We start from the raw sequence: 57,671 nt of genomic DNA on the forward strand, positions 1-57,671 counted from the left end.
ACAATCTCGTCGCTGATGATGGAGGGTTGGTATGGGGCGGCCGGATTACACCGGAATCGGTGGCCGAATTGACCGGAATTTGCTTTTTCGCGTAAATGCAATTTCAGATATAATATTAGCGCTTCGAAGCATTCCACTGGGTGTTCTAAAAGGCCAGGGATCTCATTCCAAAAAGTGATGCAACGAACCAATCTCCCTCTTCTTCCGACCGATGAGATTGCTTCGTTCCCTCCAGTTGCTCGCGCAGACACCGATTGGGAGTTTTTCATCCTACTGCTGGAAAAGGGCTTTTTGGCGTAGCACCCGGCAATCCCGGGGGAGGATCCGATGAAAATCCGGAAGGTCCTGCTCACCTGTTCGTCCATCCTCATCACGGCGCTTCTTACGTTCATCCTGACCGACAATCTATCGTCCTTACAGCTCAAATTTTCCAGAGTCGCCGGTCAATCCAATTCCGATGGGCTGGCGTATATCCTGATCGATCTGGCGCTTTCCATTACGCTGTGCGCGACGGTTTGGTTGATGCTTGTCTGGGACGCTGGGGATAAACTCCCCCCGACCTTGATGCTGATCGTCGGGATCCTCGGGTGGATTCTCCACTATCTGAACACGTTCACCGACCTTCGGTGGCAGAGCGGATTGTTTTACGATTTTTTCAACGGCATCCACTGGCTTTCGGCAATCTGGCAAAGCTTGGCCTTGAAACTGCCCAAGACCGATATGTTCTGGGTGTCTCTGTTCAGCAGCCCGTTCACCTTTACGCTGAGCGCGCTCTTTATCGTCTTCGGCATAGTCGGCCTTTCCTTGAAAAGCCATTCGAAATAATTCCGGGGTAAGAATCCGGGATCCGGTTTTCCTAGGGCCAAGAGGCCGTGAACGCACGGGGCAAGGAAAAATCTCCACCTGCACCGGATGGCGTTCTCCGCTTTCCTTTGCCCGGGGAAAACAGTTTTCGGCAGCGGGAGGACTTCATGAAGACCAAGAAAACTATTTCCGTCATCGGGATGATCATTCTCACGACGATCGTCATCGACATCGCCGGGTATCTATTCTCCCAGGAACGGGGGCTGTTCACCACTTCCGTTGCCGAAAGGGCTTTTTTATATGGCTTGATTCAGGCGGCGCTGATCGCGGTGCCGCTGGGCGCGACCGTCTGGATGATGCTGGTCTGGGATGCGGGCGACAAGCTCCCGCCCGCCTTTATGCTAATCCTGGGAATCCTCGGCGCCTGTCCGGTTCTGGTTTATGCCGCCAATCCGGTATCAGTTTTTACTCTGTGCCGGACGATCCCTTTACTTCCTCGCGGATCGACTTACGGCGCTTCGCAGTCCCTATCCTATTTCATGTCGCATTTCTCAACCGGCCTACTCCCGTTCCTATATATCGGTTTCGGCATCACCGGGTTGGCCGCCAAGCGGAAGGCGTAAACCGATAATCAAAACCCACAGGGACATCGGGGAAAAACTGCGGGCCCGCACCTTGTGGAACATCCCCAAGGCGGAAATGCGCCATGACGGGATGGCATAAGCCGCAGAAAAACCGGCAATCCGACAAGGAGCCTCAATAATGACTAAGCAGTTATTAGGCCATAAGCCATCCCGCCCGAATGCCCTCGTGAATCCCCCTCCTCCGATACCGGCGGATTTGCCGGCTCAAGACCGCAACCGTCTGCCGCGGTACGCGCAGGCATGCATCTTGGCATCGGCAGCGTTGGTTGCCGGCCTGGGCTGCGCGACGATCCGGGGAATCCTCGGTTCCGGAGAGGAGCACCCCGCGGCGTCGGACGCCTCCGCCGCGGCCGGATCGACCGCCGCCCCGGAGGCGGCGCCGGCGACTGCGGATTTGCACACCGCGACTCCCGCGCCGGTAACAATCCAATGGTGGAGCTATGAAACCGCCGAAGACCGGAAAGCCTTGATGCTCGGTCAAGCCAGGGAATTCGAACAAAGCCATCCGAACGTGATCGTCGTATTGACCGCGCTCGACCGATCCGCCTACAGTCATCAGATCGGAACCGTCCTGGCCTCGGATAAACCGCCGCACCTGTTTCAGAGCGAGGGCAATTGGTCGTTCGCGGAATTCGCCGCCGCCGGCCTGCTGATGGACCTCTCCGCCGAGGCGGAGGCGGGCTGGGGCGCGGAATTCCTTCCGGCTGCGCTGGACCGTTTCGTCTGGGACGGCAGGCAATACGGCGTCCCGAAGGACGCATCCGTTGTCGGCTTGTGGTACAACAAAGCGCTGTTCCGGCAAGCCGGGATAACCGCACCGCCGTCGACGTGGGCGGACTTCCTCTCCGCGATCGCCAAATTTAAAGCCGCCGGGATCACGCCGATCGCCGTGGGCGAAGGCGACAAGTGGTCAGGCGCGTTCTGGTGGGAATACCTGGCGCTCCGCCTGGGCGGGCGCGCGGCGATCGACGCGGCGCTTTCCCGCCGGGGCGCTTTCACCGATCCTCCCTTCGTGCAAGCAGGTGAGGAATTGGTCTCCCTGATCGAACGGAAGCCTTTCGAACCGGATCATCTTGCCCTAAACACTTATCCGGACGCGTCGGCGATCTTCGGCGACGGGAAAGCGGCCATGCACTTGATGGGACAATGGGAGAGGGAAAATCAGAAAATCTTCAGCACCGACGGCCAAGGTCTCGGCGGGGACTTGGAATGGTTTCCGTTTCCCGCCTTGGCGGGCGGCGACGGACATCCCGCGGACCTTCTGGGCGGGATCAACGGCTGGCTGATCGCGAAAGATGCGCCGCCCGAAGCCCTGGAATTTCTTCACTTCCTAATCAGCCCGGAGCAGCAATGCCGTGAAGCTGGGTTGGGAAATCTGCCAGCGGCCAAGTCCGCGGGGGTCTGCATTCAGGACCCGTATCTGGAGCCTGTCTGGCAAGCGCTGACCCGCTCCGATTTCCTTCAGGTGTATTACGATGTGTTCCTTACGCCCGCGGCGGGGCAGATGGTGGACGAAGCCGTGTACGGATTGTTCGCCGGAACCCTCACGCCCGCCGAGGCCGCGCGAGCCATCGAAAACGCATATACCGCGGAAAATCCGTGAGCCGGATTGTAAAGGCGCCGCGCGCCCGCTCCGCCCCCGTCCGCCCATTCCACAACGGATCGTTTGGATCGCCATGCTGATCGCCGTCCTCTCCGACACGCACGACAACCGCGGCACCATCCGCAAGGCGCTGGTTGTCGCCCGGGCGCGCGGCGCCGCGGAGATTCTGCATTGCGGCGACCTGACCTCGGCCTCCGTCCTCTCCGAGTTCCGCGGCTGGACGGTCCACTACGCCTTCGGCAACATGGACCGCGACGCCGCGGAAATCCGCGCGGCGGCGGATCGGCTCGACCCGGGATCCGCGTGCGGAGCGGAACTTCATCTGGAGCGGGAAGGCGTGCGCATCGCGCTGATGCATGGCAACCATGCCGGGATGCTGACGCAGGCGGTGCGGTCGGGGGCGTATGACTTCGTCTTTCACGGACACACCCACCGGCGGCGCGACGAGCGCATCGGCCGGACCCGGGCGGTTAATCCCGGCGCGCTGGGCGGCGCCGCGTCGGAGGGTTATTCCTTCTGCCTGTTGGATACCGCCGGCGGGGATGTGGAGTTCATCGGGCTGTAGACGAGAATCGACGATCGACCACGGACCATCGGCCATCGCCCTTCTTGCCATCGTGGATTGGAGAGGCAATCAATCCCGCCGGAAAATGCGTCATGCCGGCGCGGAGATTCCCAAGAAGAGAAGCGAGGCCCGAACTATACGGCCATTGCCCGCAAGCAAGGATGGGATTCTTTTCTCCGCCGGTTGTGCTTGGCCGGTTTCTCCCAAATCGGCGGGGGAATACCCCGCCGGCGGCGCCTTCCGGACGGGTCATACTTCTATGCCCATGGAACCCTCCGCCCGGAACCGGGCCAAGGGCGATTTCCCAACAGGAGCCATTATGAAAACCCCAATATCCAAGAAAGCGTACGACAAAATCGCCGACGCCTATGCGGCCATCACCGATAAAAAACCCCACAACGCATACTACGACCGGCCGGCGGTGAAGTCGCTCATCGGGGATGTCGCCGGCAGGAAGATCGCCGATGTCGGCTGCGGCACGGGCGCGTACGCGCAATGGCTGGCGGACAGGGGAGCAAGGGTGACGGCCATCGACGCCAACGAGAAAATGCTGGCGCACGCCAGAAAGCGGGTCGGCGGCCGAGCGTCGTTTCATCTCGCCAACATGGAGGAACCGTTCCCATTCCTGAAGGATGGAAGCCTGGACGGCGTCTTGAGCGCCTTGGCGATCACCTACGTGCGGGACCACAAAGCGCTTTTTTCGGAATTTCATCGGATACTGCGCAAAAAGGGGTGGCTGGTTTTTTCAACCGAGCATCCATTTTTCTCATACGGTTTTTTTAAAATCCGGAATTATTTTAAAACCCGGCGAGTGAGTTGTTCTTGGAAAGGATTCGGAAAACGCGTCCGAATGAACAGCTATTATCACAGCCTGGGCTCGATCTGCGAGGCGCTTTATGAAAACGGCTTTCTGATCGAGCGGATTGTCGAACCCAAACCCATTCGCAAATTCAAAGAGGTCAGTCCCAAAGATTACAGGGAATTAATGAATTTTCCTTTGTTCATATGCATGAAGGCCTGGAAAACCTGATGATCTCCCCGTCCGTCGATCCGCGGTTGGTATCGGCCCCGGCACCGAGCGCCTCCCCTTTGTATGCCCAGTCGGTCGGGCTTCGATCGCCCATGCAAACCGGCGCAACCCGGATTCGCCGGGCGACAGGCCGCTCCGATGGTGGAAATACGAGTTGCCGGATACCAATCAACCTCGGATCGCATAAAGCCCGGCGACGCCCGGAAACGAAGCCGAGCCCGTGTCGCGGAAGACCCGGTACCCCGCATTCTTTAGAATCCCACTGACTTCGTCCGCAAGTCCGGCGGAGTGCGTTTCGAACGCCATCTCCCGGATCCGCCGGTAGTCCCTGCGGGCGATCCCCTGCAGAACGGCGAGTTCATCCCCCTCGACGTCGATCTTTAGGAAATCGACGGTGCGGATCTTTTCCTCGCGGAGGATCTCCGACAGGGTTCGGACGGGGGCGAACCGCTCCTCCGAACGAAACAGGTAGGACGCCAAGTCCGGCCCAAGCTGGCTGTGGATGAAATCCACCTGGGCTTTTTTCAGCTCCGGCGCCGAGGTGGAATTGCCGGCCATGTTCGGATAAAAGGCGAACGTCCGCCGCGGTTCCGCCCGCGATCCGACGGCGCAGTTCAACAGCCGCACCCTTTCCAGCCGGTGCAGCTCGACGTTGCGCCGGAGCACCTCGAAGGTGTCGGGAATGGGCTCGACGGCGCAGACAAACGCCTTCGGATTCCGCAGCTTGGCGAACAACGCAAACATCCCGATGTTGGCCCCGACATCGAAAATGCAGGAGGCGCCCTCCAAGCTCAGGCCGTGGCGCAGGTATTCCTGTTTGATGAAAACCTCGTTGTAAATGAATTCGGTTTCCTGGATGCTGGTGTGCGTGAAGCAACGGAAGCCGTCCGGGAAGGTCACCAGCTTGAGCGGCGGCGGTTGCTCCTCGACCCGGATGACGTGGATGAAATCCGGCGAGAGAATCGGGTTTTGGGCCGTCATGGGCGGTATTCCTCCTCGTCCACTACCCGGTCCGGTTTCTCCCCATCCCGGCCCAAAAGGGACGGGGAGGGAGCGCCGAATTCCGGATTCAGCGGGGGTTTGTGGGCGGCGCTGGCCCTCCGCAAATCCAGCGGCTTTTCGATCGGCGTCGGCACGGGATGGACGGGGGCGACTTCCGCGGCTTCCCACAGCCGGCGCTCGATTTCATCCGCCGCCTGGCGCTGGCCTCCCTCCTTCCGCGCCAGGGCGCCCAGGGAATATGCCCGCTCGCGCATCCGCGGATCCTCCAGCCGACGCAGCGCTTCGGCCATCCGCGGCACGGTCATCTCGTCCCGGCCGAAGGTCAGGCCGATGCTTCTATCCGCGACCAGCCGCCCCCAGGCCGCCTGCATTCCGAAGGAGGGCACGATGATCGACGGAATCCCGGCGGTGATCGCCGCGCCCGTCGTGCCGGCTCCGCCGTGATGCACCGCCGCCTTCGTGCGGGGGAGCAGCCAATCGTGCGGGAACTCGTCGGCGACCAGCACCTCCGGGGGATACTCCGCGCGGCCGTCGACCGTGTTGCGGAGCAGAACGCCGCGGTTCCCCGTTAGCCGCAAGGTTTCGAGCACGATATCCGTGACCGCCGTCTTTTCGTGCACTCCCCAGCTTCCGAATCCGACGTAGACCGGCGGCGGTCCGGCGCGGAGAAAATCGCGGAGCCGCGGGTCGATCGGCCCCTTGTGGGGCAGAATCCACCATCCCGTCTGCACCACCCGCGCCGGCCAGTCCTCCGGCCGGGGGAGGAAATAAGCGCTCCAGGCCGCGAACGCCGGAAAGCGGGAAAGGTGCTGAGCCCAGTTGCGCGTGGCGAGCGGATCCAGCCGCAATCCGTGCGCCCTCCGCCAGGCGTTGATTTTATCGGAGAGGAACAACCCGAAGGACAGGAGCATGAAGGAGGATAAGCCGCGGTTGAAGAGCGCACCTTTATCCTGGATCCGGCCGTCGACGAAGCAATAGGCCGAGGTCGGGATGAATCCCGGATCGAAGTGCACGTTGAACAGCGGCAGGCCGCGCCCCTCGGCGACGTGGATCGCTTCCGGCGTGGTGATAACCTTGGCCAGGATCACATCCGCCCCGCGGCTGGCTTCCCAAAACGCTTCCAACTGGGAGGGCGCGATCCGCCGCGAATAGGCCGTGCTGGTGGTGAGCATCTTCGGGAGGGATTGGCACGCGGCGAGCGTGCGCATCAGGCTTTCGGTTCCGTCTTCCCGCATCGTGTGGAATTCGATCCCGCGCTCCTCAACCAGCGCCCGGTACGGTTCCCGCGCGGCGAGCACGACCTGATGCCCGCGCCGGACCAGCTCCTCGCCCAGGGCGGCGAACGGTTGGATGTCACCGCGCGTACCCCAGTTCAGCACGGCGAACCGGTACGAGCTTTTTCTTTTAAATGCGCGGCGGTGTCCGAACGGCCAGGGCGATGACGATTTGGGGTTCACGAGTTCCTCCGCAACGGCATGGGATCACAAGCGTCGTACGACTGGGCTTAGCCGAGGATCGTTGCATCCTGCCGGAAAACTATCCGGCCCGGCCCGAAAGATTCGATCCGAAGCGGCTGCTTGCCGACGGGTTCGGACGATCGAAGGGCGCGTTCCAGCAGACTATTGAAAAAAAAAGAAACGGTTAAGCCCGCCCCGGCAAGCCCGGCGGGCAGCCCAACCACCATCAATTCCATTTTAATCACGCCCAGCTAGCCGTCTTCGGCGCCCTTCTTAGGTTCGGCTTCTTCGTCCAACAAGGCCGGTTTTTCCAGCACTTCCGGGGATGGGCGGATCCCGGCGCCTCGGCCGCCGGAGGAACCGGAAGGCAGCGCCCGCTCGGGCGGCCGAACCAGATGGATCTTGGCCTCTTCGACGGCTTCCGCAATCCGGCATTCGACTTCGTCCGCCGCCTGCTTCTCTCCCCCGTCGTTCCGCGCCAGGGCTCCCACCACCCGCGCCCGCTCCCGGATTTCCGGCCGATCGATCTCGCGCAACGCGCGCGCCAGCGTCTCCACCGATATCTCACGCCGGTTCAGGGTCGTCCCGATCTGCTTCTCCTTGACCACATGCCCCCAGCAAGCCTGACCGGTGAATGCCGGAATGATGATCGACGGTATCCCCGCCTGGATCACCGCGCCCACGGTGCCGGATCCTCCGTGGTGGACGGCCGCCTTAAGCTGCGGCAGAAGCCAATCGTGCGGCAATTCCTCCTCTACGTAAATCGAAGTTGGAAATTCCTTCCGCCCGTCCACCGTATTCCGCAGCAAGACACCGCGGTTTCCGGTTATCCGCAGGCTTTCCAGGATCACTTCCGTGACGGCCGATTTATCGTGCACTCCCCAGCTTCCGAAGCCGATGTACACCGGCGGCGGACCGGCCTTGATAAATTCGCGCAACCGCTTTCCGATGGATTCTTTCCAGGGCATCCGCAGGTATCCGGTCTGGACAAACCATTCCGGCCAATCCGGCGGCCTCTCCAACAGGTGCGGGCTCCAGGTGATGAAGGTTGGGAACCGCCGGAAATAGCCGGGATCGCTCCACTTGGAGAAAACATCCAGCGGCATGCGCTGCCGCAGGCGCCACCGGTTCACCTGATCCCAGATGGAATACCCCATCGGGATCAGCATAAACCGCCCCATGAACCGGTTGAATCTTTTGCCTTTATCCTCCAGCTTGTCGCCGACCAGGCAATAGCTTTCCGTGGGCAGGAAGCCCGGATCGTTGTGCCACAGGAACAGCGGCACCCCCCGGCGTTCGGCGATATGCAGGGCGGGCATGGTGGAGACCGATTTGGTCAGGACCGCGTCCGCGCCCTCGGTCGCCTCCCAGAACTTCCGGAATTGGACGGCGCTGAGGCCGCGCGAATAGGATGTGCAGAGCGCGAGCGCCGAAAGCATGGCGGTGCTGTCCGCCAGCGCCTGCATCAGCCGCTCGGTGCCGTCGTCGGGCATCGTCCAGAATTCCATCCCCTGTTCCTCGATCAGGGCGCGGTACGGCTCGCGCGCCGCGATCACCATCCGGTGGCCGCGGCGGACGAGTTCCGCGCCGAGCGCGGCGAACGGTTTGACGTCGCCGCGCGTCCCCCAGGTGAGCGCGGCGAACCGGTAGGAGCGTTTTCGCCGGAGGTTGCGCCGGTATTCGCGGGGCCAGGGCGAGGACGGGTTCGGGCTCATGCTGCCCCTCCAGGGAACGGATGCGGCGGCGGGACCGGCTTCACGATACGGGCGTTCCGTCCGGATGTTTGACGGCCGAGGGCTGCGGCCCTTTTTCGATCCGGATCAGCGGAGCGCCCTCGATTTCCGGAAGCAGCCGGCCGATGCGGACGATCTTGCGCAACGCTTCCTCCAACGCCGCCCAGGCCTTCTGCGCCGGAACGGGACGGGATTGCGCCGGCATGAAGGCCACGGAGACCGACTCGGGGCTGGTTTCGTAATGCAGCGAGAAGAGCCGGGTCAGCAGGCGGATTCCGATCCGCCCCACGACGGCGACATCCTCGCTCGGATGGGGAAAGGAGACAATCACGTCGATCGACGACATGTATTTCATCAGCAGGATCATGCTCGCCGGCATCCGCCAGGGAGCGGCGAGCGCCAAATGCAGGGACATCAGATCGCTCAGGTTGAACCGCTCCCGGCCGGCGCGAATCGCCTGATGATGGGCTTCCAGCGCCTCGCGCAGGGTTTCGACCGCCGCCCGGCCGAGGTCCGCATCGCAGGCGGGATCCACCAACCTGCTGACCGCCGGGGACCATGGGGTGGCGTCGCCCAAACCCCGGTAACGGTACTTGGCCATCGTCAGGAGCTCGACGTGCACGGGGGGCCTGCCCAGCAACTGCTCCTCGGCCATCATCATCGCGATGTTGAACACCGAATCCAGTCGCAGCCCGCGGCGGATGAGCTCCCGCCCGCCCCAGTCGCGGATCCGGAAGAGGACTCGCTCGTCGGTGAGCATATAGCGGCAGGAGGAATCCGCCCAGCGCGCCAATCCGGCCGGGACCGAAAACGGCAGGCGCTGCACGTCCGGCCGCGGGCTTTTTTTGCGCCTGGAGGCCGATTCCTTCAACAGCAGCGACGACCGGCGGACCTCCGAACTGAAGCGGGTCATGACGTTGCCGTCGATTCCGCAGATGTAGGAAAACACGATCGAGGCTTTGCCGTTCCCGAACACCACGATTTGCGTGCTCGCCAAATACCACCGGTTTTCCCGGTTCCGGCATTGCGCCAACCGGCAGGCTTGCTCCTCGTCGGCGGGACGGTCGTCGAGGTCGAGGCACAAGACGAGGAAGGCATTGGCCAGGGCCTCGAGGGATTCGCGGTTGCGCGGATCCAACCGCAGCAGGGTGAACCCCGCCGCCCGCTGGGCCGGCGCGGCCGCGCTGAACGGTCCGGGCGACACGGTTTGCGGCCGGCCGCGGGCATCCGCGGCGAGCGCCTCCAGGGCAGCCCGCAGCGACGGCACATCCGCGGGCGTTCCGATCGGAGGAAGCGCGAGCTTGTAGAAATTCCCCCCCGCGGCCACAACCGCGTAGGAATCCTCCACGGATTTGTAAATCCCCATGCAAGCCCCGCTCGGGTAATTGCAGGTGGAGAACAGGTTTCGGTATTGGCCCATCTCCATCGGCTCGCCGTGGAACGTATCCAGGGGGAATTTTGCGCCGATCAGATCCGCATAGAACGACCGGGAAGCCGCCAGCAGGCGCGCCGCCCGGTCGATCGGGTCCGGCGCCGGCTGCTCGTCGGCGAGGACCGCGGTTGCGCTGAACATGATGGCGTTCGACACCATCATCCTCGCCGGAACGTCGCGCAGGACTCTTTCGTAGTACGCGGCATCCTGCCGCAACCGATGGAGGGTCCGGGTGAACCCGGAGACGCCGAACAGGAACCGTGCGGCGGCCTGCGGCACATGCGCCATCTCGGAATATTCGCGAACGTAATTCTCCAGGGTGTCCAAGGGCGGGAGGCTGGCGGGTTTCGGGTACCCATCCAGTTGCTCGAACGACATTTGTTCGGTCCGGGAGGATCTGGGCATGTGGCGGGCTCCTTTCCAGGCGATGCGGATTGGGGGGCTTTCCCCCGGCATCCCCTGGCTTCTTAGCCGAGGGCTTTTTCGCAAACCAGGCGGATGACCTGGAGCAGGTCGTTCAACTCGAAGGGCTTCTCCAGGATGGTCAGATTGTTCTCCTCGATGAACCGGCGGGTGACCAGGTTGGCCGTATCGCCCGTGATGAAGATAATTCGCGGGGCCAGATGCGGCATCTCCGCCTGGATCCGGCGGTAGAAATCCATTCCGGAAAAATTGGGCATCCGGAAATCGCACAGGATCACGTCGAATGCGGATTGCGCCAGGCAGTTCAGCCCTTCCTCGCCGTTCATCGCCGTCTCCACCATATATCCGCGTCCGGACAGGGTTTTGGCCAGCACATCCTGGACGTTCGGCTCGTCGTCGATGATCAGCACCCGGGATTGTCCGGCGGCGGATTCCGCCGGCGGCCGCTCTTCCTTGGCGGACCGCTTTTCCTCGGCCGCGGAGGCGACCGGCAATTCGACGATGAAAGCCGTCCCCTTTCCCACGGTGCTCTCAGCCCAGATGTGGCCGTCGTGTTCGCCGACGATCCCGTGGCAGATGGAAAGCCCCAATCCGGTTCCGGTGCCTTCGGCCTTGGTGGTGAAGAACGGATCGAATATCCGCGTCAGGTTCTCCTCCGGGATCCCGGGGCCGGTATCTTTAAAGGAAACCCGCACCATGGGCTTCGGTTCGGCGCCGGGCAGGTAATAAATGGAAGGGCCGCACTCGGTGGTGACAGTGAGGGCCCGCCGCCCCGGAACTTGCCGCATGGCTTGGATCGCGTTTTGGATCAAATTGATGAACACTTGGGTCAGTTGGTACAGGTCGGCGGTGATCGTCGGCAGGCCGGAGGCGAGTTTCCGTTCCACCCGGATTCCGTCGGCCTCGAGCTCGTAGGAGATCAGGTCGAGGCTGTTGCGCAGCGCCTCGTTCACCTGAACCGGCCCGCGGTGGATCGGCCGCTGGCGGGCGAAATCCAGCAGGCCGCGGACGATCTTCCCGGCGCGCAGGGCTTCGGCCACCACCTTATCCAGGTTCCCCTGGACCGACCGATCGAGCTTTTCCTGCTGAACCAACTGGGAGTAGAGCACCACCGAGGTGAGCGGGTTGTTCAGTTCGTGGGCGATTCCCGCCGCCAGCTGGCCGATGGCAGCCAGCTTCTCCGTCTGCACCAGCCGGGCCTGCGCCTGGCGCAGGGCGTTTAATTGGATCTGCAGGTCCTCGTGCAGGGATTGGCGCTGGATGGCGGTGGCGGTCATCTCCCCGATCGCGGTCAGCAGGCGGATGTCGTGATCGCCGATCGGGCTCGAACGGCCGATCCAAACCGTTCCGATGACCTTGCCGTTGGCGATCAGCGGCGCGTGGGCGACGGCCGACAATCCGTGCGTCAATTTCAAGCCGAGCGCGTCGGATTCGGGATCGCCGTTCTTCCTCCACACCGGGTTGGCCGTCGGACCGGTATGGCCCTGTTCCTCCTCCACCGATAGCCGCAGCCCGGTGAGCTCCTCCCACTTTTGGATTCCCAACTCCACCACGCTTCCGCCGTTTTCGAAATCGCGCAGCGCGACCGCCGCGCCCTCCGCCTGCATCAGAACCGCCAACTGGTTGACCAGGACCGAATAGATTTCCGAACGGCTTTGCGCGGCGCGCATCGCGGTGGAGATCTTCGCCAGGATCTCCAACTCCTCGTTCCGCCGCAGGGTTTCCTCCTCGGCGCGTTTGTGCTCGGTGACGTCGTTCAGCAGAAGCAGGCGCTTGCCGTGAATCCTGGTCCCCAGGAGGTCGACGATGATCTCGCGCCCATCCCTGCTCGTCATCCGCAGGTCGTTGAAGGCCGCGTCGGCATGGTCCCGCTCCGCCAGCTCCTCGGCCGCCTGCCAGATTTCCAGCGCCCCCCGGCGCCGGCGCTCGTCGGGGAGCAGGCGGGCCCAGAAGGCGCCGCTGTCCGGAAGATCCTCCAGGCCGTACCCGAAAACCGATTGGAACCGCTCGTTAAAGAATTCCGTCCGGCCGCGCTCGTGAAAAACCGCCACCGGAACGGGAAACTGCTTGGTTAGCTGGCGGAACAACTCTTCGGATTGAGTCAGGGCTTCCACCGCCCGGCGCTGTTTCAGAATCCGGTGCAGGCCGTAGGCCACCAACTGGATGTGGGCCATATCCTGCGCGTTGTATGGGCTTTCCTTGTTGCCGACCCCCAGCACGCACACCACGTCCCGCCCGTCCAGCACCGGAACGCTGAGCAGGCGCCGGATGGGGGCGATGCTGTCGGGCATCCCCTGCAGGCATTGCCACGCCGGGCTGTTGCGGGTGATCACCGGCCGCTTCAGCCGGATGCAATCCGTCCAATTTCCCGCCCGGTCGATCGGGATCGGAAGATCCTCTTCCCCCGTCAGGTCGACCGCCAACTCCCCGACCCACGATTTCAGCACCACCGCTGTACGGTCCTCGGTAAGCAGATAAAAGAATCCGACCAGGCTGTCGGTGAACCGCACCGCTTGCCTCAGCACGTGGTCGAACAGCTCCCGCTCCGATAGCCGCGAGGAGGCTTCGTACTGGTCGAGCAGGAGGCTCCCCCATTCCACCTCCGTCAACAAACGGGCTTCGGCCTTTTTCAACCCGCTGATGTCCACCGGGGCGACGATCAGCCGCGACCAATCGAATTCGGCGCCGCGGGCGAGGAAGACCCGCCGCCGGATGGCGATCCCCTCCCCGTCGAAGGTCCTTATTTCCAATTCGGATTCGTGCTTCCGGCGGCCCTCGGCCAGGGCAATCAATTCTTCCCGAAGCACATTGCGCCAATTCTTTTCCAGCGGGAGGGGGGGATTCTTCAGGAAGGCTTCCTTCTTTTCGTACTGGAAGAGTTCCAAGGCCGCCGGATTCGCATCTCGAACCCGGACCAGGGAAAGGCAGGCATGAACCTCCTCCGGGTGGCTTTCCAAATAGGCCCGCCAGTCGGCGGCGGCGCCGGAGGCGCGCAGGGAGGCCAGGCGCTTCCTCACCAGGGAGCAATCCTCCACCCACAGCGGGATGGGGATGTCCGGAAGCTTCTCCCGGGGCCGATTCTTCTTCACCTGTCCGCGCCGTACGCTTTTTGGCACCGCGGCCTTCCTTTCAGGTGTGCGGCTGAAGCGCGTTCCATCCCTCCGGTTCGGCGAATTCCCCCTGGCGGCTCAGCTCCTCGCGCAAGGCCGATTCGATGTCCATCATCTTTGTCGTATCGGTGTAGTCGCACAGTCGGACGCCGGTCGAATCCAACAGCACTTTCATCACCGACTGGATGCTCAGGGCGCTTTTGCGGCTGGAGCGCAGGATTTCCATCAGGTAGGGATCCGGTGCCTTTTCGGCCAGCGATTCCGAGAGCAGGGTCAGGCCGCCCTTGAGCGTGGTCAGGTGGTTGTTAAGATAATGGGAAAGCGTGACCACCGTGATGCGGACGATCTCGGCGGTCATCAGGTTCCGGTTGAGCTCCTCCTGAGCCCGGGCCAGGCGCAATTCGTTCAGCGCCCGGTCGATCGAGGCCAGGATCTCGTCGTGGGTGAAGGGCTTGACGAGGTAATCCCGCACGCCCAGGCGGAACGCTTCGATGGCGACGTGTTCGGAGCCGTAGGCGGTCATCAGGATCGCCGGGGCGGTGGACCGGCGCCGGCGCAGTTCGGCGAGCATCTCCAGCCCCGACATGCGCGGCATGTTCATATCGAGCAGGATCAGGTCCGGCCGGAAGCGTTCGGCCATTTCCAAACCCGCCTGCCCGTCCCCGGCCGAGGCGACTCGAAAGCCCATCGCCGGAAGGATGTCCTCTTCCAGCAGGATCCGGATGTCGCGGCTGTCGTCGACGATCAGGATCGATTCACCGGCCACGGCCGTCATCCTCGCTCATCTCGCCCCTCCCCCTTCTCCTGACGGTTGTCATGAGCAGGGGGAGGGGTCGGGGCAGGGATTAAGGGCGGCGGTGAAGCCCTTTGCGATCGGATGGAGGAGGGCATCCCCGGCGCTCTACAGTAAATCGAAGGTCACGGTTTCGTTGCCGGCGGCCGGATCGACTTCCACCGACCAGCGGGCCTTCTGCCCCATGCGCGCCAATACGGCCACGCCGGCGGACATGAACGGATGCGAAAACAGCTTCTGCACTCCCTTCTTCTGCAGGAGTGCAAACTCCGGCACGCTCACCGCCTTCGAAAACGAAGCGCGGATCTGCTTGTCGGCCGCCTCGACCTTGAAATCGGCCGCGTAGCCGATGTCTTCGACGAACAGCTTTCCCAGCTGGCGGACGGCTTCGTCGGGCTTGCCGGCGTCGATCTTCCTGTCAAGGACCGTTTCGATCATTTCCAAAATCTGCGATCCGACCTGCGGCGCGAGCGAGGTTGCGGATTCCTCCACCATGCCCCAGATGCCCAATGTCATCCCGGTGACGGTCATGCCCCACAGTCGGGCGCGGTTCTCCATTTTCTGCGGATCGGTGGCCATGTTTTTCTCCTTTGGATGGATTCGGCGGGATCAGCGCGGAATCGCTTCCCACAACTGGGGCGCGTATTCGTTCATCATCAGCCGCACGCTCCCGAGAATGGCGTTGCGGGTGACCGCCACGTTGAAGAAGTACGACCCGTCCCCCAGGAAACGGGTAAGCATGTAGCTTCGGTCCGTGGTCACCAGGTTGTCGTCGACCACCCCCATGCCCACTTTGGTGGTGACGTTGCCCGCCAGTTTCATCACCATCGCGACGCGCGCGCTGGCTTCGGAGGAATTAAACGCCGGATCCATCGATCCCCCGGCGATCGAAAGCCCGTCCATGCCGACCACGTCGGCGGAGATGAAATCGGCTCCCAGTTCGCCGCGGAATTGCTGCAATAATTGGTCTAATTTAGCCATGGGGATTCTCCTTTGCTCCGCCGGCTTATCCGCTCGGGAAGAGCGTCGCAATCCGGTTGGCGTACATCTTGGTGATCAGACGCATATTGCCGAGGTTTCCGGCGCGGCGGTCCACCGTCAGACCGAGATAGTATTTGCGGCCGGGGAGAAAGCGCATCAGGACGTAGGCGAAATCCGTCGTCGTCAGGTTGTCTTCGATCTCCCCAAGGTTGATCTTGCTGGAAGTCGTTTCCACCAATTTGAGCAGCATGGTCATTTGGGCCGAGATGACTTCCGCCATCTCCATTGGAGATTTGGCGCCGGCCATGCTCGGCGGCAGTTTCCCCGGCCCGCCGGGACCCATGCCCGGAGGCGGTCCGCCCGGTCCACCGGGACCCATTCCGGGTGGCGGTCCGCCCGGTCCGCCGGGTCCCATACCCGGAGGAAATGTGCCGGGTTTCATGCCGGGTGGCGGTCCACCCGGTCCGCCCGGCCCGCCAGGGCCCATGCCGGGTGGCGGTCCGCCCGGCCCCATAGAACGCACATCGAATTTGGGCATCGGCGGATGCGCGGCGATCGGGATGCCGTCGGTGCCGATTAAGGCGCTTCCGAGATATCCCGTGACTTCGGCGCCCATTTCACCCAGGATTTGCTCGAAATTGACCATCGGTTTTACCTCCGTAGGAACCAGTGGGTCGGATGGAGCGGCGGACGTCGCCGGCATGGAAGAGCCCGCCGGGAATGACCGGTCGTCCGGTTTTAATTGCGGTTTCTGACCGGATTCATCCAGCCGCCGCGCACCTTCGAGAAGCAGACTCGACCATTCGCGTTGAATGGATGTGGCTGGCGGCTCAATGCCGTTCTCCAGATTAAACACACCCTCTTCCCATTGCAGCAGCCGGTAGACCACCTCCTCGCCGGTTTCGCTTCCGGATTGCGCGTGGACCAGTTTTCCGCCCTTGAAAAACAGCGATGCCTTGTGGCCCGCGCGCTGGATCGACAGTTCCGCGGTTTTGCGGTCCTGGCAAGTATGCTGGATCAGATCGGCCAGCGCCATGTCCCGAAGGTTGCCCTGGATGCCCATAATCATCCTTTCCAAGAGGTCGACCAAATTCGGCGGACTTCCTGCATCGCGAGATTGGTCGCCCGGCGGTAGGCGCGGTCGCGGCCGGGAACCAGCACCGCAAGGATCAGCCGATATTCGTCCATGTCGAACGGCCGGCAGACCAGCCGCAGGCCGGCTGAATCGTAGAAGCTGATTTCGTCCGGCTCGGTCATCCCGAGCTGCCGACCGACCAGAGCCGCGGCTTTTTGCATATAGGCGACCGCCGCCGATTGACGCTCCGGATCGCGGTCCGCCTCGGCGGCGAACGCGATCGTCAATCCTTGCGAATCGGAAAGCACCGAAATCGGAAATCCCCCCTCCTGGTTCATGCGTTGGAGCAGGCCGTTCATCTGTTCCGAACCGGAAAGCTGCGCCATCTCCCTCCTCTCCTCCCTCAAACGCAGGCCGGCTGGGCCTGCTGCATGCGGGTGAGCACGCCGCGGGTGATCAGTTTGAGCGTGTCGAGCACGCCGTCGCCGCGGATCGCGGCGGCCGGAACGGTGGGGACGTTGTAGAGGTTCAGCAGGTTTTTCATCGTCTCGGGGTCGACGGCGTAGCGCAGGTCCTGTTTGTTGCACTGCAGGACGACCGGAAGCCGCTCGAGGGCCAAGCCGTGCGATGCCAGGTGGGTGTTCATGTCGCCCCAGGAAAGCTTGTTGGCGTGCATGGATTCCGGCGACGAATCGGCGACGAACACCACCCCGTCCGCTCCGCGCAACACCAGCTTGCGGCTGGCCTCGTAATAACTTTGGCCCGGGACCGTGTAGAGGTGGATCTTCGGAGTGAGGTTGTTGATCCGCCCCAATTCGAGCTCGAGGAAATCGAAGAACAGCGTGCGGTCCTCGTGCGTTTTCAGGGAGATGAGGTCGCTGCGGTGGGTCGGATCGACCCGGGCGTGGATCTGCTCGAGGTTGGTGGTCTTCCCGCTCAGCGCCGGCCCGTAGTAGACGATCTTCAGGTTCAATTCGCGAAGCTGCCAGTTGATCTGCATGGCTATCCACTCCAGATCGAATCCAGCCGGTCCCCGATCTGCGCCGGAAGGCGGTCTTCGTGCAATCCGAGTTCCAGGCTGCCCAGTTCGTCCGGCCGGGCGGAGGCGATGTCGGCCAGCTGGCGGCAGGTCTCCAGGATCAGGATCCGCGCCCAGCCCAGAGGAACCTGGTGATCGACGCGGACGAACAGGATCATGTAGGGCCCGGCCTCGGAGAGGAAAATGGTCGACTGCCGCCCCTCGCGGAGAATCATTTGGTACGATTGGTATTGGCCCGTCTGGCGGGCGATCTCCTGGCTGGCCGCCAGGTCGCCGGCCAGCAGGGCTCCCAGGGCCGAGAGATTGGTCTCGCCCTTTTCCCCCTCGCAGGCGATCGGCTGGCCGCTGATCCCGGACAGCAGGATGAATTGCGCCGGGCATTTCTGCGCCAGTTCTTCAAGGACCTGGCGGATTGCCTGGTCATGCCCCGGATACAGGATGACGTCGACCGGGAAATCCGCCGAATTCCGTGCTTGTGCGTTCATAATGCGCCTTCCGTTTCCCGCCGCCCGGATCACGCGTCGGGAATGATGCCATCCCGGACCGCTTCTTCGTACGTCAGCAGCGCCGGATGGTCGGGCTTGCCGCCCGAAGGCCGGGTCTTATCCGCCGTGGAAGCCCGGCCGGCCGGCCCGGCCTCCACGAAAATCTTCTGCAATTCGCCGTACAGCGCCTGCTCCATATCCTGCCCGATGGTTTTTTCCGTCGTGCGCATGTCCGCCGTGCGGAACTTCTCGCGCAGGTCCACGACCGCCTTCTGGGCGCTGTACCAGACCGATCCCAGACGGGTGCTGAAGGGGCCGCGGTCGATGACGATCACCAGCAGAAAAGAGCCGACGTTGACGGCGTACAGATCCTGCTGTTTGCCTTCGCGGAAGGCGAGGTTGACTCCGCCGTCGCTCGGATCCACCGCCTTGCCGGCTTCGCCGAGGGTGGTCATGCTTCCGCCCAACAGCGAGGCGAGCTGAGTCAGGTCGAAGTTTTCCACGTTGCCGGCCCGGGCCAAGCAGCGCCCTTCGCTGTCGGCCAGCAGGATGCAGCGCGCGGCGACGTCGCCCTGCAGTTGGCAGAGGACGCGGTCGACCTCGCGGTAATCCTTCTCCGAAAGGACGAGGATCCCGGAAGATTCAGGCAGCGCGTCGCCCGCCGCCTCGCGGACGATCTGGCGGAAGGCATCGATCTCCAGCGGCTTGGGCAGGTAGCGGTAAGCCTGCAGGCGCGAAGCCTCGGATTCCACCGCGGCACTGCCGTAGGCCGTCATCAGGATCACCCGGGTTTTCGGATGGACCGCATGGATCTTCTCCAACAACTCCAAGCCGTTCATCCCGGCCATTTTGTAATCCGTCACGACCAAGTCGTACTTGCGCTGGATGAGCATGTCCATCGCCTCCTCGCCGCCGGAGGCGGTGGAGACTCGGAACTGGTCGCCCAGCTTGCGCAGGCTGTTCTTCAGGACGGACAGAACGCCGTCTTCGTCGTCGACAATGAGGACCCAAAAATCGGCCATACTGGCTCCGCTCGGTGACCATACTATAGGGCTTGGCGCGGGGCCGTGCGGTTATGAATGGTTTGGATAAGTTGGGGGAAAAACGGCCGCCCGCCCCGGTTAGGTCGTTCCCAGAGGCGTCCCAGACGGCGGCAGGCGGGAGAGGCTGTTTTTTCGGTATCGGTAGAATTATTCTTCCAAGGCGACCGAGCCCGGTCCGGGGCGGAGGATCCGGCGCCGATTTGTTTCCCCGGCCTCATCACGGGAAAGCCCCCGCTGTGCGCCCGTCCCGGCGCGGTTGCCAAGCCGGAGACGGGCGATGCGGGCGATTCCGCGGCGCGCCCGACTTTTTCCGCGCCCGGCTGGAGACGGGATTCAAGAGGTTCGAGATCCGTCCCCGCCGCCGTCGTCCTCGGGGGTCTGGGAATGCGTTTGCCTGCGCGGCATACCACAGCTCTTCCTGCGGTACTGGCTCGGCGTGCAACCGTTGTAGCGGCGGAACGTCCGCCCGAAATGGGTGTTGTCGCGGAAGCCGATGCGCCGCATGACCTCGCCCAGATTGAGTTCGGTATCCCGGAGGATCGACGCCGCCACGTCCATCCGCAACCTCCGGAGGTAGCCGATCACCGACTGCCCCGTGGCCTTGTGGAATTGGTCGGCCAGCGTCGTGCGGTTGGTGTGGAAGTGGCGGCTGAGTCCGGCCAGCGTGATTTTGCGGTGGTAGTTGGCGTGCAGGTACATGATGACTGCTTCCGTCACCGCCGCGGGTTCCGCCAGCGAATCCGAATCCCGCAAATCGGGATTTTCAAACGCCCGGGCGATAAGGATCAGCAGTTCGATGAAAAAGGAGCGGCTCCGGCAAGGCCAGCCGGGATCGTCCCGGGCGCGGAGAATTCCGCCGACGGCGGTCATCAGGTCCGCCATCCGGCGGGCGGTCGCCGGTCCGACGGAGATCGGCCGGAAGCGCCCCGGATTCCGGGAAAGGAAGGGGAAAAACCACACCCGGTCTTGAATTTCGGTTACGGAAAGCCCGTTTCTCCCCTCGCGGATGTTGTTGAACGTAAACGCGGCATTGACCGCCGACGGATGAAAGTACATGGATTGCCCCCTCAACCCGCGCCGCTCGGCGGCCTCCAGCGGCTCCAACTCGTTCACGCACAGGACCGCGGGAGCGGTGACGGCTCCCCGCCAACCGCCGACGCGCAGGACGCCGGATCCCTCCTCGACCAGGACGATCCGGAAGCGATCCCCCAAACCGCGCTGTGGGTAAAAATCCTCGACCGGGTTGTGCCAAAGCGCCAGCCGGTAGCCGGGGTAGCGGTCTGGATCTTCGATGATCAGCGATTCGGTCACCGGCTGCATGAAACACCCGACAGCGGCCTTGCCGCCGGGGCGGATTATGCCAAGGTTTTCCACCATACCCGCCTCCACGTGCGGAACCGGGTTCACAGCCCGGTTCCGCACGCGCAAAGAAGGAGTGAGACGATGCCCAGGGTGGATCCCGTGCGTCGAACCTCGGATACCGTCTCCGGAACCGGGTTACCCCTTCACGGCTCCCGAAGCCATGCCGGCGACGATCTGCCTTTCAGCCAGTAGATAAAACAGGATCGTCGGCAGGATCGTCAATGCGGTGAACGCCGAGATTTTGGCAAAATCCATCCCGTACTGCCCCTGGAATTGCATCGTCCCGAGGGGCAGCGTCCACAGCGTTTCCTCGTCGATCATCACCAGCGGAACCAGCAAGTCGTTCCAGCTGATGATCATCGTCAGCGCCGCCACCGCCGAGAGCGCCGGACGCGCGATCGGCAACAGGATGCGCCAATAAAAATCGAACGTGGTGCAGCCGTCGATCGCCGACGCGTCCTGCAGTTCGAAGGGGACGGTGGCAAAGAAGCTGCGCAGGATCATGATGTTCCCGGAAATGTTGAAGGCGATCTGCACCAGGATCACCGCCGCGAGGTGGTTGGTGAGGTCCAACTGCCGGATCAGCAGGTAGACCGGCAGGATGGCGATGTTGATCGGGAACATCAGCCCGAGCATCAGCAGGTTGAAGGCGATCGGCTTGCGCCTGAACGTCATCCGCGCGAATACGAACGCCGCCAGGCTGCTGACCACAAGCACGCCGAAGGTGGCCGCCGCCATCACCACGGTGCTGTTGCGCAGCATCGTCCAAAACGCGCTCCCGCCGAGGATTTCGACGACGTTGGTCCAATCCGGAGGGATGGGCGGGGCGTAGGGGTGCATGAAGGCCTCGCCGCGCGATTTGAGCCCGCTGAACGCCAGCATCACCACCGGGACGACGACCAGGAACGCCAATCCGGTCAGGACGGCATATTGGACGCTCCGCGTCAGGACCTTCCGCCACGGCCGGCTTGCGGAGCGATGGGTCTCCATCATGGGGGGAATCCTTTCTAGGCTATTCATTGGTCAGATATTCCGGAGTCCGCACAAAGTGGTTGTACGCGATGGAGAACGTCAGCGCGATCACCAGCATCACCAGCGCCACCGCGGAGCCGTACCCCAGCCAAAACCGCTTGAAACTGAACCGGTACAGATACGTCGCCAACATCTCGCTCGCCGACGACGGCCCGCCCTGGGTCATGACCCACACCAGGATGAATTGCTGAATCGACCCCAACACCGAAAGATACGCCGTCGTCTGGATGGCGTTGCGGAGCATCGGAATGGTGATGTTCCAGATCAACTGTCCCGTGTTCGCCCCGTCGATCCGCGCCGCCTCCTCCACTTCCACCGGAATCCCCTGCAGCCCCGCCAGGAGCAGCAGCATGTGCAAGCCGAACCACTTCCACGTCAGCACCACAAACAGGCACGGAAACACCAGCCGCGTATCGCCCAGCCAGGCTTGGGCTTGCGCTCCGGGGATCAGCGTCAGCACCGCATTGATCAGCCCTTTCGACGGATCCGCGTTGAACAGGTTCAGCCACATAATCCCGGTGATCACTTCGGAGACCACGTAGGGCATGAAGAAGATCGTCCGGTAAACCGCCCGCCCGGGAAGGTCGCGCCCGACCATGATCGCCAGGGCGAGCGCCAACGGCAGTTGAATCGCCAGCGAAAGGAAAATCAGCAACAGTGCGTTGCCGAGCGCCTTGTGGAACACTTCGTCGGCCAGGATCTGCTGGTAATTGTTCAAACCGATGAACTTGGTCGCCGGACCGAAACCGGTCCAGTTGAACAGGCTGTAATAGACGGATTCGAGAATCGGATACACCTGAAACACGAAGAAAAAGATGAACGCCGGCAGCAGGAACAACAGGATCGTCAGGTTGTTCTGCAGCTTTTGGGTGAGTAACGAGGAGAAGCCGTTTTTCAGGGGACTCTCCCGGGTAACCGCGCCGTCCATGCTGGAACTCCTTTCCCGCTTTGCGGGGTGCGGGGATCTCGACCGATCCCCGCACCCCGCTTTTCCGCTAACTCCGAACCGACTTTCCGGACACTACAGTTCCGTCTGCGCGATATCTTCGATGGCTTGCGCCAGTTCTTCCGGCGTCTTGACTCCGGTGAAGATATCCTGGACGCCGGCGTTGATCACGTCGCCCATCGCCGGGGTCAGCGCCTGGTCGAGGTACTGCGCGAAGTATTTTGCGTTGGCGAACATCGCCTGCACCGCAACCATGTTGGGATCGGTCAACCCGGCCTCGCCGCCCTTGACCGTCGGGATCAGCAGACCCAAACCGGCGAGCTCGGCCTGCTTCTCCGCCGTGGTCAGGAACTTGACAAAGTCGACCGCTTCCGGCGGCGCGTCCTTGCCGATCGCGAACCCGTTTCCGCCGCCCATGACATCGGTGACGTCACCGGCTCCGCCTTCCACGGCCGGGAAGGCGAAGATGCCGAGATTGGGGACGCCCTTCTTATCGGCGCTTTGCGCGGCCTGAACGGTCGGCGCCCACTGCCCGGAGATCTCCATCGCGCATTCGCCGTTGCCGAAATGACCCTGCATCGCATCGTGGTTGTCGCCCAGGTAACCCGGCTGGAACGGATCGGTCGCGATCAGCTCCTGCAGCTTGTACCCGGCTTGCACAAACGGAGCGTCGGTGAAGGCGCCCGTGCGGGAGATCGCCGCTTCCAGACCGGCCTGGCCCGCCAGGCGGATTGCCAGATAGGCCCAGATGTGCATTCCCGTCCAGCTGTCCTTTTCGCCCAGGGCGATCGGAACGATCCCGGCCGCTTTCAGCTTCGCTGCGTCTTCCAGGAAGGCGGTCCAGGTCGTCGGCGCTTCGCTGATCCCCGCCTGCGCGAAAAGATCCTTGTTGTACCAAACGCCGACCATGCCCATGTCCCACGGCACGCCGTAGTTCTTCCCGTCCTTGCTGTAGACCGCCAGCGCTCCCGGCGCGAACGTGTTGCGCCACGCGCCGCCGTCCGCGTCCAGGTCCGGCGTGATGTCCAGAGTCATGCCGGCTTCGGTGTAGGCTTTCATCGTTCCGCCGCCCCAGCTCTGGAAGATGTCGGGCGGATTCCCGGACTGCATCACGGTGGTGAGCTTGTCTTTGAAGGCCTGGTTCTCCAGCACCGTGATGTTGATGGTGACGTTCGGGTGCAATCCCATGTAGGCATCGGCGTATTCCTGCCACTTGGTCAAGCCGGGATCGACGGTTTGGATATGCCACCATTCGATCGTCACCGGCTCGCTGGGCAATACCGTCGGCTCCGGATTGGCGCCCGGTTTCTCGGTCGGCTTCGCCACTTCGGTGGCGGGCGCCGCCGGCGTCGCACAGGCGGTCAGCATCGAAGCGACGACCAGCGCGAGGCTGAGGAAAACGAACAATTTACGGGGCATTGCATTCTCTCCTGTTTTTGTTGGGTACGGATAACGTTCCGACGCTTCGATCAATTTTTTTCTACGGTCGCACCTCCTTTCCATATCCGCGATCTCCCGACGGAGCCCGAAAACCGAATCGCGGCGCACATCCGACCCGTCCTCCTTCCGAACCGGCGGCCGGAAGGGCGACAATCCGACTCGGCGTTCACGCGCCGATCCGCAAGGGTTCCGGTCGCCGGATCGCCGGCGGACGGGTCAAAGAAGTTCTAACCACCGTTTTTATTTTTATAGGTTATATCGTTAATTTCCCTAACTTGTCAATCAGCTCTTATTGGTTACAATTGTGCATATCGATGTCATCCGGTTTTTGGATGTATAATTGGGATATATCCTATGAAATTCGGCCAAAATTTTTTCAAAGGCGGGGTTTATTGCCTTGATTTCTGCAATACGTACGACCATCGGAACCAACCGGCGCAGTTCGATTTCTTTGCCGACCGCAATTCCGTGGTGGAATGGGGAAAAGCCAAAGGCACCCTCCCGAAAAAAAACAATGAGGAAGCGAGGAACGCCTTTTTTCCCCTGGAAAAACTCCATTCGGCGCGGGAATTGATGTTCCGGATCTTTAATGCTTTCGCATACTCCAAGCTTCCCGCTCTTTCTGATTTGGCCGCCCTGGACGATTTCCTTCGGGAGACGGCCGCCGAATTCTCGATCGTCCGCGCCGGCCGCGGATACCGGCTCGCCTGCACCGCCGAAGACCCAGTCCTGCGGGTTCACTGTGAAGCCCTGCGGTCCGCGGCGGATTTGCTCGTTTCGGGCAAACTCGACCGGATCCGCAAATGCGCCGGCTGTGGATGGCTGTTCTACGACCGGACCCGCAACGGGTCGCGGAAATGGTGCACAATGAAAATTTGCGGCAACCGTGCGAAAGCGCACCGGCATTATCAAAAAACCAGAATGAAACGGGCTCCGGCCAGGCATTGATCTGCGGAGGGGACCAGAGAGAACCTTTTTTTCCATCAGAAGAACCTTCGAGAAACGATTGACGGCCAGCGGCTTCATGGGTCTCATCATAGCCAACGGGGTCTTCGTTGTAAGCTGAAAACTGAAAATTTTTTTAGGAAAATTTACAGGATTTTGCATCGAGCCACCTTGCCCGCATTCGTGCGGCCGCGTGCCGTCATTCCAATAGCCGCATGGTCCATCCCGGAAGCGATCTGCGGATAGTATGCTAGCCAACGGGTGGTATTGTCGTCACCCCCGGGTGGTATTAATGGTGGTATTTTTTCTAATTCTGCCGAGTGAATTTCTCCAGCCACCGGAACCGCCGTTAGGCAGAACGCGCTGGTAATCCGGTCCGCGGACGATTCCACATCTCCTGCTTTGGGAACGGTTCCATCCGCATCTGCGCCGCGAAGCGCCCCATTTTTTCCGGCGGCCGGTCCACCGCCGCCGGCGACGGCCGGGCCGATAAAGCCTGCAGGATGTCGTCGATTCCGAGGATCGGGACTTCATCCCGGAGCCGCAAGCCGAATCCGCCGACGCCTTGGGTACAAAACCCCGTAGCTTTTCCGCTGGAAGTTATCTCTATTCGGCAAACAGCGCATCTTCCATCCGCTTCGGGGATTTCCCAGCCATCCCGCCCGCGAATGGATTTATGCCATCCTGCACGTTTGTCCAGGTTTGACAGGCCGTATCTCCCAAAATATGATGGGCACCATGCCGACCCCCTTGATATCGACCAAGCTGCACATTCCCCCGGCGCCGTCCAATCTGGTTTCGCGTCCGCATCTGATTGCGGCGCTGGACGCCGCGCGGGAAAGCCCCCAACGGTTGATTCTCGTTTCCGCCCCGGCCGGATTCGGCAAGACGACCTTGGTCGCCGAATGGCTTCGCCACGTCGGGCAAGGGGCGGCCTGGCTTTCCCTGGACCGCGACGACAACGATCCGCTCCGATTCTGGCGCTACCTGGTCACGGCGCTGCAGACGGCGGATCCGGGGATCGGCCGCAGCCTGCATTGGGCCTTCGAAACGCAGACGCTCCCGCCGCTCGAATTGGGAGTCCCCGCACTGGTTAACGATTTGGCCGGCTCCGCCCGGCCGATCCTCCTGGTCCTGGACGACTACCACCTGATCGAAACCGAATCGATCCACTACGGCCTGAACTACCTGATCGACCGCCTGCCCGCCGATGTGCGGATCGTCATTACGACTCGCGCCGACCCTCCTTTGCGGCTCGCCCGCCTGCGAAGTAACGGCCAGCTGACCGAGGCGCGTACGGCGGACCTGCGGTTCACCTGCGAGGAAACCGCCGACTTCCTCAACCGGGTCCACCAATTGGATCTTCCCGAGGAAGACATCTCCCGCCTCGCGCACCTCACCGAGGGCTGGATCGTCGGACTGCAGCTAGCCGCGCTCACGCTGCACCGGCATCCGGACCGGCATGCCTTCGTCGCCGCGTTCGCCGGTGACGACCGCCACATCGTCGATTACTTGCTCCAAGAAGTGTTGGATCAGCAACCGCCCCCGGTGCGCACGTTCCTGCTGCAAACGTCCATCCTGGACCGATTGTGCAGCCCATTGTGCGAGGCCGTCACCGGTCTGCCGGATGGGGAGGGAATGATCCGCCGGCTGGAAGAATCCAACCTCTTCCTCCTGCCGCTCGACAACCGCCGCTATTGGTACCGGTACCATACGTTGTTCGCCGATTTGCTTCGCCGCCGGTTGAATCAGGAGGTATCATCCGCGGAACGGATCGGCCTATACCGCCGCGCCGCGTTGTGGTTCGAGCGGGAGGGATTGCTCTTTGAAGCCATCACCCATTCCCTGGCAGCGCCCGACCACCCGCTAGCCGCCGACCTCCTGGAACGGCATGCGTTAACCTTTTTCTTCCGCAGCGAATCGAGCCTACTCCGGATCTGGTTGAAGGATTTACCGGCCGACTTCCTTCGTTCGCGGCCCCTGTTGAGCGCCGTGTATGCGCATACGATCGCCCATTCGGGCATCCACCGCCCCTTCGTCGTTCGCTCCGCGGAAATTTGGCTGGACCAGGCGAAGCAGGCCTTTCAAAACCTGATCGCCCCGTCGGCCGCCGCACCCGCGGATCCGGAATATCTGACGTTGACCCGCAATTTCATCGCCCTTTCGGAAGCTTTTCTGGCCACCTGGCACAACGAAGATCCGCGGAAGGTGATCGAGTTGGCCCAACAGGCGCTGGCCGGTTTGCCTCCCGCGGATCGCTCTCCCCTCGATTCGAATTATCACCGGATCCGCAGCGGATTAAATTATTTGTCGGGGCTGCACTACATTGCGGTCGGCGATTCCGCCGCCGCCGAGCGGGCGTTCCTCGAAGCCCGGATCATCGGCGAGGCCAGCGGTGATTTATTAAACGCGTTCGCATCGGCCAGCGGCCAATTCCGCATTCTCCACCTTCAGGGCCGGTTGCCGGAAGCGGCGGCCCTTTGCCGGGAGGCGTTGAATTCGATCGGGCAGCCCGGAGAACCGCCGATTCCCTACGCCGGCCTCCTGTATGTCGACCTAGGCAAGATTCAATTGGAATGGAACGAAGTGGCTGCGGCCGAGGAATCGATTCAAAAAGGCCTGGGGTTGCTGCGAATGGCGCCCGCCACGTACGTGCAGGCCGAAGGAATGGCGGCGCTGGCCGATATCCTGCAAATCCGCGGGGATACCTCTGCGGCATCCGCGCTTTTGCAGGCGGATAAAAACACCCCGCAACTTATGGAGTATTCGATTCTCCATCGCGTCCGGACGTGGATCCGGCAGGGCGAAACGGACGCGGCGTTGGGGTGGGCGCTCGGGAAAGGCCTGGAAGACGGCTCCAGGCTGGAATCGCTTGCCCTGTGCCGGATAATCCTCGCCTGCACCCCCTCCCGTTCGGGGCGGAGGAAAATTCTGGGCTTGCCGGATCTGGCCTCCCTCGGGGAATACCTGGAACGCCGGTTGCAAGCCGCAGAAGCCGCCGGTTGGACCGACTGGATGATCGAACTGCTTCTTCTTCAGGCCCTGGCCTGGCAAGCGGACGGGGATTCTCAAAAGGCCATCGCGTCACTCCGGCAATCGCTTTCCCTTGCCCGGGAGGGCGGTTATGTTCGCCGCTTCATTAATGAAGGTCCGCCGGTATACAAGCTGCTGAAGGATATGGAAGGAAAGAGCGGGGCGCTGGATCCGTACATCGAGCGCCTATTGGCCGCCGGCGCCAAGGAAGAAAACCGAGCCGCCGACGGCCCCCAGCCGCTGGCCGAACCGCTTTCCAGGCGCGAACTGGAAGTGCTGCGGCTGATGGCCTCAGACAATTCCAACGCGGAAATCGCGACGAAGTTGGTCATCACGCCGAACACAACAAAAAAACACATTACCCATATTTTCAGAAAATTAGGTGTGACCAACCGCTCCGGGGCGATCCTCCGCGCCCGGGAACTGGGGCTGGTGGCATAGCATCCCGGTCCGGAAAACCGCATGCGCGCCGTGGGATTTTCCGGCGGTATGGGTCCGACGGCGAAGGTGCCGAGTCCGATTCTCCCGGAATATTCCAAGAAATACTACCGGCAATACTACTTCACGGGTGATGACAATTCAATCCGGGGAATGGCATACTGCCTTCACCAGACGTCGAATGGGAATCTGCATTCATGGAAAGGACGTCCGATGCGGCATAAGGTCCACCTTTCCCAGCCAGCGGTGTACACGATCAAGGTGCAAGGACGGTTGGAATCCGGTTGGTCGGACTGGTTCGACCACTTGGAGATCGTGATCTCCAAAAGTCCTTCCGGCCCATCGATTACCACGCTGACCGGACGAATCATCGACCAAGCGGCGCTGCACGGCTTGCTGGTGCACATCCGCGATCTGGGCCTGCCGCTCTTATTGGTTCAACACGCCGGGCTCGATTTGGCCGGAAAAACGACCCGCGGATTCCGAACCCATCCCCCGCTTGCGCAAGGAGACGAAAACAAATGAAAAAACGTACCCACTCAGCTCTCCGTCTCCGCTCTTTCCTCGCCACGATCCTCTGACCCCCGGTCCACACGGCGGAGCCGGGCCGGGCTTTCGCTCCTTCTGACGCCAGCCCTTGTGAATCGGGGGTATGTCAGGATAGGGGGGGAAGCCTGTCCTCGAACGGCACGTCCCGAGCGCCTATCCCGAGCGTTTGTTCCGAGGGAAAGCGAGGGGAACGTTTGGGGGATGGGAGGGAGGAAAGAGGAAGGACGGGGGGCTGAGGAGATCCAATTTTTCGGCTATCCCCGGCAATGACTGTAAATATAGGAGCGATTTCATTTCGTGTCCGTTGGCATCGGAGTTCCCGATCGGAGGGTTGACGAAACCAGCGGAATCCCGCCAAAAAAAACGCGCAGGGATGACGACCGCTGTTGTCTCGTTGTTCCCTTTATGCCAGCCATGCGGGAATGCGCGGGTTTGGGCGGATCTTTGACCCTGAACGATACAGCAGCGGGGTCCGGTTTTTTCCAAGCCGGGATTTTCATTATTTTAACCGTAACAGTTTGGGGAAAAACATCCCGGATTTTTGCCGGTAACGAAAGTATTCCCCCCCGAAGGTGTTTTCCAATATTTTCTCTTCAATCCTGGATTCGCGCACCAAGATGAACACCACGATTAAAAAACCCAAAAACAGGACGAGGGATTGGAACAACAGGGCCAACCCCAAGGATATCATCATCAGCGATGCGTAGAACGGGTGGCGGACCGACGCATAAACCCCGTCCTGCATAAGGAATTTAACCGCGCCGTCCGCAGACGCGGCTTTGTGGAACACCTCATGCGAAAGATACCCAACAACGCTTCCGGCAAACAATGCCGCAATGCCGGCGGCAACAGCCATCCACGACAGCCATTCCATCCCGATCGGAGTGGGGATTTTCAACACGCTTAATCCGAAGACCGAACCGGCAACGACATCGATGAGGATACAGCCGGCGATGATAATCCCGGATAGTTTGCCGCCATTAAGCGCCTTTTTTATTTGAGCTTCAGCCATTTGAGGGCATCCTCAAGGCTTTGCGTCACCTTGACCCTGATGCCGCGGTTTTTAAAAATGCTCTCGATCAGCCGGCCCAGGTCGACCTGTCCGGGATGGGACAGGATCGCCAGAGTGACGTTCTTCGGCATGAACAATGCGATCAGCTCCCCCGCGTTGAAACGGTTTTCACCGATGGGATTCCACCGCGACAATCCGATCACCTGCGTCAGATCGCAAACCGCCTTGTAGATTTTGTATTTTTTAACCTGGTTCATCCATTCGCGGAAGATTTGCTGTGTGGAGGCGATGGAATACCGGCCGATGACCTTTATATAGATGTAGTAATCCCTGGCTTCGTACGAAGCGTCCATCCTTCCTCCAAACGACCGGCGGCTATCCTTTTTTTAGAATCTGGACTCCTTCCCATAATAACACCTTTCCGGATCTGCCGACTCGAAGGTCCAACGGCGGGGATCTCAAAACAGAGGAGCTGCCAAGGTTTTTCAACAATCGACGGCCTTTCGTCTATTTCCACCTAGATGCGCAGCGCAAGAATAAAAACGCCTGCTCCAACCATAAGGATTCCAACCCATTCCCTGATGGACGGCCGCTCCCCAAGAAAAATCACCGCAAATACCGCGACCAATAAAAGGCTCAGTTTATCCACGGGTGCGACTTTGGAGGCATCGCCGATCTTCAATGCCCTGAAGTAGCATACCCACGACGCCCCTGTCGCCAAACTGGATAAAACCAAGAACAGCCACGTTCTGGATGATAGTTTAAAGGGATTGCTCCATTTTCCAGCAAAATACACAAAGGCCGCAAGAACTGCCATGATGATCACCGTCCGGATCAGTGTGGCGAGATCAGAATCCACTCCTTCCAGCCCGATTTTCGCAAAAATGGCCGTTAATGCCGCGAAAACGGCTGACAGTAGTGCCCAGATAAGCCAATTTTCCGTGACATTCATTTTAAATTTCCTTATTTCCAATTGTGTATCGGATGCGACGTCATCCCAGTGGTGAATGCTCTACGGTTTTTTCTCTTTGGGGCCAAAGCCATTCGCAAGGTGCCGAAAAAGGCCTTTGAGAGTGTCATTGCGAGCCTGTCCTCGCGCCCGCCCTCGGCATGCTCTTTGCCGGGGGAAGCGGGGGAAGCGCGGGTGCTCCAAGCCGGGATCCAGTATCATTCGATGATTCCATGGATGCCGGCACAATTCACTTCCGGCGGAAACACGCCGAGAGCGGGCGCCGGTATAGCCAATCTCGCACCTTAGCGGGGGAGCTCACGCTTCCCGGGGAAGAAGATGGGTCTCTACCTTATCCATCCCCCCAAAAGTAGCCTTTGTAGCGGACCGTTTTAATATATTTCGGGCTGCGGGTATCATCGCCCAGCTTGCGCCTCAGCTGGTGGACGTGGTACTTCACTGTCTGGCGGGCTTCCATTTCCTGAGGGTCGTAATGCAGCGCGCGCCGAGCCAGTTCGCGGGGCGCGATCGTCTCGGGAGAAGCTTCCACCAGCGCCTCCAGCAGGTCGAACTCGGCGGTGGTAAGGTCAAGCACCGAGGAGTCAAGCATCGCCGAGCGGTGGTATTTGTCGATCACCAGCTTCCCCGAGCGCAGGAACCGGTCCGGGGCGACGGCCTGCCGCTCCGGTCCGGCATCCGCGTCCAGGTCGATCAGGCTTTGGCGCAGTGATTCCACCTGCCCGAGCAGCCTGGAGCGGCGGGTCACCTGGCGGCTGTAGTGAACCGCCTCGCGCACCCGTTTGCGGATCACTTCCGGCGCGGCGGGCTTGAACAGGTAATCGAACGCGCCCAGCCGCAACGCCTCGACCGCGGTTTCGATCGTGCTGTGGGCGGTGAGGATGATCACCGCCGCGTCGGATCCCTTGGCGCGCAGGGCGTTGATCACCTGCAAGCCGTCGACCGGCATCATCTTCAGGTCCACCAGCAGCACGTCGTACTCCGCGGCGTCGAGTTTGCGGATCGCTTCGCATCCATCGGCGGCCTGTTCCAGGTTGTACTCTTCGGTGGCGAGCGTTTTCTGGAGAACCGCGCGCACGCCGGGCTCGTCGTCGACGATCAGGACTCGGGGATTCTCCATAACGTTCCCTACGAGCCTCCTCCCGCCGGGAAACTTACCTGAAGGCTGAACCCGCCGTCCCGGGCGGCCGCTTGGATCTGCCCGCGTTCGGAACGGATCAATTCGCGCGCCGGCTCCAAGCCCGGCGGAAGAGGGACGGCGGATCCCGGAGCGCCCGCGCCGGCCGCGGTATCCATCCTCAATCGGACATTTCCGCCCCCGCGTTCGACCTGCACCCGCAGTTCCCCGCCGCCCCGCGCGCCCATTTCCGCGCCGAGGTGGAAGAGGATCAGCAGCAAGGCAAGGATGATCTTGTCGGGCGAGACGTGGAGGACGGGCAGCGAAGCTTCGACTAGTTCTTTGACCGCGACGTTGTTGCGCAACAGATCGTCGGCCGCCATCTTCAGAGCTTCGCGAACCGCCGCCTCCAATTGGATCGGTTCGGGCGGCGAGGCCTTCGGGCGGTAGATCTGGCGCAGGCGGTCGATCTTCTTGCCGATGAGCTCGGTCTCGCGGCGGCAAATGGCCAGGTATTCGGCCACTTCCGCGGGGAGGTCCGGCTCCTCGCGCGCCAGGTCGACCGCGCCGCGGATGGTTTGCATCGAGTTGTTGACCGCGTGGCAAAAGTAGGAGGTCAGACGCCCGACGGCGGCCTGGCGATCGCGTTCAAGCGCTTCCTCGGGCGCCCGAGCCAGCCGCCTCAGCCGGGCGGTCCATTCTTCGGGCAGGATCGGACGCAGGAGGTAATCGTCGAATCCGGCGCGAAAAACGTCTTCGCGCCGATCGGGCGAATCCAGCAGAGCGATCAGGGGAATTCCGGCCCGGGTGAACGGTTCGAGCCGGCCGGCGGGAATCGGTTCTCCGGAGCAATCGACAAGGATGACCGTGCCCGCATACTTGCCCTCGGCGGAGGTTTCGTGCGGTCGGAGGAGTCCGCCGAGCGCGGCCGCCTCCTCCAGCACGGCTCCCTTGGGCAACCCGGCCCTGACGGCTTCTTGGGTTTTTCGATCTCCGCTGACCAGGATGATTTTCCTCATCGAACGACCCTTCCCGTCTTACGGTATTATACAGGATACACAGACAAGAAATCGCCTCGTGATTCGATCCGGGCGCGTTTACTCCGCGTGCCGCTGATGATTCGGAATCAAGCGCCGCGCCGCAACCGGCGCACTGTGGAATGTTTCCCCTTCCCGAGGTTGGGGAACCGGAATGATCATGAAGCGGGGAGCACCCGGCAGGGATCCAGGGATTGTCCGACCGGATGCCCGATTGAACACCCGGGCATGACCGTTTTTTCCATTTTCTTCCACCGGACGCCCGATGGGAACGCTCCGGAACGACAGTCATTTCCCTTGGCAGAGAAGACACCACTACAAAAACACTTTTTCTGCGTCGTCCACGGGATTCGACAATATCTTCACCGTCCTATCCCAGACGAAAAACCTGAAAAACGCCGGTTTTTTATCTTTCCCCTCCCAGCGCCCGCCCTCGCGAAGCGGTGGTAAGCTGGGAGAGGGGGAAGAGTGTGAGGGAGAGGATAAGAAGACTCCCTTGTTGCAACGGAATCAGAGAAACCTTCGGGATTGCTCGGCGCGCTATAATGGAAAGATCGATCGCCGGGGAGGCTTCGGCATGACCGCGAAATCCTCAACCCGGCGCGGCCCCCCCTTCTCCGCGCTTCTACCGCTCCTCATGTTGCTTCCGGCGTCAAGCTGTGCGCCGGGGACGCCATCCGCCGATCCGAAACCCTCGGCCGGTTCCTCCGCCCTCGCCTCCGGCTCTCCGCAGGCGTCGGAAGCAACCGATCCGTATCTGAACGCGCGCCTGGCCATGATCCGCGACGACATCGAGTCGCGCGGGATCTCCGATCCGGACGTGCTGGAAGCGATGCGGACGGTTCCGAGGCACAAGTTCGTTCCGCCGGAGTTCGCCGGCCAGGCCTACGCCGATCATCCGCTGCCGATCGGATACGGGCAGACGATCTCGCAACCCTGCGTCGTCGCCTGGATGACCGAACTGCTCGGCTTGAAGCCGGGCGAAAGGGTGCTCGAGATCGGAACGGGGTCCGGCTACCAGGCGGCGGTGCTGGCTGAGCTGGGGTACGCCGAGGTGTTCACGATCGAGATCGTGCCCGAACTGGAAACCCTCGCCGAAGACCGGCTGAAGGACCTGGGCTACGGCCGGGTCCGGATCAAACAAGGGGATGGCTACTACGGCTGGGAGGAATTCGCGCCGTTCGACGCAATCATCGTCACCGCCGCGCCCGACCATCTGCCCGCGCCTCTGGCGGCGCAGCTCGCCGTAGGCGGAAGGCTGGTCATCCCGATCGGCCCGCAGGGCGGTTATCAGACCCTATGGAAATTCGTGGACGAAGGGGACGGGTTGAAGGCCTACAACATCGGCTCCGTGATCTTTGTGCCCCTCACCGGCGCGGGCGCGGAAGGCGAAGCGCCGCGGATGTAGACCCGGCGGCCAGCCCGGCTCCCGCATAGCACAAGGCTCCCAATAAAAACACGCGCATGAATCCCAGCGACAGAGTCAACAACGCCGCCGCCACCGTCGCCACGACCGACGCCGACCCGTTCACCGTCCAGATCCGCGGAATCCGCTCCGGCCGCGGGTCCCGCGCCAGCGCCCAGCGGATTCCGCCCGGAAAGGCGACGCCCATCAGGAACCCGGCCGGCGCCAACGAGAGTACGGTCAGCGCGAAACGCGCCGCCAGCGGCAGGCCGAGCGCGGCGGAGAACAACATTGGAAGCAGAACCGGCGCCGAAAGCAGGATCCCCGCCAGGGCGAGAAGCGCGCGGCCGAGGGGCAATCGGGCGCCGACCGCGATGCCCGCACCGGAAAAGGCCAACAGCGAAAACAACACCGCCGTCATCGCGTAGGCCGGGCGATCCAGAAAGAGGATGAACCGCTGGATGAGCGGGATCTCCACCAGCAGAAAGCCGAATCCGATCATCCCGAAGTAGAAGATTTCGCGGGCGGTCGCCGAAGCAGACTCCGCGCCATCCGCTCCGGTTGTGCGCCGAAGGATCGGCGGCACGGCCAAGAGCGCCGCCGCAAGCAACACGGCCAGGATCAACAGCCCCAGGACGACGATATATCCGGCCCCGCCGAATGGCTGCCAGACCTTTCCGAATTCCGCCAGCACCGCGCCGGCCTGCGATCCTTTGAAGAAGTGGCCGAAGAAGGGATGGTCGTCGGTCGGCGGAGAGACGTCGTACGGGTAGGCCGCATAAAAATCCGCGCGCGGATCGGCATCCAGGAGGTCATGGAAGGCCCGGAAGTAAACCGATTCGGTGAGGATATTGAAGCGGTTCATTTCCTCCTCGCGGATGTCCGGCAGGTAGATCAGGTCGAAGGCCAGGGCGCCGGTGGATTCGCGGAGCGCTGTGAGCTCTTCGGGGATGAACGGGCTATCCTTCACAAGGATCGTCGCGGTGTTGTAGCCGCGCCAGGCGGCGATTCGCGGCCGCGGCTCCCTTCCCAGCTCCTCCATGGCGGCCACGGCCAGGGCGAAGGCCCGCAGCTCCTCGCTCGGCGGGTATTGCAGCCAACGGGTGACGACAAGCATCCCCCCGCACTTCAGCCGCCGGAGCGCGTCCGCGAACGACTCGACCGTAAAGCGGTAATCCTCCGCCAAGCTGTAAGCCCCGGAACGCAACGGATGGTAGGAGGCGGTGAGCGAGAACATGATTAGGTCGAACCGCCGCAGGGTGCGCCGCAGGTAACTGCGGCCCGATCCGACAACCGTTTCCACGTGCGGATCGCCGTAAATCCTTTCCGCGGCCCGGACGGCAAGCGAATTCTCCTCAACCGCCGTCACCGAGACGGCTTGGAAATGCAAAGCGGTCAACACGTCCAAGCCTCCGCGCGGGTCCAGAATCAGCACCTCGGCCTGCGGGCGAATCCGATGGGCGGGCGCGGCTGGCAGAAAGGCGGCGAAGGCCGGATCCGCCGACGGATCGACGATCGGGCTCAGGTCGTCGCCGTCCGTCAAAAGCCCGTCCTGGCGCGGAAGCGGCCCCAGCCAGCGATAGCTCAACCCCGGCACCGAGTGGATCGCGGGGCTGCGGACGACGTCGATCCGCGAGAACGCGTTCCATTCGCGGGAAAGGATCTCCGCCCCCGGTTGCTGCATCACGTAGGATAGACCCTTGTAGGGCGAAAGCCGGATTTCCAGAAACGCGAAGCCGCCCATTCCCGCGAGGCGCGCGGCCGTATCGGCGGACGCAAATATCAGCAGGAGAAATGCCGCACCGGAAAGCAGGATCCTCCGGTCGGCGGAACCGCGGCTTCGGCGCGTTTCCTGCGGCGGCCGCGCGGCGGTTTTCCCGGGAATCCAACCCGGCGGCGCCGTGGCGAAGGCGGCCAGCGCCGAAACTCCCGCGCTCAGGACCACCACTCCCTCACCGCCGAGCAGGGTCGGCGCCGCCAGCGCGGCCAGGCATCCAGCCGCCGAGCCCGCCAGATTGACGGCGTACACCGCCCCGGCGCTGTGCGGGAACATCGCGAGCAGCATCCCCACGGCCAGGCCGCTGAAAAAAAACGGCTCCGTCAGGGCGAGGTAGTCGAGGACAAGGACGGCGACTTGGCGGGAATCCCACGCGATGCTGAACGAATCGAACGGCAGTCCGTTGATCAGCAGGAACGATCCGAGCATGCCCGCCCCCGCGGCCAAGACAAGCCGGCCGAGCGTGCGCGCGGGGGCGCGCTTCCCGGCCGCGGGGAAAACCTTCCGCGCCGTCCCGCTCGCCCCGCACCCGAGCAGGGCGATGCTGACGATCATGAACGCGAAATGATAGAACTGGGCGACGGAAAACAGGCGGGGCAGATTGATCTCGAAAAGCAGGGTGGCGGCGGAAAGCAAAAAGAGTCCGGCGGCGGGGCCGCGGATCGGCGCGGAACCGCGAAAGCGGGATCCCGGCGATGCGACCATCAGGGCATGGGTCTCCAACCAGCGGCCGGCGAGGCCTTCTCAGTCTGCCACAACCGCCTGCGCAATGCCAATCCTGCCGTCCGGGGCGGTTCCTCCGTTTTTTTCTTCCGGGCGGCCCATCCTCCAGCCGTCGGTCATCCGTAATAGGTATGAAAAAAAAACTAATGCGAGATCAAGAAACAGAGAGAGAGGGGATCGGGAGGAGGGAAGGAGGTGACAGAGGACCGGACGGCGAGCGATTGCGCAGACGTCTTCATCATCATTGCCTTCTTCGCCGCGATCCATGTAGAATTCACAGAACGCCGGAGAGGGAGGTTTTTCATGGCCAAATACGCCCTGTGCATCGGCATCAACAATTACCCTGGCACCGAAAGCGACCTGGCCGGGTGCGTCAACGACGCCCGCGATTGGGAAGCCGCCTTCAGCGAACGCGGCTTTTCCGTGCGGCGCCTGACCGACCGCCGGGCGACCGGCAAAGCGATGCGCGCGGCCATCCGCGGGATCGTCTCGGGCGCCGAGTCCGGCGATCTGATCGTCGTGCATTATTCCGGGCACGGATCGTTCGTGCCCGACGAGGACGGGGACGAACCGGACGGAACCGACGAATGCCTGTGCCCGTACGACGTCCGCGCCAAGGGCGTCATCACCGACGACGAACTGTTCGAAATGTACGGCGCGCGGAAGCCGGGCGTGAGGCTGGTGATGATCTCGGATTCCTGCAATTCCGGAACGGTGGCGCGGTTCGTGCGGATCAGCACCCCGCCCGCCACCGGGGGGAAAACGCCTCCCCGGCGGCGGGTGCGCTTTCTGCCGCCCGGCGCCTTCCTCTCCAAGCGCCAGACCCAAAAATTCGGCATCCGGCGCGCCATCCGCCGATCCAGCCCGCCCGGGCGGAACGGCGGGCTGCTCCTCGCCGGCTGCCAGGATGCGGAATACAGCTACGACGCCTGGTTCCGCGGCCGGCCGAACGGCGTGTTCACCTTCGTGGCATTGCAGGCGCTGGCCGCCCTTCCCCAAGGGGCGACCTACCAGGATTGGTACGCCGCGATCCGCGAGGTGCTTCCTTCGCAGCAATATCCGCAGACGCCGAACCTTTACGGAACCAAGAGCATGAAGCGCTGGCAGGCGCTCGTCTGACCCGCCTCGGGAAGCAATCCTCCGCCGCCGATTGATCCAAACCGCGGGCAGAGTCCGCTCCCCCGCTCTCCTTTTCCCCCGTCATCGCCCTCCGCGAATGGGGTATACTGCTTCCCGGCGCCGCATGCCGGCGCCGTCTTTTAATCCGGCCGCAACCCCCCCGGCCAATCCGCGTTTGTGGAGCAAACCGTGAGAAACCACCCGAAATACCGTTGGGGAATATTGGTGTTCATCGCTTTCACCCTCGCGCTTGTGATCACCGGGCCGGGATCCAGCCTGGCGGTTCTGTTCGACGAGATCGGCCGGGATCTGAACCTCAGCCTGGTCCAAATCGGGATGATTTGGGGAAGCGGTTCTCTGCTGGCGATCTTTTCCGGATCCCTCGCCGGCGCGCTGATCGACCGCTTCGGCCCCAAACGGGTGCTGATCGCCGGGATTCTTTTGCTCGGGACGGCCAATGCGGTGCGCGCCCTGGCTCAGGATTTTCCCGCGCTGTTGTTCATCGTCCTCATGGCCGGCGGCGTGGTTCCGATGGTTTCGACCAGCGGTTTCAAGATCAGCGGAATCTGGTTTCACAAACAGTTGGGGACGGCCAACAGCGTGGTCTCGATGGGAATGGCGGGCGGCATGGTGCTCGGATCACTGCTGGGCGCCTCGGTTCTATCCCCGGCGTTGGGCGGCTGGCGCAACACGATGCTCTTCTTCGGCGGGCTGGCGGCGCTGATCACCGTGCCATGGATTTTGATTAATCCCTTGCCGGAACAAAGCGCGGCCGGCGGCAAGCCGGCGGCGGTCCCCATGCGCCAAGCGCTCGCCCACATTTTCCGGCAGAAGAGCCTTTGGCTGCTGGGGCTGGCCTATCTCGGAGTCGGCGCCTGCCAGCAGGGGATCTCCGGATACCTGGCGCTCTATCTGCGAAGCATCGGCTGGCCGGGCGCGCGGGCGGATGCGGCCGTCTCGCTGATTTACGTCGCCAGCCTGCTGCTCATCCTGCCGATCGGCTTCCTCTCCGACCGCCTGCCCTCCCGCAAGACGATCCTGCTCGCCACGCTGGCGCTGATGGCCGCGGGCAGCGGCTGGCTTCCGGCGGCCCAGGGCTGGGCGGTTTGGGCGGCGGTCGTGCTGGCGGGGATGACGCGCGATGGAACGATGTCGGTCCTGCTGACCGTCACGATCGACGACGAGAACGTCGGGCCGACCTACGCCGGCACGGCGACCGGGTTCGCGATGACCTTCTTCTTTATCGGCGGCCTCATCTCCCCGCCGCTGGGCAATATGCTGGCCGGCATCGCCCCCGGCGCGCCGTTCGTGTTCTGGTCGGCGGCCGCCGGATTGGGATTCGTCAGCCTGCTCTTGGCGAGATCCAGCCGGATTTCAGCCGCGGGCGCAGCCGTTCCAGCCAGACGGTAGACGGAAAATCCGAAACACGCCGGGTTAATCGAAACCGCCGCGAAATCACGCGGCCTCACCCGCCTTGGCCGGGTTGCGGATCATCCTCGCGGTACGCGGACTGCCCGTGCTGGACGCCGCCGCCGGGATATTCGCCGTATCCGTTCACCTGATGATGATGCGCGACGGATCGTAATCCCCGGCGCCGGAAACGGCAGTCGAATCCGAAAGTGTAAGGCCGGTATTCTCCGGCACCCCGGGCGGATTTGTCGTCGCTTTCCTCCATAAAGGATCCCAGGCCAACCCACCCCTCGGCAACGCGCCGGCGCGAGACGCACCCGGCGGGTTGCCGAGCCTTTTTGGGCCGCGGGTGCAGCGATGGGAATCGCCAGCCCGGCGTTCATCCGGCCGCTCCTTCGCGCCGAATCCCTTCCTCTGCCTCCCGCCTACGCCTTGCGGCTTCCTCCCGCGCTTGCCACACCTCCGCCGCGGATCCCGGCTTGGGATTCGCTGATACAATCCTCAGCCAAGCATTCGCGCCCCGGATTCCATAACTCGACTGTCGGGAGGCCGGCATGAAGAACTTGCGGTGGGTTTTCATCCTCGGCGGCGTCATCGCCGTGGTCAGCTTCACCGTCAGCATCCTCGGCGTCGCCCAGGAGGCGGATTGGTCTGCGGTGCGCGAGATGAACATTCCCCGGATGCTGGAAACGGAAGAGTTGTTCCCCATTCCGGTCATGCTCATCGGCTTGGGAATCACGCTGTGGATGCTGCACCACTTCTACCGTCTGATCGTCCCGCCGACGATCAAGAACGGGGTGACCGCCGATGCGCGGGTGCTCAAGGTGTGGGATACCGGCACGACGATCAACGACAACCCGCAGATCGGGATGCTGCTCGAGGTGAAATCCCCGTCCGGCGAGGTGTTCCAGGCCGAAGCCAAGACCCTGGTTTCGCGGTTGAACGCCGCGCTTGTCCGGCCCGGGATCACCGCCCAGGTGGTGTACGATCCGGAGAAACCGAAGCGCATCCAATTGAAGGAAGTGCATGTGCAGAACCCCGCGGAGGAAAATTCGGTGGCGCGGATGGAGGAATTGGAAACCCTGCGAACCAAGCGCTTGATCACCGAGGAGGAATACCAGGAGAAGCGCAAGCAGATCCTCGCCAACTTGTGAGCATCCGCAACGCCCAACGGTTTCGGTCGTCGCGATGAGAAAAAACCCTGTACCCCGCCGGTCGGCCGTCTACGCGCGCAACCTGATCCGCTTTGCGGCGGGAACGCTCGCGGCCGGGTTGCTCGTCGCCTTCTACGGCATCCTTCCTTTCCAATACGCCGAAGGCCGCGCCCATCCCCCGCGGTTGCCCGTGTGTTGCGCCACTCCGGCGGATTGGGAAATCCCGTTCGCAGAAATCGAAATACCCTCCGAAGCGGGGATCCTCCTGCGCGGCTGGTACATCCGCTCGCGCAACGGCGCGGCGGTGATCGTCGCCCACGGGCTCGGCGGGAACCGGATTTCGGTCTTGCCGCAGGGAATCGCGCTGGCCGAGGAGGGATTCGGGGTCCTGCTGCTGGATGCGCGGGCGCACGGCGAGAGCGGCGGCGAGACCGTCACCTTCGGCGGCGGGGATATCCTTTCCGCCGCGGCGTTCCTGCGGGAGCAGGAGGACGTGAGCGGGAAGATCGGCATCCTGGGGATCTCGCTCGGCGGATTGCAAGCGATCCAGGCCGCGGCCGCGGAGGAGGACATCGCCGGTGTGCTCGCCGACGGCGCCGGTCCGAATGCGTTCGCCGACGTGCCGGTCTGGATCTCTCCGATGCGCCTGCTCGAGCTTCCCTTCCAATGGGTCGGCTTCCAGGTGTGGAAGCTGCAGGGTGTGCCGGGTCCGCTGCCGGTGACCGAAGCGCTCGGCCTCATCGCGCCGCGGCCGGTGCTGCTGATCTCGGGAGCGCGGGGCGATTACGAACGCGAGATGCAGCGTAAATTCCTCCGCGCCGCGGGGGAGAGCTGCACCCTGTGGGAAGTGCCGGAGGCCGGCCATACCGAAAGCTGGGACAAAAGAACCGGCGAATACCGGCAGCGAATGATTGCTTTCTTCCGGGATGCGCTTCTATCCATTTGATCGTATATCGTGGAAGCAAAGGATGGAAAACCCATGAATGCAGATTCCGCAACCAACCCGCAGTTCCCGGTCAAGCTCCGTCTCGCCCCCGTTCTGGCCTGCTCATGGGCGATCGTGATCGGCATGGCCGTGATGTCCGCTGCCGGCCTGCTGTTCCCTTCCGCGGTGTATCCGAGCGACGAATTCCGGAAAGCGTTCCTCCCCAACGACGCGGCGAACCTGATCATCGGCCTGCCGATCCTGCTCGGGTCGATGGCCTTCGCGGCGCGCGGGAAACTCGCCGGGCTGCTCCTGTGGCTGGGCGCGCTGCTGTATATCTTCTACAACTACCTGATCTATTTCTTCAGCATGCCGCTCGATTCAGCCATCCCGGCCTACCTCCTGCTGGTGCTGTTATGCGGATACGCGCTGCTCCGGCTGCGGCACGGCATCGACGGGGAAGCGGTGCGGAACCGGCTGGCCGGAGCCGTCCCCGAACGACTCGCCGGCGGGGTGCTGGCCGTCCTGGGAGCCCTGTATTTATTCCTGGCCGCGGGCAAGATCGTCGCCTCGATCGTCCGCGGGCCGCTCCTGACGGATACCGAGCTGGCGCTCAACCTCACCGACCTCGCCGTTTCTCCGCTGTGGATCCTCGGCGGGGTGATGCTCTGGCGCCGCAAGGCGGCCGGATACGCCTTTGGGTTGGGGCTGCTCTTTTCGCTTAGCATGCTGTTCGTCGGATTAATCTTCGTGTTCCTTCTGGAACCGTCGCTCACCGGCTCCGCGTTCCGCGCGGCGGATACGCTGGTGATCCTGGCCATGAGTCTGATCGTGTTCGTGCCGTTCTTCCTCTTCCTGCGCGGAGTCGTGCGGAGTGATCGGTCGAGTCCGAAAAATCCTGTCCGCGAGTCATCCTAAGGCGTGGCGGAGATCCTTCGGACGTAAATACCGCGTCCTCAGGTTGACATGGTATGAATGAGACTTTGGCCCTGCATTCCCGGGCCTCAGAAACCTCCATCCAAGGAGACCGCAACAGCCGATTGGGAGGTGCCGCATGAAGATTCTGGGAATCTCCGGAAGCCCAAACCCGGGCGGCAACACCGCCTTCGCCGTCCGGCATGCGCTGGACATCCTCAAATCCGAAGGCGCGCATTGCACCTTTCTTTCCCTGGCCGGGAAGGAGATCCATCCCTGCACCGGATGCTGGGCTTGTCAGAAGGCGCGCGAATGCCGCTACGACGACGATATGGCCGAAATCCTTGCGGCGCTGCGAGGGTGCGACGGGCTGATCCTCGGCTCTCCGGTATACTTCGGCATGGTCTCCGGCATCCTGAAAAACATGATGGACCGCACGGTTCCGCTGCGGCCGGCGTACGACCAGGACCTGGAGCTTTCCGGGAAGGTCGGCGGCGGGATCGCCTGCGGCGGCTTCCGCAACGGCGGCCAGGAGACCACCCTGCAGAACATCCACACCTTCCTGCTGCAGCAGAACATGCGGGTGGTGAGCGACGGGCGGGGGTTCAGCCACGCCGGCGGAACGATCATGGGCGAGGCGAAGACCGACACGCTCGGCCTGCGCACCGTGGAGAACCTGGCGCGGAACATGTACCGGATGCTCAAGCACACCGCGGCGGCGAAGTGAATCCGCAAAGGGAGCCTTGAAAGACGCGAATAAAATAAACCAAGCGCCCTCAGCGCTCTTCGTGCCCATCGAGGATACCAAAGGAGAAACGGAATCATGAATGCAGCCGGGAAATTGAATCTCGGCATCGACCTTGCCAAACCGATGACCCGCGACGAGTATCATGAGTATTGGAGCCGGATTGCGCGGGTCGAGATCAAGATGATACAAAAACGCGGGGAGTGCAAACACTACCTGGGCGACGTTTTCTATTATGAGAATCCCTACCTGTGGCCCGCGGGCGTGTGCCCGGCGCTGCTGCACGTGATCGACCTGTACGTCTGGCGGGCGGCGCTGGGATTCCCCTCCTGGAACGAGGAGGATCCGCGCGTTCACCGGATTCACTGCCCGGACCACACCGGCACGATTTAGGCGGTGCGAAGGGCGCCGCCTCACCCCCATCCCCCGGCTCCTCCCCCCTCTTCCGGATTGACTCCGGGAGAGAGGGAAGCGGTGCAGGGGTAGGAGGCGAGGGATGAAATACAAACACACCAACATCATTTCCAAGGACTGGCGTGCGCTGGTGCACTTCTATGAGGAAGTGTTCGAATGCGTCCGCGTGCCGCCGGAGCGGCACATGGCGGGCGAGTGGCTGGAACGGGGGACGGGCGTGCCCGGCGCGGCGATCGACGGGGTCCACCTGCGCCTGCCCGGATGGGGCGAAGCGGGACCGACGCTCGAGATTTTCCAGTACGCCCGCAACGAGCCCAAGCCCGCGCCGGCGGCCAACCGCGAGGGCTTTTCCCACCTCGCCTTCGAAGTGGAAAACGTCGAAGCCTGCCTGCGGGCCGTGATCGCCCGCGGCGGCCGCGCGATCGGCTCCGCCGTCTCGCGCACGGTGGAGGGCGTGGGCCGGCTGACGTTCGTCTACGCCGCGGATCCGGAAGGCAACATCCTGGAGCTGCAATCCCGGGGGTAAGGCGGGCAGTCCGCGCCTGACCGGTATCGTCCACCTGACAGGTGTCGGACACCTGTCAGGTGCAGGCCGCCGGTTTGCCTCGGCCGTCGGCACCGGATCAGAATCCTCGACATCCGGTAACGCCCAAAGTCTCCGGCGCCCACTTTTCCAATATGGCGCCGAAAAAGAAATTCGCGATTGTCATTGCGCACAGCCAAGAAGGGCAACGCCCCCTACGTTCGCCCCCACTCCCCCCGGCAAAGAGCATGCCGAGGGCGGGCGCGAGGACATGCTCGCAAAACCGTTATCCATAGCCCTTTCCGCTTCCCGCCGCCGGATTGCTCATTTCACGAACGGGATGCTCAGCGGGTAGTGGACGGGCTTATCCGCCAGGGACCGCATGGCGTTGACCACGCCCTGGAAGGCGCAGAAGACTCCGATGAAAATCGCGGGCATCGGCAGGCACAGGGTGGCCGCCAGGAACAGGCGCGAGCTTTCCATTTCCCGCACGAGCCCCTCTCCCGCGAAGATCAGCAAGGCGGGGTAGAGCATGAGCAGGAAACCGGAGGCGGCCAGCAGCAGGATCATGGTGATCTGGAAGTTCAGCACCAACCGCCCCTGTTGGTCGATCCGGCAGGAGCGGTTCTTCATCCACGACCACAACAGCAGCGGAACGAGGAAGACGCAGGCGATGCTGCTCAGATGGAGGACCGTCAGCCACAGGTTTTCATTGGCCGCATTCTCCCCGCCGAAATCAAACTCGAGAGCCGCACCCAGGCAATGCAGGGTGTAGGCCCGCGGATCGACCTCGCCGCTTTCGATGCGCTGGATGGTGCGCGGGCTGACTTCGCAACGCTCCGCCAACTGCTCCTGCGTGAGGCCCTTTTGCTGGCGCAATTCCGCGACCCTCAATCCAAGTTCGGTCTGGTTCATGTTTTTTCCCTTTCGTTTTGCCCCTATTCTAGAAACCGCCTCCGGAATCGCAACGCCGTGGATACGACATTTATACGACATTTGCCTTCCGCCCGCGATCTCCCCGACTGGCAGCACGCCGCCTGTCTGCCGCCGGAGAGGCGGATCCGGAGCAGGGAGGGGCGTTCCGGTCTGCGGAGGGCGCGGCCGCCCACATCGGTAAAAATCTGTTTGGCCGTCCGCCTGGGATTCGGTAAAATATGCGCTGTCAAATCCCATGCAAAATGTCATTGAGTGCCTGCAATGAGGCCCGGACCCGGCGCAGCCTGCATCCGGGTTGGGCAGGAATGCATCATGGGGCCGGGCGTGCGCCGCCGGCATGCTGGAGAGGATAGACCATGGCCAAAATCGCGCTGATCGGATACGGCCGGATGGGCCGGACGGTGCGGCAGTTCGCGGAAGCCCGGGGCCACACGATCACCGCCGTCGTCGATCCCTTGGGCGGCGGGGAGTGCCGCAAGGAAATCACCGCCGAGGCGCTCGCCGACGCGGAGGTGTGCATCGACTTCACCACCCCGCAAACGGCGGTGGAGAACATCCGCTGCGTCGCGATGCTGGGCAAGAACATGGTGATCGGCACCACCGGCTGGTATAATCGCATCGAGGACGTGAAACGGACCGTCGCCGAGCACAAGGTCGGGCTGATCTGGTCGGGCAATTTCTCGCTCGGGGTCAACGCGCTGTTCCGCATCATCGGCTGCGCCGCGCGGATGTTCGACCGCCTGCCGGAGTACGACGTGCTCGGCCACGAATTCCACCATAAAGGCAAAGCCGATTCCCCCTCCGGCACGGCCGCGATGCTGGGGAACATCCTGCTCCAAAACATCGCCCGCAAGCGGCGGCTGGTAACGGACAAACTGGACCGCAAAATCGAACCCGACGAAATCCAATTTTCAAGCACCCGCGGCGGCGCGATTCCCGGCACGCATCTGGTGCTGTTCGACAGCCCGGTCGACACGATCGAAATCCGGCACACCGCCCGCGGCCGCGAGGGATTCGCCGCCGGCGCGGTGACGGCCGCCGAGTTCATCCGCGGTAAAAAAGGGGTCTACTCGATCGACGACCTGATGAACGAGGTCCTGGGCCCCGCCGATCCCCCCGCCCCATCCGCGAAGAAAAAATAAAAGGAGCGATCCGATGAATCTCCGAGGCACCTACACCGCCATCGTCACCCCCTTCACCGAATATGAGAACGTCGACGAAGGGGCGCTCAAGAAGCTGATCGACTTCAACCTGGCCGGCGGCGTCACCGGGATCGTCCCCTGCGGTACCACCGGCGAAAGCCCGACCCTCACCCACGACGAGCACGACCGGGTGATCGAGCTGACCGTCGAGCACGTCAACGGGCGCGCGCTGGTCCTGGCCGGCACCGGCTCCAACTCCACCCGCGAGGCCGTCCGCCTCAGCAAGCACGCCCGCAAGGCCGGCGCCGACGCGCTGCTCCTGGTCACGCCCTACTACAACAAGCCCACCCAGGAAGGCATGTACCGCCACTTCCGCGAGATCGCCGAAAGCGTCTCGATCCCCTCGATCATCTACAACATCAAGGGCCGCACGGGCGTGAACCTCGAAACCGACACGCTGGTGCGGCTGATGACCGACTGCGCCAACGTCGTCGGGGTGAAGGAAGCCTCGGGCGACTTGAACCAGATGAAGGACGTGATCGCGCGCAAGACCAAGGAATTCTGCGTGCTTTCCGGCGACGACAACATGACCATGCCGCTGATCAAAGCCGGCGGCGACGGGGTGATCTCGGTCGCCAGCAACATCGTCCCGGAGAAGATGTCGAAGATGGTGGCCCTCGCCCTGGAAGGCAAGACGGCCGAGGCCGAGGCGCTGGAGAAGGAGCTCGCCCCGCTGTTCGCCGTCGAGTTCGTCGAGACCAACCCGATCCCGATAAAGTACATGCTCTCGCTCAAGGGCATGTGCCAGGAGCGCTACCGATTGCCGATCTGCGAGCTGCGCCCGCCGAATAAGGAAAAGGTCCAGGCGGTGATGAAGCAGATGGGTCTGCTGTAGGACTCTCCACATTCCACCCTCCTCATCCTTCTCCCCCCACCCCTCCTCCTTCTCCTGGCATAAGTCAGGAGAAGGAGGAGGGGTGGGGGTGGAGGATGAGGAAGGAATTGCGACGCGACGATGAACAGGCCCCTGCCCTTCACGCTGGACCGGATCCGCGAAATTGCCCGCACCCACCCGACCCCGTTCCACCTCTACGACGAAAAGGGGATCCGCGGGGCCGCGCGGCTGCTCAAGGCCTCGTTCTCCGGAATCCCCGGCTTCAAGGAATTCTTCGCCGTCAAGGCCCTGCCCAACCCGTTCATCCTTAAGATGTTAAAGGAAGAAGGCTTCGGCGCGGACTGCAGTTCGCTGGCGGAACTGCTGTTGGCTGAGAAGGTCGGGATCACCGGCGGGGACATCATGTTCTCGTCGAACGACACGCCCGCCCGCGAGTACGTCAAGGCGCACGAACTGGGCGCGATCATCAACCTCGACGACATCAGCCACATCGACTTTCTGGAACAGCACGCCGGCCTGCCGGAGTTGGTCTGCTTCCGCTACAACCCCGGGAGCGCGCGCCAGGGTAATTTCATCATCGGCAAGCCGGAGGAAGCCAAATACGGCTTCACCCGCGCGCAGTTATTCGAGGGATACCGCCGGCTCCAGGCCAAGGGCGTGAAGCGTTTCGGCCTGCACACGATGCTCGCCTCCAACGAGCTGGATTACCGCTACTTCGTGGAAACCGTGGAGATGCTCGCCGACCTGGCGGCGGAGATTTCGCGCGATCTGGGGATCGAATTCGAATTCATCAACATGGGCGGCGGGATCGGCATCCCCTACCGGCCGGAACAATGCGCCGTGCCGTTCCATCAGATCGCGGAGGAAGTCCACGACCTGTACGAAACACGGTTCGTCCGCGGCCTGCGTGCGCCGCGGCTCTACATGGAATGCGGCCGGGCGGTCACCGGGCCGCACGGGTATCTGGTTTCGACCGTCCTGCACCTCAAGCACACTTACAAGGACTACGTCGGGCTCGACGCCAGCATGGCCAACCTGATGCGCCCAGCGCTCTACGGCGCCTACCACCATATCACGGTGCTGGGGAAGGAAACGGCGCGAGCCGATCGCGTCTACGACGTCACCGGCTCGCTGTGCGAGAACAACGACAAGTTCGCGATCGACCGCAAGCTGCCGGAGATCGAGCCCGGCGACGTCGTCGTAATCCACGACACCGGCGCCCACGGCCATGCAATGGGCTTCAACTACAACGGCAAACTGCGATCGGCCGAGCTGCTGTTGCGCGAAGACGGCGCGGTCGTGCAAATCCGCCGGGCGGAAACGCCGGAGGATTATTTCGCCACGCTGGATTTTAAAGAGCTGGAGAAATTCAGACCGTAAATCTTCCCTCGCCATCCCATCCTACCTTCCCCTGTCCCTCGCTCCGCTCAGGACTTTCCCCCTCCTCCCTTCCCGTAAAACGGGAAGGGAGGAGGGGGAAAGAGAGGGAGGCAGGATGGGAAATGGTAAATCCGAGGTTCCGCATGGTCAAACGCAACCCGAACATCGCCAAACTTCCGGCCGGATATCTCTTTCCCGAGATCGGCCGGCGGCGGCGCGCCCTGCTCGAAAAGCATCCCGACGCCAAGGTCATCAGCTTGGGGATCGGCAACACCACCGAGCCGCTCACGCCGCACATCGCCGCCGGCCTGCGCGACGCGGCGGTCCGGCTCGGCACGCCCGAAGGGTACTCCGGCTACGACGACGACCCCAGGGGCCAGGCGCTGCTCCAGAATCTGAAGGCCAAGATTTCCGAAAAGTGGTACCGCGGCCGGATCGCGCCGGAGGAGATCTATATTTCCGATGGGGCCAAATGCGACTGCAGCCGGCTGCAGATTCTGTTCGGCGCGGGAGTCTCGATCGCCGTCCAGGACCCGGCCTACCCGGTGTATGTCGACGGCAGCGTCATGATCGGCGCGACCGGCGCGCACGATCCGGACCGCGGCCAGTTCGAGGGCCTCGCCTACCTGCCCTGCACGCCGGACAATGGATTCTTCCCCGATCTCTCCGCCGCCCCGCGGACCGATCTGATCTACTTCTGCTCGCCCAACAACCCCACCGGCGCGGTCTCGACCCGCGAACAGCTTAAGCGGCTGGTGGATTTCGCCAAGCGCAACGGGTCGATCGTCATCTTCGACGCCGCTTACGCCGCCTACATCCGGGACGACCGTCTGCCACGCTCCGTCTTCGAGATCGAAGCCGCGCGCGAAGTCGCGCTCGAAGTCAACTCGTTCTCCAAGTCGATCGGATTCACCGGCGTGCGGCTGGGGTGGACGGCCATCCCGAAGGAGCTCGCCTTCATCGACGGGACGCCGGTGGGAAAGGACTGGGGCCGGGTGACGAGCACCGTCTTCAACGGCGCTTCGAACATCGCCCAATATGGAGGGCTGGCGGCGCTCGACGACGAAGGGCTCGCGGAAATGCGCGGGACGGTCGGCTACTACATGGAAAATGCGCGGATTATTAAAGCCGGATTGACCGGGTTGGGGTGGAAAAGCTACGGCGGGGTCGATTCACCTTACGTGTGGGCGGAATTCCCCGGGCGGAAATCCTGGGACGTATTCACCGAGATCCTCGAAAAGGCGCATGTGGTCACCACGCCCGGCTCCGGCTTCGGCCCCGCCGGGGAAGGGTTTCTCCGCTTCAGCGCCTTCGGCCACCGCGCCGACGTGGAGGAGGCGGTGGCAAGGTTAAAGGAGCGGCTGTAGAAAAATCTGCCTTGCCGCGCAGCGCCCCCCCTGCAACCTCCAAATCATTTTCTTCCACAACCGACCCAGCCCCCATCCCTTACCCTTCCCATACTGGGAAGGGGGTTATATATCCGATCCCAAATAACAAATCCCTGAGGTGGGAGGAGGGGTCAAGGTCGGCGATACGTTACTCCGCCCCAGCCCCCATCCCATACCCTTCCCCCTTCCCATACTGGGAAGGGGGAAGGGATTTATGCATCGGAACTCTTTCAGTTAATCCTTGGGGGTAGGAGAATGGGTCGGATCCGCTGCGCGCCCAAATGCAGAACGATCCGGGGAGGAGCATTTTTACTGCACCACTTCCCCGTCGCGCAGGCGGATAACCCGCTTGCCGTAGCTGGTCGCGTCCTCGGAGTGCGTCACCATCAGGATGGTGATCCCCTTTTCGCGATTGATCGCGCGCAGGAGCGAAAGGATCCCGTCGCCGGCGCGGCTGTCGAGGTTGCCAATCGGCTCGTCGGCGAAGAGGATGCCCGGCTCGTTGATCAGCGCGCGGGCGATCGCGGTGCGCTGCTGCTCGCCGCCGGAGAGTTCGCGCGGCGTGTGGCCGCGGCGTTTGAGAATCCCCGCCGCCGCCATCAGTTCCTCGGCCCGCGGGAGGACGTCCTTCTTCTTCTTCCCCTCCAGCAGCGCGGGCAATAGGATGTTCTCTTCGAGCGTCAGGTTGTCGATCAGGTTGTAGGCCTGGAAGACGAAGCCGATGTCGCGCCGGCGCATCCGGCTCTCCCGCTCGTCGTCGAGCGTCCGCATCTCCACGCCGTTGAGCCGGATCGAGCCTTGAGTCGCCCTTTCCAGCCCGCCCATCAAGTAGAGCAGCGTGCTCTTGCCCGAGCCCGAAGGCCCCATGATGGAGATGAAATCTCCCCGTTCGACTTCCAGGTTGACGTTCCTCAGCACCTCAACCGAATCTTCCGCCAGTCGGTAGGATTTGTAGACGTTCTTCACTTCGATCGCGATGGTCATGATGTTTTCCTTCGATCTGTTCTTTTGAAATCGAAACATCTGAAATTGCAGCCACTCACCCTTCCTGTCCATCCTCACCCCCATCCCCCGGCCCCTTCCCCCTCTCCTGGCATAAGCCAGGAGAGGGGGAAGGGGAGAAGGGGATGGGGGTGAGGAATGTAAAAAGTCAGGAGAGGGAAAAGCCCATCCTCAAGCGGAGCGAGGGGAGGGATGAAGGATAGGGGTGAGGATTGAATTCGCCCATCGTCGGGTCACTCGTACTTGAGGGTTTGGACCAGGCTGAGCCGGTCGATGCTCATCACCGGGACCGCCGAGATCGCCAGCATGGCGAGGATGCCCGCCGCGCCCATCGCCGCCATCTCCTTCGCGGCGAGCATCACCTCGACCTTGCCCCACATCACGCTCACCACCGCCGGGATCCCGGCCGACATGACCAGCGCGCAGGCCAGCCCGAAGGCGGTCCCCAGCACGCCCATCGCCGCGGCCTCGGCTACCAGCATCCGGTTGAGGCTGCGCTTGCTCATCCCGACGCAGCGCAGCATGGCGAAGGAGCGCTTGCGCTCGAGGAAGCTCGCCGCCAGGTTGTTGACGATCCCGAGGATGCCGGTCAGCAGGGCCAGCTGGGCGTAGGTGTTGATCGCGGTGAAGATCCCCACGACCTTGTCGGCGTTGGCCTGCATCAGCTCCCGCTTGGTGTCGATCCGCATTACTTCCTTGCCCAGCGCGCGCAGGATGTTGTTCTTGACGGAATCGGCCGAACCCGCCGCCTTGATGTAGATGTAGTCGTAATCCGAGACGCCGGCGTCCGCGCGGAAATTGGCGGCGGAAATGTAACCGACGTGCCCGATGCCGTCGTTGGTCTCGACGAAGCCGGTGACGGTGTACGGAACCGTCCGCTCGCTGAATTGGATGCTGAGTGCGTCACCCGCCTTGAGGCCGAGTTTGTCCTTGAGCACGTTGGTGAGGATGATGTTGCGGCCGGCGGAAAGATCCGCCAGCGCCGGCCCGACGGCCTCCAGCCCGCCGACCCGGTTGAACTCGAAGAAATCGGCGTTCTCGATCCCGTAGAGCACGTTCAGGTAGACGCCGCGATCCGGCAGGGCGAAATAATACTGGTGGCTCCCGGCCGTCGCTTCGACCCCCTCGACCCCGGCCAACGCCGCCAGTGTCTCCGGATCGGAATGCCTCAGGGTCAGGGAGATGTCGTAGCGGCAATCCCGCTCGTAGGATTTTACGAGGTCCGCACCCATCGTCCCGAACAGCGAGGCCATGAAGGCGACGATCGCAATCGAGGCGGAAAAGAGCTGGATGTTGTTCATCAGGCTGCGGTTGTCGTGGATATTGCGGATGCCGAGGACGATCTCTTGGCCGAGGCCGGGTATGCGCGCGGCCAGGCGGGCGGCGTGGCGGGTGAGGAACGGGATGAGAAGGACCAGCCCCGCCAGCGCGCCGGCGACGAGGGCCGCCGCGGCGATCATCCCGGCGAACGAGCCCGGGAGGAGCGGTGTGACGAGGGGGCAGGCGGCGAGGAGCGCCGCGCCGGCCGCCCACAAGCGGGAGGGCCGGCTGCGGCCCTTGCCGGGCTCGTTGAGGATGATGTTGCGGATGGGGATCTTCGTCATCCGCAGGATGGGGACGACGGCGCCGGCGGCGGTGATCGCCGTCGCGGCGGCGACCGCCGTCAGCGCCTCGCGCGCGCCGATCACGGCGGCGGTGTTCAGTACGATGTCGTCGCCCGCGGCGTAGCGGGATTTGATGAACTCCAGCACGCCGACTCCCAGGACGCATCCGGCAAGCCCGCCGAGCGCGCCGAGCGCGGCGGCTTCGCCGATCAGCACGGCGTTGATCCGCCGGCGCGTGGCGCCGACGCTGCGCAGCGTGCCGATCAGGGGGATCAGCTCGAGCGTGATCAGGTGGAAGGCGGCGAAGATGATGAACATGCACATGAACACGACCGCCGCCGAGGAGATCCAGAACGGCATCACGTAGGTCTGCGTTTCGGAGGCGATCATCGATTCGTTGACGCCGTACTCAACCCGGTAGCCGGGCAGGTCCGCCGTCAGTTGCTCCTTCACAGCCTCCACCTGCGAGCCGTCCCTAAGCTTGAGGAAGAGGATGTTGCATTCGCCGCCGAAAATCCGGGCCAGCGTCTCGCGCGGGGCGAGGAGAAAGCCGCCGTCGGCGAGTTCGCGCAGGAACAAGCCCCTGGGCGCGGCGACCCCGGCGATGCGGAAATCGTACTCCGCGTTGTTGAGCTCCAGGCGCATCACGTCGCCGGTCCTCAGGCCGTAGAGGTCGGCGTAGGTCTGCCCGATGATGACGGTGTTCCCGCTCCACTCCGCAAACGCGCCTTCATGGAGCGTGAGCGGGTTGCGGCGGTCGAACTCGGCGACGTCCACGCCGAGGATCGTGAACCAGTGCATCTCCGGCCCGCCGGGCGCGTAGAGCGCCTTCTGGCGGACGGCGGGCTGGGCGTACTGGAACCCGCCAGCGTAGGCCGCGAGCCGGGCCGGGTCGATCCACTCCTCGGCGCCGACCGCGTTTTGAGTCTCGACGATCAGGTCCGAATCGCCGCTCCAGCGGACGCCGGATTCGTAGAACCCGCGCTCGACGGTGCGGGCGAAGCACTCGTTGGCGAACACCAGCGCCGCGGAAATCGAAATCGAGAACAGCACCAGGAGGGTGCGGGCCTTCTTCTCGAGCAGGGATATCAGGAACGGTTTGACGATCACGGGTTTCCTCCGCGTTAGGTTTCCGGCCCGCGGGCCGGGCGGCGGTTTCGGTGCCGGCAATCGATGCTGAGTTGTAGAAGGCGGTCGAGCAGTCCCGCAGGCGTTCCTCTTGCGGGACGGATCCCCGGCCCGACCCAACCGGGGCGGGCGAAACTACAAACACACGTTTCGTGCTGACCCATAATTCCGGTATCAGTGGATTCTTATTCTTCAAACAGGCAGGATCGGCGGCTCCGCCACGTATTTTTGGCATGGGACCGGCTGATTGAATAAGAAATACGGTAATATTTACCGCGGATGTGGGCTTTCCCCGGCCTCAGGCAGATCCTGATCGCCGATTCGGGCCACCCAGCCAAAACTCACCCGCCCTCTTCCATTTTCCTTCTATATCGTTTCCGCTATATCCATAAGACAGGGCCTTGGTCAATTTGTTTCGGCCGATCTTATTCCGGCCGGACGTTCCTCGGGATCCCCGAAAGTAATTCGCGGCGCCGCATCGGATAGATCTAGGGAATTACCACCCATCACGCATCCGGTTCTGCCCCCGGTCAATGGTTCTCCTATTCAGAGGGGGACCTCCGGCATCGCACAAAAGGATACTCTCTATACCATCTTGTGAAATCAAGACCGGCCCGCAGGATGTCAGTGGGACCGGTCTACTTCAGGGTTGGCATGGTTTGTTTTTTTTTCGGGGTGTCGAATTTGGCCGGTCAGGCAAACCGATTTCTTCCAGGCAGATCGATACCATCCTCACCCCCACCACCCCCACCGACCGGCTATGCGGCGGCCGGCCCGGCACACCGCCCAGAATCGTATGAATCGGCGGCGACACGCCGGAGTTGCAGGCGATGTACCGGGACGCGTCTTACTCCGCGAGCGGTTCCGGGAAGTCCGGTTCGCAATGCTGGGCGGGACGATCGGCTTGAGCCCGCCGCCCCACCGGGCTTCGGCCGGGTTGTTCTTGCAGCAGCGGACGGCGTTCGGCCAATGATGAACCGCTGCACGGCAAGCCGCGCGGCAACTATGACGGGAAATGCGAAGAACCGGATCCGAGCTGTGGGAAATAACCATCCCGCGAAATCGGGAAAAATTGGGCGGGGCCGCGGTGTGACCGCTCCGGTCGCGGAAACATGGGAAGGGCGGTTGATCAGCCTCGAGGATTTTCCGGGGCGTATCCCCGGCCAGACCGGCGGGCTTGACGAGGTGGGCTCGACCGTTTTTTTCAGCACCCGGACAGCGTGAATTCTGCCGGAACCGGGTAAGGATCGGTGCAATGTTCCGCGGGCATCTTCTTGACAAAGCGAAAACCCTATAGTAATATCTTTAAGTCTTTGCTTAATAACTAAACCGCATGAACAACTTCCTGGATCAGATTTCGGTCACTTTCAAAGCCCTTGGAGACCCCCAAAGGTTAAAGATCCTGCGGTTGGTGGCCACCAAAAAACACGATTTTTATGTTTCCGAAATCGCCAAAAAGCTGGGCATCACCAATTCCGCGGTTTCGCAGCACTTGAAAGTGCTGAAAAACGCTAGAATCGTGGAACCGGTGAGGGACGGATTTCACACGTATTACCGGATGCGGAAAGGTGCGGTCGCAGATTTCCGGAAGAACATCGACCGGTTGATTCGAGTCGGGTTTCTGGACTGTACGTTCGACGGTCCCTGTTCGGAGTGTCCGGATAAAAAGCGCTGCCTGGAAGAGTAATTTTTTTGTCATGCTTATTAAGTATTTAATTAATCTCTATATGTGTTCGGCGGGGGCGTCCGCCGCACGGGTGCGGCCATCCGCAGGCTTCTGTGCCGGGGAGGGAAGGAAAAATTCCAACGGGAGGTGCGTGGTGAACAAAAGAAAGGGAATATCGTTTTGTCCATACGCGTTTTTTAAAAAGGTAGGGCGCCGGGCGGAATCATTTTTCACGACCCCTGCCAACAATCCGGTGATGCTGATCCTGTGGCTTTCGGTGAGCGTTGGGATCATCTTCATCGCTTTGGATATTCTGAAATTTCCATTTGTCACGTACGATCGCGCGGGGTACCTCCTCTGCCTGGGGGATACGCGGCATACCGTAGGGGTGCTGGCCGCCTTGGTTTGCATCCCGCTTTGCGCGGCGAAACAGCGCCTGGGGTATTACGCCGCTTTAGCGTCCGGCGCGATCCTCTTCCTGCTTTGCTCGTCGCATGCCGTGTATATGCTTGCGGCGCAAACCCACCGTTTCGAGGATCAAATTCACGGCCCCATCCTTTGGGCTCTGGTGCAGATTCCGATTGTTGTGTACGCCTACAAATCTATACGGGAGGCCGGGAAAAATGGGTGAAGTGATGAGCCGTCTGGAATTTTCTGTTATGGCGTTGGCGTTTTCGGTGCGGGACGCCGTCCGAAGACCGAAGAAGGTCCTCGCGCAAACCGGCATCCGGCCGGGCGATCAGGTTCTGGATTTCGGCTGCGGAACCGGCAGTTTCTCGTTTGCGGCGGCCAAGATTGTCGGCGACCGGGGGTTGGTATACGCCGCGGACATCCTCCCCCTGGCGGTGGAAAGGATTGCCCTACGCCTGCGGAAGAAAGGGGTACGCAACATCCAGCCGCTGTGTACCGGCTGCGACACCGGCTTGAAGGAAGCCAGCATGGATGCCATTTTGGTTTTCGATACGTTTCATATGTGCGATGCGAAGGAACAAATCCTGCAGGAGTTGTTCCGGGTGCTGAAACCGGACGGCTGTTTATATTTCAGCGATCACCATATGAAAGAGAAGAATATCCAGCTGGAACTCACCCGGTCCGGATTATTTCGCCGGACGAACAAGAATCCGTTTTTCCAGACGTTTCTCAAGACCGGACCGTCCGGTACGCCCGGTCTTCCGGTTGCGCGGAAAACGATAATGGAAACGGCGCAACCGGCTCCGGCCGCCTGAAACCGGTCCGTCTCCACGGGCGCCGGCCGAAGAGATTCTTACCGCCTCCATCGTCCGGCGCGGGCATCCGCTGCACCCTCTGCTTATCAAGAAGCGGAAAGCCGTTGCCCAACGACGAATCCCGGGCAACAGCTTTCCGCCGGATTGGCGAGATTCCCGCCGGGGACGGGTGCGGAAAGGGGAAAGTCACACGTCCATCAATAGCATGAACGACATCAAAATCGCATCCATATCCACGAAACTAATCATACCTATTGGAATCCAAACCGCGAGCGGATGATGGTTTCTCCGCACCGGGCATTTGCGGTGCCTTGTTTTCATCGCAGGGCTACGGATACCGTCGCGCCGATACCCACCGTGCCGGGATAGGTTCCCAGCAAAACGACGCGCTGATTCCACAGGACGCCTTGGATTTCCGTCCTCCAGCCCTCCAAGGCGCCTTCTACGAGCCCCTTCGGCCGCCGCGCCGGCGTGGAGGATGCGGTGAGATAAATTCGGGATAAGTTATGGGGGTTGGGGACTCTTTTTTCTGCGAAGAGAATAATCCATCCACCATCCTTCATCCTCTCTGCCCATATCCGATCACGAGCCAAGCGATCCGAAAGGATGACAAACCGGACCGGCCAGTTCGATGCTTACAGGAATGAACCCTTTTCATCCCCATCCGTCCGGATTTGGATCCGCAGAGAGTCATCCCGATCGGATCGCCTGCATGATAGTCAACTCGTAAATCCGGGCCATGGTATCGATCGGGGTGCGCATTTTTTGATCCAACCACCACTCAAACAGGCCGATCACGCCCACCGCCATTTGATGGACCATGATTTCCGTCGGTATCTCCGGGTGGAGCTGCCGCACGCCGTGCCGCCGCATTCCCCGGTTGATGTGCTCGATCAGCACCTTTCGGAGTTTCCGGGTGAAGGCATGGTTTTGCAGAATGCTCCGGAAAACCGCCTCGTTTTGTTTTACCTGGGAGAACGCCAGCCTGCCTTCGTTCCGGAAATGGTCTTCGCCGGACCCGCCCGCCGGATCCTCCATGCTCTGGGTGACCCGGTCGAACAGCTCCAAGAGAAGATCATCCTTGCTGTCGTAATGGC

52 protein-coding genes (1 of these 52 running past the window's edge) are annotated in these 57,671 nt (G+C 62.4%); 24 read left to right on the forward strand and 28 right to left on the reverse strand.

What is annotated here, in order from left to right; genetic code table 11:
- Positions 1-327 precede the first annotated feature (327 nt).
- The 5 genes from JW929_08295 to JW929_08315 all read left to right on the forward strand — a co-directional run bounded on the left by JW929_08295 (position 328) and on the right by JW929_08315 (position 4,646).
- The gene (locus tag JW929_08295; GenBank protein MBN1439393.1) at positions 328-825 is read left to right on the forward strand and encodes a hypothetical protein; all 498 of its coding nucleotides are present in this window, start codon (positions 328-330) and stop codon (positions 823-825) included.
- 146 nt (positions 826-971) lie between these two features.
- A complete protein-coding gene (locus tag JW929_08300) occupies positions 972-1,427 on the forward strand; it encodes a hypothetical protein (GenBank protein MBN1439394.1) in 456 nt (151 codons plus the stop codon).
- Positions 1,428-1,644: 217 nt separating this feature from the next.
- A complete protein-coding gene (locus JW929_08305) occupies positions 1,645-3,051 on the forward strand; it encodes an extracellular solute-binding protein (GenBank protein MBN1439395.1) in 1,407 nt (468 codons plus the stop codon).
- A gap of 73 nt (positions 3,052-3,124) precedes the next feature.
- Positions 3,125-3,616: a YfcE family phosphodiesterase gene (locus JW929_08310; GenBank protein MBN1439396.1), complete on the forward strand. Its 492-nt coding sequence runs from the start codon at positions 3,125-3,127 to the stop codon at positions 3,614-3,616.
- Between the two features lie 319 nt (positions 3,617-3,935).
- Positions 3,936-4,646, forward strand: a complete 711-nt coding sequence (locus tag JW929_08315; GenBank protein MBN1439397.1) for a methyltransferase domain-containing protein — start codon at positions 3,936-3,938, stop codon at positions 4,644-4,646.
- A 168-nt stretch (positions 4,647-4,814) separates the two neighbouring features.
- On the opposite strand, the gene JW929_08320 is transcribed toward JW929_08315, so the two are convergent.
- From JW929_08320 to JW929_08400, 17 genes are all read right to left on the reverse strand, one after another.
- Complete coding sequence (locus JW929_08320) at positions 4,815-5,627, reverse strand: FkbM family methyltransferase (protein MBN1439398.1); 813 nt, start codon at positions 5,625-5,627, stop codon at positions 4,815-4,817.
- Positions 5,624-7,105, reverse strand: a complete 1,482-nt coding sequence (locus JW929_08325) for a glycosyltransferase family 1 protein (protein MBN1439399.1) — start codon at positions 7,103-7,105, stop codon at positions 5,624-5,626. The genes JW929_08320 and JW929_08325 overlap by 4 nt, the downstream gene beginning before the upstream one ends.
- 251 nt (positions 7,106-7,356) lie before the next feature.
- On the reverse strand, positions 7,357-8,820 hold the full coding sequence (locus tag JW929_08330) for a glycosyltransferase family 1 protein (protein MBN1439400.1): 1,464 nt from the start codon (positions 8,818-8,820) through the stop codon (positions 7,357-7,359).
- 40 nt (positions 8,821-8,860) lie between these two features.
- Positions 8,861-10,675, reverse strand: a complete 1,815-nt coding sequence (locus JW929_08335) for a choline/carnitine O-acyltransferase (GenBank protein MBN1439401.1) — start codon at positions 10,673-10,675, stop codon at positions 8,861-8,863.
- A 62-nt stretch (positions 10,676-10,737) separates the two neighbouring features.
- A complete protein-coding gene (locus JW929_08340) occupies positions 10,738-13,809 on the reverse strand; it encodes a GAF domain-containing protein (protein ID MBN1439402.1) in 3,072 nt (1,023 codons plus the stop codon).
- Positions 13,810-13,822: 13 nt separating this feature from the next.
- Entirely contained in the window at positions 13,823-14,569 is a 747-nt protein-coding gene (locus JW929_08345; protein MBN1439403.1) for a response regulator, read from the reverse strand.
- A gap of 135 nt (positions 14,570-14,704) precedes the next feature.
- Positions 14,705-15,175: a hypothetical protein gene (locus JW929_08350; GenBank protein MBN1439404.1), complete on the reverse strand. Its 471-nt coding sequence runs from the start codon at positions 15,173-15,175 to the stop codon at positions 14,705-14,707.
- A 30-nt stretch (positions 15,176-15,205) separates the two neighbouring features.
- Complete coding sequence (locus JW929_08355) at positions 15,206-15,577, reverse strand: hypothetical protein (GenBank protein MBN1439405.1); 372 nt, start codon at positions 15,575-15,577, stop codon at positions 15,206-15,208.
- 25 nt (positions 15,578-15,602) lie between these two features.
- On the reverse strand, positions 15,603-16,640 hold the full coding sequence (locus JW929_08360) for a DUF4388 domain-containing protein (GenBank protein MBN1439406.1): 1,038 nt from the start codon (positions 16,638-16,640) through the stop codon (positions 15,603-15,605).
- A gap of 2 nt (positions 16,641-16,642) precedes the next feature.
- Positions 16,643-17,038, reverse strand: coding sequence for a hypothetical protein (locus JW929_08365; GenBank protein MBN1439407.1), 396 nt, complete (start codon positions 17,036-17,038; stop codon positions 16,643-16,645).
- Positions 17,039-17,055: 17 nt separating this feature from the next.
- Positions 17,056-17,652: a hypothetical protein gene (locus JW929_08370; GenBank protein ID MBN1439408.1), complete on the reverse strand. Its 597-nt coding sequence runs from the start codon at positions 17,650-17,652 to the stop codon at positions 17,056-17,058.
- Positions 17,653-17,654: 2 nt separating this feature from the next.
- Positions 17,655-18,176: a hypothetical protein gene (locus JW929_08375; protein ID MBN1439409.1), complete on the reverse strand. Its 522-nt coding sequence runs from the start codon at positions 18,174-18,176 to the stop codon at positions 17,655-17,657.
- A gap of 29 nt (positions 18,177-18,205) precedes the next feature.
- Entirely contained in the window at positions 18,206-19,198 is a 993-nt protein-coding gene (locus tag JW929_08380) for a response regulator (protein MBN1439410.1), read from the reverse strand.
- Positions 19,199-19,552: 354 nt separating this feature from the next.
- Positions 19,553-20,596 carry a helix-turn-helix transcriptional regulator gene (locus tag JW929_08385; GenBank protein MBN1439411.1) on the reverse strand — a complete coding sequence of 348 codons (1,044 nt, stop codon included), beginning with the start codon at positions 20,594-20,596 and terminating at the stop codon, positions 19,553-19,555.
- Positions 20,597-20,716: 120 nt separating this feature from the next.
- Positions 20,717-21,574, reverse strand: a complete 858-nt coding sequence (locus JW929_08390) for a carbohydrate ABC transporter permease (GenBank protein ID MBN1439412.1) — start codon at positions 21,572-21,574, stop codon at positions 20,717-20,719.
- A 19-nt stretch (positions 21,575-21,593) separates the two neighbouring features.
- Positions 21,594-22,541, reverse strand: a complete 948-nt coding sequence (locus JW929_08395; protein MBN1439413.1) for a sugar ABC transporter permease — start codon at positions 22,539-22,541, stop codon at positions 21,594-21,596.
- Positions 22,542-22,634: 93 nt separating this feature from the next.
- Complete coding sequence (locus JW929_08400; protein MBN1439414.1) at positions 22,635-23,978, reverse strand: extracellular solute-binding protein; 1,344 nt, start codon at positions 23,976-23,978, stop codon at positions 22,635-22,637.
- Positions 23,979-24,353: 375 nt separating this feature from the next.
- Here JW929_08400 and JW929_08405 point away from each other — a divergent pair, with 375 nt between their 5' ends.
- Positions 24,354-24,947, forward strand: a complete 594-nt coding sequence (locus tag JW929_08405; GenBank protein ID MBN1439415.1) for a CGNR zinc finger domain-containing protein — start codon at positions 24,354-24,356, stop codon at positions 24,945-24,947.
- Between the two features lie 346 nt (positions 24,948-25,293).
- Here JW929_08405 and JW929_08410 read toward each other — a convergent pair whose 3' ends face one another.
- Positions 25,294-25,491, reverse strand: coding sequence for a hypothetical protein (locus tag JW929_08410; protein MBN1439416.1), 198 nt, complete (start codon positions 25,489-25,491; stop codon positions 25,294-25,296).
- Between the two features lie 191 nt (positions 25,492-25,682).
- Here JW929_08410 and JW929_08415 point away from each other — a divergent pair, with 191 nt between their 5' ends.
- Together JW929_08415 and JW929_08420 are read left to right on the forward strand one after the other, a co-directional pair.
- Positions 25,683-28,418: an AAA family ATPase gene (locus tag JW929_08415; protein ID MBN1439417.1), complete on the forward strand. Its 2,736-nt coding sequence runs from the start codon at positions 25,683-25,685 to the stop codon at positions 28,416-28,418.
- A gap of 21 nt (positions 28,419-28,439) precedes the next feature.
- The gene (locus JW929_08420; protein ID MBN1439418.1) at positions 28,440-28,940 is read left to right on the forward strand and encodes a hypothetical protein; all 501 of its coding nucleotides are present in this window, start codon (positions 28,440-28,442) and stop codon (positions 28,938-28,940) included.
- A 523-nt stretch (positions 28,941-29,463) separates the two neighbouring features.
- On the opposite strand, the gene JW929_08425 is transcribed toward JW929_08420, so the two are convergent.
- The 5 genes from JW929_08425 to JW929_08445 form a co-directional block, all read right to left on the reverse strand.
- Complete coding sequence (locus JW929_08425; protein ID MBN1439419.1) at positions 29,464-29,976, reverse strand: isoprenylcysteine carboxylmethyltransferase family protein; 513 nt, start codon at positions 29,974-29,976, stop codon at positions 29,464-29,466.
- On the reverse strand, positions 29,958-30,329 hold the full coding sequence (locus tag JW929_08430; protein ID MBN1439420.1) for a hypothetical protein: 372 nt from the start codon (positions 30,327-30,329) through the stop codon (positions 29,958-29,960). Before JW929_08430 ends, JW929_08425 begins: the two co-directional genes overlap by 19 nt.
- Before the next feature lie 164 nt (positions 30,330-30,493).
- Positions 30,494-30,928 (reverse strand): EamA family transporter, encoded by a 435-nt coding sequence (locus JW929_08435; protein MBN1439421.1) that lies wholly within the window; start codon positions 30,926-30,928, stop codon positions 30,494-30,496.
- A gap of 349 nt (positions 30,929-31,277) precedes the next feature.
- On the reverse strand, positions 31,278-32,063 hold the full coding sequence (locus JW929_08440) for a response regulator transcription factor (protein MBN1439422.1): 786 nt from the start codon (positions 32,061-32,063) through the stop codon (positions 31,278-31,280).
- A gap of 8 nt (positions 32,064-32,071) precedes the next feature.
- Complete coding sequence (locus tag JW929_08445; protein MBN1439423.1) at positions 32,072-33,079, reverse strand: hypothetical protein; 1,008 nt, start codon at positions 33,077-33,079, stop codon at positions 32,072-32,074.
- A 595-nt stretch (positions 33,080-33,674) separates the two neighbouring features.
- Between JW929_08445 and JW929_08450 the strand changes: the two genes are divergently transcribed.
- On the forward strand, positions 33,675-34,505 hold the full coding sequence (locus JW929_08450) for a protein-L-isoaspartate(D-aspartate) O-methyltransferase (GenBank protein MBN1439424.1): 831 nt from the start codon (positions 33,675-33,677) through the stop codon (positions 34,503-34,505).
- Here JW929_08450 and JW929_08455 read toward each other — a convergent pair.
- Positions 34,465-36,984, reverse strand: coding sequence for a hypothetical protein (locus JW929_08455; protein MBN1439425.1), 2,520 nt, complete (start codon positions 36,982-36,984; stop codon positions 34,465-34,467). The genes JW929_08450 and JW929_08455 overlap by 41 nt on opposite strands.
- A gap of 321 nt (positions 36,985-37,305) precedes the next feature.
- On the opposite strand from JW929_08455, the gene JW929_08460 reads away from it, so the two are divergent.
- The 8 genes from JW929_08460 to JW929_08495 all read left to right on the forward strand — a co-directional run bounded on the left by JW929_08460 (position 37,306) and on the right by JW929_08495 (position 44,210).
- On the forward strand, positions 37,306-38,121 hold the full coding sequence (locus tag JW929_08460; GenBank protein ID MBN1439426.1) for a caspase family protein: 816 nt from the start codon (positions 37,306-37,308) through the stop codon (positions 38,119-38,121).
- 189 nt (positions 38,122-38,310) lie between these two features.
- Positions 38,311-39,531 (forward strand): MFS transporter, encoded by a 1,221-nt coding sequence (locus JW929_08465; GenBank protein MBN1439427.1) that lies wholly within the window; start codon positions 38,311-38,313, stop codon positions 39,529-39,531.
- Positions 39,532-40,085: 554 nt separating this feature from the next.
- On the forward strand, positions 40,086-40,685 hold the full coding sequence (locus JW929_08470; protein MBN1439428.1) for an SHOCT domain-containing protein: 600 nt from the start codon (positions 40,086-40,088) through the stop codon (positions 40,683-40,685).
- A 34-nt stretch (positions 40,686-40,719) separates the two neighbouring features.
- On the forward strand, positions 40,720-41,631 hold the full coding sequence (locus tag JW929_08475) for an alpha/beta fold hydrolase (GenBank protein ID MBN1439429.1): 912 nt from the start codon (positions 40,720-40,722) through the stop codon (positions 41,629-41,631).
- A gap of 33 nt (positions 41,632-41,664) precedes the next feature.
- Positions 41,665-42,528, forward strand: a complete 864-nt coding sequence (locus tag JW929_08480) for a hypothetical protein (GenBank protein ID MBN1439430.1) — start codon at positions 41,665-41,667, stop codon at positions 42,526-42,528.
- A gap of 136 nt (positions 42,529-42,664) precedes the next feature.
- Positions 42,665-43,252: a flavodoxin family protein gene (locus JW929_08485; protein MBN1439431.1), complete on the forward strand. Its 588-nt coding sequence runs from the start codon at positions 42,665-42,667 to the stop codon at positions 43,250-43,252.
- 96 nt (positions 43,253-43,348) lie between these two features.
- Positions 43,349-43,663 carry a hypothetical protein gene (locus JW929_08490; protein MBN1439432.1) on the forward strand — a complete coding sequence of 105 codons (315 nt, stop codon included), beginning with the start codon at positions 43,349-43,351 and terminating at the stop codon, positions 43,661-43,663.
- Between the two features lie 103 nt (positions 43,664-43,766).
- Positions 43,767-44,210 (forward strand): VOC family protein, encoded by a 444-nt coding sequence (locus JW929_08495; GenBank protein MBN1439433.1) that lies wholly within the window; start codon positions 43,767-43,769, stop codon positions 44,208-44,210.
- A gap of 321 nt (positions 44,211-44,531) precedes the next feature.
- On the opposite strand, the gene JW929_08500 is transcribed toward JW929_08495, so the two are convergent.
- A complete protein-coding gene (locus JW929_08500; protein MBN1439434.1) occupies positions 44,532-45,122 on the reverse strand; it encodes a helix-turn-helix domain-containing protein in 591 nt (196 codons plus the stop codon).
- 377 nt (positions 45,123-45,499) lie between these two features.
- On the opposite strand from JW929_08500, the gene dapB reads away from it, so the two are divergent.
- The 4 genes from dapB to JW929_08520 all read left to right on the forward strand — a co-directional run bounded on the left by dapB (position 45,500) and on the right by JW929_08520 (position 49,927).
- Positions 45,500-46,285 carry a 4-hydroxy-tetrahydrodipicolinate reductase gene (dapB, locus tag JW929_08505; GenBank protein ID MBN1439435.1) on the forward strand — a complete coding sequence of 262 codons (786 nt, stop codon included), beginning with the start codon at positions 45,500-45,502 and terminating at the stop codon, positions 46,283-46,285.
- A 13-nt stretch (positions 46,286-46,298) separates the two neighbouring features.
- A complete protein-coding gene (locus JW929_08510) occupies positions 46,299-47,180 on the forward strand; it encodes a 4-hydroxy-tetrahydrodipicolinate synthase (protein ID MBN1439436.1) in 882 nt (293 codons plus the stop codon).
- A gap of 120 nt (positions 47,181-47,300) precedes the next feature.
- Entirely contained in the window at positions 47,301-48,560 is a 1,260-nt protein-coding gene (locus JW929_08515) for a diaminopimelate decarboxylase (GenBank protein MBN1439437.1), read from the forward strand.
- 122 nt (positions 48,561-48,682) lie between these two features.
- Positions 48,683-49,927 (forward strand): LL-diaminopimelate aminotransferase, encoded by a 1,245-nt coding sequence (locus tag JW929_08520; GenBank protein MBN1439438.1) that lies wholly within the window; start codon positions 48,683-48,685, stop codon positions 49,925-49,927.
- Between the two features lie 330 nt (positions 49,928-50,257).
- Here the strand turns inward: JW929_08520 and JW929_08525 are convergent, their stop codons facing one another.
- Together JW929_08525 and JW929_08530 are read right to left on the reverse strand one after the other, a co-directional pair.
- On the reverse strand, positions 50,258-50,932 hold the full coding sequence (locus tag JW929_08525) for an ABC transporter ATP-binding protein (GenBank protein ID MBN1439439.1): 675 nt from the start codon (positions 50,930-50,932) through the stop codon (positions 50,258-50,260).
- Positions 50,933-51,183: 251 nt separating this feature from the next.
- A complete protein-coding gene (locus JW929_08530; protein ID MBN1439440.1) occupies positions 51,184-53,664 on the reverse strand; it encodes an ABC transporter permease in 2,481 nt (826 codons plus the stop codon).
- Positions 53,665-55,015: 1,351 nt separating this feature from the next.
- Between JW929_08530 and JW929_08535 the strand changes: the two genes are divergently transcribed.
- The 3 genes from JW929_08535 to JW929_08545 all read left to right on the forward strand — a co-directional run bounded on the left by JW929_08535 (position 55,016) and on the right by JW929_08545 (position 56,574).
- Complete coding sequence (locus JW929_08535) at positions 55,016-55,369, forward strand: winged helix-turn-helix transcriptional regulator (protein ID MBN1439441.1); 354 nt, start codon at positions 55,016-55,018, stop codon at positions 55,367-55,369.
- A 133-nt stretch (positions 55,370-55,502) separates the two neighbouring features.
- Entirely contained in the window at positions 55,503-55,979 is a 477-nt protein-coding gene (locus JW929_08540) for a hypothetical protein (protein MBN1439442.1), read from the forward strand.
- Positions 55,972-56,574 carry a class I SAM-dependent methyltransferase gene (locus tag JW929_08545; GenBank protein MBN1439443.1) on the forward strand — a complete coding sequence of 201 codons (603 nt, stop codon included), beginning with the start codon at positions 55,972-55,974 and terminating at the stop codon, positions 56,572-56,574. Before JW929_08540 ends, JW929_08545 begins: the two co-directional genes overlap by 8 nt.
- 690 nt (positions 56,575-57,264) lie before the next feature.
- Here the strand turns inward: JW929_08545 and JW929_08550 are convergent.
- On the reverse strand, positions 57,265-57,671 hold the 3' portion of the coding sequence (locus JW929_08550) for a TetR/AcrR family transcriptional regulator (GenBank protein MBN1439444.1). 142 nt of this gene lie beyond the right edge of the window; the window shows 407 of its 549 coding nt (coding positions 143-549); its start codon lies off the right edge, out of view — the gene reads right to left on this strand; its stop codon occupies positions 57,265-57,267.

The sequence above is a fragment of the Anaerolineales bacterium genome (assembly GCA_016928575.1).
Classification (GTDB): domain Bacteria; phylum Chloroflexota; class Anaerolineae; order Anaerolineales; family RBG-16-64-43; genus JAFGKK01.

What these genes read in the sequence shown, in the direction of transcription:
- JW929_08295 (MBN1439393.1), top strand. Translation starts at nt 328, where the DNA reads ATGAAAATCCGGAAGGTCCTGCTCACCTGTTCGTCCATCCTCATCACG.
- JW929_08300 (MBN1439394.1), top strand. Translation starts at nt 972, where the DNA reads ATGAAGACCAAGAAAACTATTTCCGTCATCGGGATGATCATTCTCACG.
- JW929_08310 (MBN1439396.1), top strand. Translation starts at nt 3,125, where the DNA reads ATGCTGATCGCCGTCCTCTCCGACACGCACGACAACCGCGGCACCATC.
- JW929_08315 (MBN1439397.1), top strand. Translation starts at nt 3,936, where the DNA reads ATGAAAACCCCAATATCCAAGAAAGCGTACGACAAAATCGCCGACGCC.
- JW929_08320 (MBN1439398.1), bottom strand. Translation starts at nt 5,627, where the DNA reads ATGACGGCCCAAAACCCGATTCTCTCGCCGGATTTCATCCACGTCATC.
- JW929_08330 (MBN1439400.1), bottom strand. Translation starts at nt 8,820, where the DNA reads ATGAGCCCGAACCCGTCCTCGCCCTGGCCCCGCGAATACCGGCGCAAC.
- JW929_08335 (MBN1439401.1), bottom strand. Translation starts at nt 10,675, where the DNA reads ATGCCCAGATCCTCCCGGACCGAACAAATGTCGTTCGAGCAACTGGAT.
- JW929_08350 (MBN1439404.1), bottom strand. Translation starts at nt 15,175, where the DNA reads ATGGCCACCGATCCGCAGAAAATGGAGAACCGCGCCCGACTGTGGGGC.
- JW929_08355 (MBN1439405.1), bottom strand. Translation starts at nt 15,577, where the DNA reads ATGGCTAAATTAGACCAATTATTGCAGCAATTCCGCGGCGAACTGGGA.
- JW929_08360 (MBN1439406.1), bottom strand. Translation starts at nt 16,640, where the DNA reads ATGGGCATCCAGGGCAACCTTCGGGACATGGCGCTGGCCGATCTGATC.
- JW929_08365 (MBN1439407.1), bottom strand. Translation starts at nt 17,038, where the DNA reads ATGGCGCAGCTTTCCGGTTCGGAACAGATGAACGGCCTGCTCCAACGC.
- JW929_08370 (MBN1439408.1), bottom strand. Translation starts at nt 17,652, where the DNA reads ATGCAGATCAACTGGCAGCTTCGCGAATTGAACCTGAAGATCGTCTAC.
- JW929_08375 (MBN1439409.1), bottom strand. Translation starts at nt 18,176, where the DNA reads ATGAACGCACAAGCACGGAATTCGGCGGATTTCCCGGTCGACGTCATC.
- JW929_08380 (MBN1439410.1), bottom strand. Translation starts at nt 19,198, where the DNA reads ATGGCCGATTTTTGGGTCCTCATTGTCGACGACGAAGACGGCGTTCTG.
- JW929_08385 (MBN1439411.1), bottom strand. Translation starts at nt 20,596, where the DNA reads ATGGTGGAAAACCTTGGCATAATCCGCCCCGGCGGCAAGGCCGCTGTC.
- JW929_08390 (MBN1439412.1), bottom strand. Translation starts at nt 21,574, where the DNA reads ATGATGGAGACCCATCGCTCCGCAAGCCGGCCGTGGCGGAAGGTCCTG.
- JW929_08395 (MBN1439413.1), bottom strand. Translation starts at nt 22,541, where the DNA reads ATGGACGGCGCGGTTACCCGGGAGAGTCCCCTGAAAAACGGCTTCTCC.
- JW929_08400 (MBN1439414.1), bottom strand. Translation starts at nt 23,978, where the DNA reads ATGCCCCGTAAATTGTTCGTTTTCCTCAGCCTCGCGCTGGTCGTCGCT.
- JW929_08405 (MBN1439415.1), top strand. Translation starts at nt 24,354, where the DNA reads ATGAAATTCGGCCAAAATTTTTTCAAAGGCGGGGTTTATTGCCTTGAT.
- JW929_08415 (MBN1439417.1), top strand. Translation starts at nt 25,683, where the DNA reads ATGCCGACCCCCTTGATATCGACCAAGCTGCACATTCCCCCGGCGCCG.
- JW929_08420 (MBN1439418.1), top strand. Translation starts at nt 28,440, where the DNA reads ATGCGCGCCGTGGGATTTTCCGGCGGTATGGGTCCGACGGCGAAGGTG.
- JW929_08425 (MBN1439419.1), bottom strand. Translation starts at nt 29,976, where the DNA reads ATGGCTGAAGCTCAAATAAAAAAGGCGCTTAATGGCGGCAAACTATCC.
- JW929_08430 (MBN1439420.1), bottom strand. Translation starts at nt 30,329, where the DNA reads ATGGACGCTTCGTACGAAGCCAGGGATTACTACATCTATATAAAGGTC.
- JW929_08435 (MBN1439421.1), bottom strand. Translation starts at nt 30,928, where the DNA reads ATGAATGTCACGGAAAATTGGCTTATCTGGGCACTACTGTCAGCCGTT.
- JW929_08440 (MBN1439422.1), bottom strand. Translation starts at nt 32,063, where the DNA reads ATGGAGAATCCCCGAGTCCTGATCGTCGACGACGAGCCCGGCGTGCGC.
- JW929_08445 (MBN1439423.1), bottom strand. Translation starts at nt 33,079, where the DNA reads ATGAGGAAAATCATCCTGGTCAGCGGAGATCGAAAAACCCAAGAAGCC.
- JW929_08450 (MBN1439424.1), top strand. Translation starts at nt 33,675, where the DNA reads ATGACCGCGAAATCCTCAACCCGGCGCGGCCCCCCCTTCTCCGCGCTT.
- JW929_08455 (MBN1439425.1), bottom strand. Translation starts at nt 36,984, where the DNA reads ATGGTCGCATCGCCGGGATCCCGCTTTCGCGGTTCCGCGCCGATCCGC.
- JW929_08460 (MBN1439426.1), top strand. Translation starts at nt 37,306, where the DNA reads ATGGCCAAATACGCCCTGTGCATCGGCATCAACAATTACCCTGGCACC.
- JW929_08470 (MBN1439428.1), top strand. Translation starts at nt 40,086, where the DNA reads ATGAAGAACTTGCGGTGGGTTTTCATCCTCGGCGGCGTCATCGCCGTG.
- JW929_08475 (MBN1439429.1), top strand. Translation starts at nt 40,720, where the DNA reads ATGAGAAAAAACCCTGTACCCCGCCGGTCGGCCGTCTACGCGCGCAAC.
- JW929_08480 (MBN1439430.1), top strand. Translation starts at nt 41,665, where the DNA reads ATGAATGCAGATTCCGCAACCAACCCGCAGTTCCCGGTCAAGCTCCGT.
- JW929_08485 (MBN1439431.1), top strand. Translation starts at nt 42,665, where the DNA reads ATGAAGATTCTGGGAATCTCCGGAAGCCCAAACCCGGGCGGCAACACC.
- JW929_08490 (MBN1439432.1), top strand. Translation starts at nt 43,349, where the DNA reads ATGAATGCAGCCGGGAAATTGAATCTCGGCATCGACCTTGCCAAACCG.
- JW929_08495 (MBN1439433.1), top strand. Translation starts at nt 43,767, where the DNA reads ATGAAATACAAACACACCAACATCATTTCCAAGGACTGGCGTGCGCTG.
- JW929_08500 (MBN1439434.1), bottom strand. Translation starts at nt 45,122, where the DNA reads ATGAACCAGACCGAACTTGGATTGAGGGTCGCGGAATTGCGCCAGCAA.
- dapB (MBN1439435.1), top strand. Translation starts at nt 45,500, where the DNA reads ATGGCCAAAATCGCGCTGATCGGATACGGCCGGATGGGCCGGACGGTG.
- JW929_08510 (MBN1439436.1), top strand. Translation starts at nt 46,299, where the DNA reads ATGAATCTCCGAGGCACCTACACCGCCATCGTCACCCCCTTCACCGAA.
- JW929_08515 (MBN1439437.1), top strand. Translation starts at nt 47,301, where the DNA reads ATGAACAGGCCCCTGCCCTTCACGCTGGACCGGATCCGCGAAATTGCC.
- JW929_08520 (MBN1439438.1), top strand. Translation starts at nt 48,683, where the DNA reads ATGGTAAATCCGAGGTTCCGCATGGTCAAACGCAACCCGAACATCGCC.
- JW929_08525 (MBN1439439.1), bottom strand. Translation starts at nt 50,932, where the DNA reads ATGACCATCGCGATCGAAGTGAAGAACGTCTACAAATCCTACCGACTG.
- JW929_08535 (MBN1439441.1), top strand. Translation starts at nt 55,016, where the DNA reads ATGAACAACTTCCTGGATCAGATTTCGGTCACTTTCAAAGCCCTTGGA.
- JW929_08545 (MBN1439443.1), top strand. Translation starts at nt 55,972, where the DNA reads ATGGGTGAAGTGATGAGCCGTCTGGAATTTTCTGTTATGGCGTTGGCG.